This window comes from Cellulomonas sp. JZ18, assembly GCF_009720485.1.
Classification (GTDB): domain Bacteria; phylum Actinomycetota; class Actinomycetes; order Actinomycetales; family Cellulomonadaceae; genus Cellulomonas.
In genome coordinates this window covers 400553-456603 of the sequence record NZ_CP045245.1, presented here as the reverse complement: position 1 = coordinate 456603, position 56051 = coordinate 400553, and the positions used below count along the sequence as shown (strand labels likewise).

Sequence of the window (56051 nt, the reverse complement as noted above, 5' to 3'; positions counted from 1 at the left end):
CGGGCTCGCCCGCACCCCCGGACGCCCTCCCGGAGCGCGTCGCCTGCCTCGCGACCGACGCGTGGCAGCGGGACGCCGGGCTCGTCCCGCAGGACGTGCCCGCGACGACGTCGCGCCTCGTGCTGGTCGACACCGCCGACGGCTCCGTCGTCGCCGACCACGTCGTCGACGCCGCCCCCGGTGTCCCCGCCACGTCGCTGGCCCTGCTCGGGGACGTGGCCGTGCTCGCCCACCCCGTCGCGGACGGCCTGCTCGTGCGGGCCGTCGACGCCACGACCGGGGCCGCCCGGTGGACCCGCGAGGCGGCCGGCGGCAGCGGCGCGACCGCGCTGCGGTCGACCGACGGCGGCGTCCTGGTGCCGGCGCCCGACGGCCTCGAGCTCGTGGACGCCTCGGGCACGGTGCTGCGCCGCGTCCCCCTGCCCCCGGACGCGAGGGCCGACGTGCTGTGGCAGCCCGACGGCACGCCGCGGGCCGTCCTCGACGCGGGCGGCCCCTGGTACCTCGTCGGCCGTGCACGCGACGTCGTGCTGCCCGGCCCGCCCGTCCACGTGGCCGTCGACGACGGTCGCGCGGGGCCGCTCGTGCTCGCCACGTCGGAGCACGGGCTGCACGCCGTCGACGGGACCACGGGCGACGAGCGCTGGGCCGCCCCCGTCCCGGGCGTGCACCGGGCCCTCGTCCTGCGCGGCCGGGTGCACGCGGTGACCGAGGAGGGCGTCACGACGTACGACGCGCGGACGGGCGAGGTCGTGTGGGCCCGCGAGCGCCCCGCGACCGAGGTCTGGGGCGGTTCCGTCATGACGGACGGGCGCGACCTGCTCGTCCCCGTCGCGGACGCGTCCACCGGCGAGGTGCTGCGCCTCGACCGGCTCGCCCTGCCCGACGGGCGCGTCGGCGGGACGGTCCGCGTCCCGCCCGGCCTCGCGCTGGTGACCACGGCCGGCGGCCTGCTGACCGGCTGGGACCTCGCCGGCGACGGCCTCGTCGCGCTGGGCTGAGGGGTCAGCCCCCGGGGGCCGACTCCACGAGGATCGTCACCGGGCCGTCGTTCACGAGCTCGACCTGCATGTCGGCGCCGAAGCGCCCGGTCGCCACCTCCAGCCCGCGTCCGCGCAGCGCCGCGACGACCGCGTCGACGAGCGGCTCCGCGACGGGTCCCGGGGCGGCGGCGTTCCACGTGGGACGCCGCCCCTTGCGCACGTCGGCGTAGAGCGTGAACTGGCTGACGACGAGGACGGGCGCGCCCTCGTCGAGCGCCGAGCGCTCGTCGCGCAGGATCCGCAGCTCGGCGATCTTGCGGGCGACGACGTCGACCTGCGCCGGGCCGTCCCCGGGCGTGACGCCGACCAGCGCGACCAGCCCGGGCCTCGTGATCTCGCCGACCACCTCGCCGTCGACCCGCACGGCGGCTCGGGTCACGCGCTGGACGACGGCCCTCACGCGGCGCCTCCGCCGGTGCCGCCCGCAGCCGGCCCGAACGTCGCCCCGACGGCCCCGACGGGCCGGCCGTGCCCCAGCACGGGCGTCGCCGCGACGTCGCGCAGCGGCGCCGGGTCGACACCGGCGACGGCCAGCGCGGCGGCGAGCACCACGGCCCGCGGGCGACCGCCGCCGTCCGCGACCTTGAGCGCGACGGCGCCCCCGTCGGGCAGTCCTGCGGCGTACACGCCGTCCGCCCCGTCCTTCGCGACGAGCCCCGGCACGGCGCCCATGACCGCCGTGACGTCGCGCCCCGTGCCGCCGACGTGCCACGGGTGCGCGGCCATCGCCCGGCCGACGCGCGCCTCGGGCCCGTCGTCCGCGCCGGCCGCCGCGGCGGCGACCCGCCCGAACGCGCGCGCGAGCCCCGTGAGCGTCGTCGACAGCAGCGGCGCGCCGCACCCGTCGACGGTGGTGTGCGCCGGCACGTCCCCGGTCAGGTCCGTCACGGCCTGGACGACCGCGCGCTGCAGCGGGTGGGCCGGGTCACGGTAGGTCGCGGTGTCCCAGCCGGCGGCCCGGCACGTCGCGAGCATCCCCGCGTGCTTGCCGGAGCAGTTCTGCGTCAGGGACGACCCGGCGTGCCCCTCGGTGCGCCAGGCGAACGCGGCCTCCGCGTGCAGCGGCCAGTCCGGGGTGTTCTGCAGGTCGTCCTCGGTCAGCCCGGCCGTCGCCAGCAGGTCGCGCACGACGTCCAGGTGGCCGGGCTCGGCGTTGTGGCTCGCGCAGACCAGCGCCAGGCGCTCGCCGTCGACGTCGAGCCCGTGGCGCAGCATCGCGACGGCCTGCACGGGCTTGAGGGAGGACCGCGGCCAGATCACGACCTCGGGGTCGCCGAGCGCGAGGCGCACCGACCCGTCCGGCGCGAGCACGACGACGTGCCCGTGGTGCACGGACTCGACGAGGTCGCCCCGGCGCACGAGCGCGAGCGGCACCGCGGCGGTCCCCACGTCGGGCGTCGTGCGCGCGGTCACCAGCCGCCCCGGGAGGGGCCGCGCCCGCCGCGCCGACGCGAGTAGGGCTCGACGGCGGGCCGCACGTCGACGAGGTAGATGATCGCCGCGGCCGCGCTGACGAGCGCGAGGAAGCTGGGGAACGGCAGCCGCAGGCCGAGCGGCGGCGGGATGCTGATGAACGCGACGGCGGTCGCGGCCACGAGCACCCACGTCCAGAACTGCCGCGTCCGCTTGCCCGCCGCCGTGAAGGCGCCCGCCGGACGGCGCAGGCAGTCCACGAGCGCCCACGCGCTCAGACCGAAGATGACCAGGTAGAAGAGGAGGAAGAGCCACACCTGGGCCGCGCCGATGACGTCCACGCGGACGAGCGTACGCAATGCGCGCCGCCCGTCCCGGCGCCCCCGCCCGCCGTGCCGCGGGTCACAGCCCCGGCAGCGCCGCGGGTCACAGCTCCGGCAGCGCCTCGCGCGCCTGCCCCGGCGTGGCGCCGGACGCCTCGAGCAGGTCGACGACGAGCGAGCGCACCAGCAGCACGAGCGACTGCACCTGCCAGTCGTCGCGCGCCACCACGTGCGGGTCGAGCCCGGCGGCGACGGACAGCAGCCGCTCACGCGCCTGCCGCGGGTCGGCGCCCACGGCCACCGCCGCCGCGAGGTCGTCCGTCGCGCGGGCGACCTGCTCGAGCACCTCCGCGAGGGCCGGCGCCTCGTGCGCGTCCGCGACGGTGCGGCGCGCGCGGCGCGCGAGCACCCGCGCGTTGCGCATCGCGCGGTCCAGCAGCACCGCGGTGTCCACCTGCCGCTCGAGCTCCGGCCGGTGCCGCCGGTGCGCGGGTGCGAGCCGCGCCAGCTGCACCGCCGCGCGCGACGACGACAGCCACTCGTCCAGCGCCGGCTGGGACGCGCGGCCGGTGAGCAGGGCACCCTCGATGTCGTCGGCCGAGACCCGCCCCAGCCCCCGCGCCATGGCGTGCAGCATGCCCGCCAGCTCGTGCACCGCGGCCCGCGCGAGGCGACGGGGGTGCCCGCGCGGGTCGTTCGGCGTCAGCAGCGCGACCGCGAGCGCCACACCGCCGCCCACCACGGCGTCGACCCAGCGGTCGAACGGGCCCGCCCCGCGAAGGACGGCAGGCCCACGATGACGATCGCCTGGACGCCGGCCTGCGTGGTGAGCATCGGCCCCGCGTCGAGGAACCGGCCGAGCAGCGCGGCGAGGAAGAGCACCAGGGCCATCTGCCACGGTCCGGAGCCGATCAGGTGCACCACGAGGTCGCCCGCGGCGACCCCGATCGCGACGCCGGCCGCGAGCTCCGCGACGCGCCGCAGCGACCGGTCGCGGGAGAAGCCGAGCGACACCCAGGCGGCGACGGGCGCGAAGAACGGGTACTCGTGCCCGACCACGTACCGCCCGACGGCGAACGCCAGGCCGGCGGCGACCGACGCCTGCAGCACCAGCCACCACGACGCCCGCACGCGCGCCCGTCCGGCCCGCACCCGGGACGCCAGGTGGACGCGCAGCGCGGCGGCGCCCCGCAGCGACGACGCCGACGCCCCCACGAGGCTCAGCCGCCGAGCATCGGGTGGTGCCCGAGGCCGCGCGTCAGCGGCCCCCGCGGGGCCGGGCGGTCCACCGAGACGCCCTCGCCGGGCACGACGACCTCCTGCCCGGCCGACACCGCGCCGCCGTCGCAGTCGACCAGGAGCACGGCGTCCTCGGGCACCGAGCGCTTGACCACCGCGAGCGCGACCGGGCCGAGCTCGTGGTGCCGCGCGACGGTGGTGACGTGGCCCACGGGACGCCCGGGCACGCTGCCCTCCGAGGCGTCCCCGGCACGCGTCGCACCGCCCTGCTCGTCCGGCAGGTACACGTTCGCGCCGGCCTCCGGCACCAGGTGCCCGGAGCCGTCCAGGTGCAGCATGACGAGCCGACGGGGCGGCCGGCCCAGGTTGTGGACGCGGGCGATGGTCTCCTGCCCGCGGTAGCAGCCCTTGTGCAGGTGCACGGCGGTGCGCAGCCAGTCGAGCTCGTGCGGGATGGTCCGGTCGTCCACCTCGCGCGACGTCCGCGGCCGCCACGCCTCGACGCGCAGCGCCTCCGACGCCCACGTGCCGACGAGCGGCCAGCCCGCCGCCTCGCGCGCACGCACCTCGTCGACCAGCCGCTCGCGCGGCACGAGCACGAGGCGCCAGCGCCGGTCGACGCCCGGGTGCGCGTCGTCCGCCGGCCCGTACCGGGTGCCGCCGGCGCCGGTCCGGGGCCAGGGGTCCCGCCACGTGACGGGCTCGCCCTCGCCCCCTCGGCGTCGAGGGGCTCGGCGACGGCGGCCCACGCGTCCGTCACGTCCGCGACCTCGACGCGCAGCATGAACCGCATCCGGTCGAGCCAGGCGGCCAGCGCGGGGGCCGTCTCGGTGAGCAGCCAGGTCGTGGTGCCGTCGTCGACGACCCCGGCCGCGTGCTCGAGCCGCCCCTGCGGGTCGAGCACCAGCAGCTCGGTGGAGGTCCGCGGCGGCAGGTCCGTGAGGTCCTGCGACGTGAGCGAGTGCAACCAGCTCAGCCGGTCCGGACCCGTGACCGTGACCACGCCGAGGTGCGACTGGTCGACCACCGCGCCGCCGCGCGCGAGCGCGCGCTGCTCGGCGGTCGGGTCGCCGTAGTGCCACGCGACACCGGCGTCGGGACCGGCGGCCGGGACGGCGCCGCGCCGCGCGAGGAGCGGGCTGCGGTGCCGGGGCGGGGTGGCCGCAGCGTCCGTGGGGGTCGTCACGGCTCAGCCCTCCACGCGCTGCAGGCGCCCCGAGGCGTACGACTGCAGCGGGTGCCCGAAGGCCGCCAGGTCGTGCGCCCACATGAGCTCGCCGTTGACCATCCCGTACAGGCGCTTGCCCGCGTTCACGGGAGCGCCCGTGGCGGTGTGCGCGACGAGGTCGGAGACGAGGTCGATGCGGCCGTTGCCGACCGACCCGACGAAGACCGAGACGTGGCCCGAGGGGTCGGCGAGCAGGAGCTCGACGGGGTGCTGCTCGTCGGGCAGGCCCTCGGGGCGCTCGGGCGGCACGCGCCAGTACCCGGACTCCGTGGACCACACCGGGCCGTCCCCTCGACCGCGGGCGGCGGGGCGTCCGGGCCGTCGGCGTCCGCGGCCCGGGCACCGTCCGCCGCGGCGTCGAGCGCGGCGGCGTCGTCCGGCGCGACGACGAGCCGGATCGTGGTGGTGTAGGCGAGGTACGGGCCGCCGTCGTGCGTGACCACGAGCTCCTGGGTGAAGGTGCTCTCCTCGACGCCGGGGTACCCGACGACGCCCTCACCTCGCCAGCGGCCGACCAGCCAGGCGAGCGGGTAGACCTCGGGCGCCAGGCCCTCGGGCAGCACGAACGGCACGTTGCCTCCTCGACTCGGACGCCGGTCGCGGCTCGGGCGCCGGACCGGCGGTGCGGGTCACCCCAGGGTCACCCGCGGGCGCACGCAGCGTCGACGGCTCAGCGCTGGCCCTTGTACAGCCGGTAGACGACGAAGCCCGCGAACCACGCGATCGTCAGCGTGGCGGCCACGAGCAGGCCGATGAAGAAGCCCTCGAGCGCAGTCATGCACCGATCCTAACGACCGGTGCGGCGCACCTCTTCCGCACGCCCTGTGCGCGTCCGGGTGCCGGGCGCCCCGCCGCGTCCGTCCGGCGCTCCCTACGCTGACCCCGTGACGTCGACCCCCCGCCCCTCGTCGTGAAGACCACGAGCGGCACCGAGCGCCCCGAGGCCACGAACCAGGCCTTCACCGTGGCCGCGGCCGCGGTCGCCGCCGGCGCCGACGTGAGCCTGTGGCTCACCGGCGAGTCGGCGTGGTTCGCGCTGCCCGGCCGCGCGGCCGAGCTCGAGCTCGCGCACGCGACCCCGCTGCCCGAGCTCCTCGACCTGCTCGTCGCGGAGGGCCGGGTCACCGTGTGCACGCAGTGCGCGGCGCGGCGCGGCATCACCGCGGACGACGTCCTGCCGGGCGTGCGCATCGCGGGGGCCGCGGTGTTCGTCGAGGAGACGCTGCGGCCCGACGCGCAGGCGCTCGTCTACTGACGCCGGCTCAGCCCGCCAGGACCCGCCCGGCGACGTACACGAGCACGCCCGTCACCGTCACGGGCAGCACGGCCACCGCGACGCCCGGGAGCCGCCGCGCGAGCGCCGGGAGCCGGTCGAACAGCGCGTGCAGCGCCGCGACGAGCACGCCGACGCCGAGCCCGAGGACGGCACCGGTCGTCAGCTCGACGGTCGGCAGGAGCCAGCCGACGAGCGTGCCGCCGCCGGTCGCGACGACCACCGTGAGCAGGTAGACCGCCCAGGGGCGTCCGCGCAGCGCGACGACGGCCGAGCCGAGCGCCAGCGCCACGGCCCCCGCGACGACGAGCGCGTCGCCGCCCTCGACCCGTGCCGTCGCGACCCAGCCGGTCGCGCAGACCGCCAGGACCGTGCCCGCGACCGTGCCGGACACGGACTCCACGAGCCGGGTGCGCCCGTCCCGGCGCAGCAGCTCGTTCACGAACGCGAGCACGACCGCACCGGCCAGGACGACCGGCATGTGCTGCAGGTACGGCTGCAGGGGCGTGAACGTCACGGCCGCGACGGCACCCAGGCCCCCGAGCGCGACGACCGCCGACGACCCCGGCGGGAACGCGAGGTTCGCGAGCACGGGCCACCCGGCCGCGAGCGCGACCACCAGCACCGCGGCGAGCGCGGCGAGCGGCAGGACGTCGACGAAGCCGGCCACCGCGACCAGGGCCGCGAGGACGGCCGTCAGCACGGACCGCGTCTCGACGCTCACGGCAGCAGCGGGGTGCGGCCGGCGACGGGCGCGGGCCGCTGCGCACGGCGGCGGACGGCGAGGGGGATCAGCACGGCGGGGATTCTCGCAGACGCGGCGCACCGGGCGGCCGAGCCGGCCCGTCGAGCCGGGCGTCGGCACGACCCGGCGCGGCCACGCGGTAGCGTGTCCCCACTCGCACGCCAGGAGGTGACAGGTGGCGGACCTGCTGCTGCTCACACCTGCGTCCGGTGGATCGGCACAGGTGCTGCCCGCCCTGGGGCTGTTGTCCCACCGGGTCCGTGTCCTGCCCGTCGAGCCGTCCGCACTCGTGGACGCACCGGACGCGGACATCGTCGTGCTCGACGCGCGCCGCGACCTCGTCACCGCCCGCACCACCTGCCGGCTGCTGCGCGCCACCGGGCTGACGGTCCCGCTCGTGCTCGTCCTCACCGAGGGCGGGCTCACCGTGGTCACCGCGGAGTGGGGCGCGGACGACCTCGTGCTCGAGCACGCGACGCCCGCGGAGGTCGAGACCCGCTTCCGGCTCGTCATGGAGAAGGCCGCCACGGCGTCCTACGACGACGCCCCGCAGGAGATCTCCTCCGGGGAGCTGACGATCGACGCGGGTGGTTACACCGCGCGTCTGCGCGGCCGGCCGCTCGACCTCACCTACAAGGAGTTCGAGCTCCTGAAGTACCTCGTGCAGCACCCCGGGCGCGTCTTCACCCGCGCCCAGCTGCTGCAGGAGGTCTGGGGCTACGACTACTACGGCGGCACGCGCACCGTGGACGTCCACGTGCGGCGCCTGCGCGCCAAGCTCGGGCCCGAGCACGAGCAGCTCATCGGCACGGTCCGCAACGTCGGCTACCGCTTCGACCCGCCGAAGGACCGACGCGGCGCGGACGACCACGACGACGTCAAGGAGCCCGCCGGCGCGTGACGCGGGCCTCGTCGCCCGTCGGGCGGTGCCGGGGCCGGCGTCGGTAAGGTGGACTCCCGGTGCGCCGGGAAGTCTGGTCGGCAACGTCCTGACCGACCCCTCCGAGAGGTCCTCTGCGTGCCCAGCTCCTCCGCACCCACGCCGCCCGCGCGTCCGACGCGCACGCTGTTCTCCGCCCTGACCCCCGGCGGCGAGCGCAACCTCGCCGACACCCTGCGCGACGAGCGCACCGGCGGACTGCTGCTGCTCGCGGGTGCCGTCGCGGCGCTCCTGTGGGCGAACCTCGCACCCGACTCCTACGCGGCGGTCGCCGGCACGCACGTCGGGCCGGCGTCGATCCACCTGGACCTCGACATCGCCCACTGGGCGGCCGACGGGCTCCTCGCGATCTTCTTCTTCGTCGTGGGGCTCGAGCTCAAGCGCGAGATGGTCGTGGGCGAGCTGCGGCACGTCGCGACGGCCGCGCTGCCCGCCGCGGCGGCGGTCGGCGGCATGGTCGTGCCCGCCGGGATCTACCTCGCGGTCAACGCGGCGATGCCGGGCGGCGCGCCGCAGGGCTGGGCGGTGCCCACCGCGACGGACATCGCGTTCGCGGTCGGCGTCCTCGCGATCGTCGGGCGCGGCGTCCCCGTCGCGCTGCGCGCGTTCCTGCTGACGCTCGCCGTGGTCGACGACCTGCTCGCGATCGTCATCATCGCCGTCGGGTACACCGAGACGGTGACGCTCGGCCTGATGCTCGGGTCGTTCGCGTGCGTGGCGGTGTTCGCGCTCGCGCTGCGCCGCGGCCTGCGCTCGCCGTTCCTGCTCGTCCCGCTGGCCCTCGCGGCGTGGGCCCTGCTGCACGCCTCGGGCGTGCACGCGACCATCGCCGGCGTGCTGCTCGGCTTCGCCGTGCCGGCCGCCCCGGGCTCGGCGGTGCGCGGCGGCGCGGCGGACGCGACGGACGCGCACGGCGACAACTCGCTCGCGGAGCACTACGAGCACCTGTGGCGCCCGGTGTCCGCCGGCTTCGCGGTGCCCGTCTTCGCCCTCTTCGCGGCGGGCGTGACGATCGAGCCGTCGACGATCGGCGCGACCTTCACCGAGCCGGTCGGCCTCGGGGTCGTGCTCGGCCTCGTGCTGGGCAAGCCGCTGGGCATCGCGGCGGCCACGTGGCTGGTGTCCCGGTTCACGCGCGCCCGGCTCGCGCCCGGGCTGGGCTGGTGGGACGTCATCGGCGTCGGCCTGCTCGCCGGCATCGGGTTCACGGTGTCGCTGCTGGTCGGCTCGCTCGCGTTCGGCACGGGCACGGTCCTCGACGACCACGTCGTCGTCGGCGTGCTCGCCGCCTCGCTGCTGGCGGCGCTCGGCGGCGGGGCCGTCCTCGCGTGGCGCGGACGCGTGCACGCGGCGCGCGCCGGCGGGGAGGTCGACCCCGACGCGGTGGACCGCGCCGAGGAGGCCGCGCGCGACCCGCAGGCGCCGGCCGCGGTCGAGGACACGGCGGTGCCGGCACCGGGCACCGAGGGGGGTCACGAGCCGGGGGCGACCCGGTAGGTTCGCACCCGATGACCACCGTCGACTCCGCCGCGCTGCTCTTCGACGGCCCCTGGCAGCACCGCTTCGTCACCGCGAACGGCGCCCGCTTCCACGTGACCACCACGGGGGAGCCCGACGCGCCGCTCGTGCTCCTGCTGCACGGCGTGCCGCAGTTCTGGTGGGCGTGGCGCCACCAGATGCCCGCGCTCGCCGCCGCCGGCTACCGCGTCGCCGCCATGGACCTGCGCGGCACCGGCGGCAGCGACAAGCCCCCGCAGGGCTACGACGTCCCGACGCTCGCCGCCGACGCGGCGGGGGTGATCCGCTCGCTCGGCGAGTCCGACGCGGTGGTGGTGGGCAGCGGCACCGGCGCGGACGTCGCGTGGGCCACCGCGGCCGCGCACCCGGGCGTCGTGCGTGCGCTGGGCGTGCTGGCCGGCACGCACCCGCTCGACCGGGTGAGCGAGCCGCGGACCGCCCCGCACCCGGCCGCGGCGGCGCTGCTCGCGTTCACCCAGCTGCCGTCGCTGCCCGAGCGGGCCGTCGTCGAGGGCGACCTGGTGGAGCGGATGTTCACGCAGTGGGGCGGGGTCCCCGGGCGTCCCGACGCGTCCGCCGTCGACACCTACCGGCGTGCGCTGCGCGTGCCGTTCGCCGCGCACAGCCAGCTCGAGCAGGTGCGCTGGCTCGTGCGCTCGACGCCGCGCCCCGACGGCCGGCGCCTGCGCGCCCTGCTGCGCGACGCGCGTCCCGTCCCGGTGCTGCAGGCGCACGGGGCGCGCGACGGCCTGCGTCCGGCGTCGCACGCGTCGCTGGGGCCCGCCACCCGGCGCCTGGCCGCCCCGTACCGCTACGAGCTGCTGCGCGGCGGCGGCCACTACCTGGGCGACCAGGTGCCCGAGCAGGTCGGCGAGCTGCTCGTCGACTGGCTCGCGGAGATCGACGGCGCCCGCGCCCGCGCACGGCGCGTGGTGCTCTGAGCGCGGCGCCCCTCCCGTCCCACGCGGCGCGCACCCGCCGGCCGCACCCCGCCGGTGGGGCGGGTCAGCCCTTCAGCATCGCCGCGGCACGCACGGGGTCGTTCTCGCCGATGCCCGCCGACGGGCACAGCGCCGCGACCGGGCACGCGCCGCAGGCCGGCCGGCGCGCGAAGCACGTGCGCCGGCCGTGGAAGATCAGGCGGTGGCAGGCCATCGTCCACTGCCGCTTCTCGAGCAGCGGCTGCAGGTCCTTCTCGATCACGAGCGGGTCGTCGCTCGTGGTGTACCCGAGGCGCTTCGAGAGCCGCGCGATGTGCGTGTCCACGGTGATCCCCGGGATGCCGAACGCGTTGCCGAGCACGACGTTCGCGGTCTTGCGACCCACGCCGGGCAGCGTCACGAGGTCCTCCAGGCGCGCGGGCACCTGCCCCCCGAAGCGCTCCACGAGCGCCTGGCCGATGCCGAGGACCGCCCGCGACTTGGCCCGGTAGAAGCCGGTCGGCCGCAGGATCTCCTCGAGCTCGGCGGGGTTCGCGACCGCGAGGGCCTCCGCGTCGGGGAACCGCGCGAACAGCGCGGGCGTCGTCTGGTTGACGCGCAGGTCCGTCGTCTGCGCCGAGAGCACGGTCGCGATCAGCAGCTCGAACGGGTTGCGGAAGTCGAGCTCGCAGTGCGCGTCGGGGTAGCGCAGCGCCAGCGCACGGTCGACGCGACGGGCGCGCCGCGTGCGCGCGAGGGCGGTCTCCGGGCGGGTGCGGTCCACGCGGGCAGGCTACGCCGGGGCGCGGACGGCGCACGTCCGGGCCACGTCCGCACACCGGCCCGTCCCGCTACTCCTCGCGGGTGACCTGCACGGACGCGTCGTGGCGCACGGTTCAAGTCCCGCGCCGACCGGGCCGATCCGTCCGTCGTGACGTCCCGCGTCGAGCACCCGCTGCACGACCTCCGGCTGGAGCGGCGTGCGCTGCGCGCCGAGCGCGCCCGTGTCGGCTGGTGGCGCCGCGTCGTGCGCGCCCGCATGGACCTGACCGTCGCGACCGCCGCGCGGCCGGCGGACCTGGGTGCCGACGTGGTCTTCAGCCTGCCGCTCGACGTGGGGCTCGAGGTCCCGCGCCCCGGGGAGCTGCAGACCGCGCTCGAGGGCACCGACGCGGGGCGCGACGTCGGCGCGCTGCCCGCGCTGCGGGACCTGGACGCGCGCCTCGCGCGCTACGAGGAGGGGGTCGAGCAGGCGCTGCGCCGGGTCACGGACCGGCTGGTCGAGCGTCTCGCGTGCGATCCTGCGGCAGTCGCCGACCTCGTGCCGCGCGTCAGCGGGCACGGCTGAGCCCGTCGACCGGGTGCGGACCACGCGTCCCGCCCGCGCCCCGACGCGCGCGGGCCGCGCGATGCGGCAGACTGGCAGGTGACAGCAGGGACGGGCACCGCCCGCACGCACCGTCCCCGCCGCGACGCCACGCAGGCGGGCGTCGCCGCGCGGCCGGCACCACGGTGCCGGCGCAGGTGCGGGGCACGGGGCCGGGTAGGTCCGGGAGAGGGAAGGTGCCACCGTGGCGGATGACATCGTGCTGACGGCCCCGCTGTTCGCGGGTCTGGACGCGGAGTCGTCGGGAGCGCTCATCGCGTCGATGAAGGAGATCGACGCCGGCCGGGGCGACGTCCTGTTCCACGAGGGCGAGCCCGGCGACCGCCTCTACGTGGTGCGCGAGGGCAAGATCAAGCTCGGGCGGCGCTCGAACGACGGCCGGGAGAACCTCCTCGCCGTCCTCGGCCCGGGCGAGATGTTCGGCGAGCTCTCGCTGTTCGACCCGGGGCCGCGCACGGCGACCGCCACGGTCGTGGCCGACGCCGTCGTGCTGGAGCTGGGCCACCAGGACCTCATCCGCTGGCTCGAGGACAAGCCGATGGTGGCCGAGCACCTGCTGCAGGCGCTGGCCCGCCGGCTGCGGCGCACGAACGAGGCGCTGGCCGACCTCGTCTTCTCCGACGTCCCGGGACGCGTCGCGAAGGCGCTGCTCGACCTGTCGACGCGGTTCGGCCAGGAGGTCGACGAGGGCATCCGGGTCGCGCACGACCTCACGCAGGAGGAGCTCGCCCAGCTCGTCGGCGCCTCGCGCGAGACGGTGAACAAGGCTCTCGCCGACTTCGCCGCGCGCGGGTGGGTCCGCCGCGAGGGCCGCGCCGTCGTCCTGCTCGACGTGGACCGCCTGGAGCGGCGCGCACGCTGAGACCGGCCCGCCACCCGGCGGGACACGGGTGCACGAGGGGGCCGGGTCCGCCGACGGGCGGGACCCGGCCCCTCGTGCGTCTAGTCCGTCTCGACGACGAGCTCGACCTCGACGGGCGCGTCGAGCGGCAGCACCGCGACACCGACCGCGGAGCGCGCGTGCACGCCGGCGTCGCCGAGCACCTCGTGCAGGAGCAGGCTCGCGCCGTTGACGACCCCGGGCTGCCCGGTGAACGACGCGGCGCTGGCCACGAAGCCGACGACCTTGACGACGCGCCGCACCCGCTCGAGGGCGGCGACGGGGTCCCCGCCGTCCTCCTCGGCCAGGAGGGCGCCCACGGCGGCCAGCGCGTTGAGCGCGGCGACCCGCGCGAGCCCGGCCGCGGCGTCCGCGTCGACCTCGGCCCCCACCTTGCCCGTCGCGGGGAGCGCCCCGGTGACGAACGGCAGCTGCCCGGACGTCCACACGTGGGCGCCCGAGCGCACGGCGGGCACGTAGGCGGCGACGGGCGCCGCCACCTCGGGGAGGGTCAGCCCCAGGGCCGCGAGCCGGTCGCGGACCGTCACGGCCGGGGGCGCTTGAGGTAGGCGACGAGGCCCGCGTCGGGACCCTGGATGACGGTGACGAGCTCCCACCCGTCCGCGCCCCACTGGTCGAGGATCGCCTTGGTGGCGTGGATGATGAGCGGAACGGTCGCGTACTCCCACTGGGTGGCCATGCGGCCCACCCTAGTGGCGCGCACGCCCGGCGCCCGGGTGCGGCCGACGGTCGTCAGACCGCGTTCATGAGAGCGCTCACACGCGAGACGAGAGCGACGCCAGCGTCATGTCGGAGCCGACCAGCTCCTCGCGCCACGACACCACGTCCGGACGGCGACGCAGCAGCGCGCGCCGCTCGCGCTCCGTCATGCCGCCCCACACGCCGAAGTCCGCGCGGCTGTCGAGCGCGTCGGCGAGGCAGTCCAGCCGCACGGGACAGCCCAGGCAGACCCCGCGGGCGTCCCGCTGGGCAGAGCCCTCGACGAAGAGCGCGTCCGGCGCCAGCTTGCCGGACCCGCACGCCGCGCGCGCGGTCCAGTGGCCGTCGACCTCGAGCACCGTCACCTGTGACCTCCGTCCCTGCCGACCCGTGGACCTGCCGCCCGGCGCGGATCGCACGGCGGACGCTAGCGGCTCCCCGCGCGCGCGGGTAGACCCCGGTGCCCGATTCCGCCCGGCCGGACGAGCGCGGCGGGCCCGCGACGGCCGACGTGTGCAGGTCCCGTGGAGGGACCGGGAGGGAGCCGGACCGGCAGGGCCGGCGTCAGGGGCCCCCGGTATCCTCGCGGCATGCCGACCCCTGCCCGCGCCCGTGGACGCAAGGTCAGCGCCGTCCAGGCGCTGGGCCTGATGGTCTCCTTCCTGCTCGTCGCCGTGCTCGGCGGCGTCCTGTCCGCCGGCCTCCTGCTGCCCGGCGTGGCCGCGGCCAACGGCGCCACGACCATGTCCGTGACGGCGTTCGAGGAGATCCCGAGCGAGCTCGAGGAGCGCACGCTGCCGCAGAAGTCGGAGATCCTCGCGGCCGACGGCACGCTGCTGGCGACCGTCTTCCTGCAGAACCGCACCGCGGTGCCGCTGGCCGAGATCGCGCCGATCATGCAGAAGGCCGTCATCGCGGTCGAGGACCGCCGGTTCTACGAGCACTCCGGCGTCGACCCGGCCGGCATGGTGCGCGCCGCCGTCGCGACTGCGATGGGCAAGACGCAGGGTGCGTCGACGCTGACGCAGCAGTACGTGAAGAACGTCCTCGTCGACGCGGCCGAGCTCGCGGAGACCGAGGAGGAGCGCCAGGCGATCATCGCGGCGGCGCGCGAGAGCGACGGCCCCGAGGGCGTCGCCCGCAAGCTGCGCGAGGCCAAGATCGCCATCACGCTCGAGCAGCGGATGAGCAAGGACGAGATCCTCGAGAAGTACCTGAACATCGCGCCCTTCGGCGCGTCCGTCTACGGCGTCGAGTCGGCGGCGCAGTACTACTTCGGCAAGTCGGCGAAGGACGTCACGTACCTCGAGGCCGCGACGATCGCCGGGATCACGCAGAGCCCGTCCGCGCTCGACCCGGTGGGCCCGGCCGACGAGACGCCGGAGGTCAAGGCCGCGCGCCAGGCCAAGTCGCAGGCGCGCCGCGACCAGGTGCTCAAGGACATGGAGCGCGAGGGGTACATCACGGCGGACGAGCTCGCCGCGGGCCTCGCGACGCCGATCGCCGCCACCCTGAACCCGCACCCGCTCCGGCAGGGGTGCGTCGCCGCCAGCGACGTCGTGTCCGGCGCGGGCTTCTTCTGCGACTACGTCACCAAGGTGATCATCAACGACCCCGCGTTCGGCGAGACGAGCGACGTGCGCAAGAACCGGCTCTACCGCGGCGGTCTGACGATCCGGACGACCCTCGACCCGGCGGAGCAGACCGCAGCCGACCAGGAGGTCAAGGCGGGCGTGCCGGTCGAGGACGGCTCGGGCGTCGCGTCCGCGATCGTCACGGTGGAGCCCGGCACGGGCAAGATCCTCGCGATGGCGCAGAACCGGAACTACTCGGTGACCAAGGACGGTCCTCGCACCGACACCGCGGTCAACTTCAACACCTCGTACCAGTACGGCGGCTCGCAGGGCTTCGCCCCGGGCTCGACGTTCAAGGTGTTCACGCTGCTGGAGTGGCTGAAGAAGGGGCACTCGCTCAACGAGACCGTCAACGGCACCCGGCTGCAGTACGAGCCGCGGGAGTTCCAGAGCTGCATCCGCCTGTCGGGCGAGACGTGGAAGTTCGGCAACTCCGAGGGCGGGCGGGCCATCCCGCAGAGCGTCCTCGACGCGACCCGGAACTCCGTGAACTCGGCGTACGTCGCGATGGCCAAGCAGCTCAACCTCTGCGACATCATGCAGGGCGCGGCGGACCTCGGCGTGACGCAGGCCGGTGACCCCAACTCGACGACCGTCTGGGGCACCCCGGGCAACGCGCCCTTCACGGGCACGCCGGCCAACGTGCTCGGCTCCGAGTCGACGTCCCCGCTGCAGATCGCGGCCGCGTACGCGACGTTCGCGTCGGGCGGCACGTACTGCAAGCCGATCGCGATCACGTCGGTCACCGACTCCCAGGGCAACGAGCTGCCCGTGCCGCAGGCGGACTGCCGGCCCGGCGCGATCGACCCGCAGATCGCCGCTGCCATGAACTTCGCGCTGAGCAACGTGTGGTCCGGCACGGCCAGCGACATCGGCCGTCCCGCCTACACCGCCGCCGGCAAGACCGGCACCACGACCGGCAACGAGAACACGTGGTTCGCGGGCTACAACCCGCTGCGTGCGACCGCCGTGTGGGTGGGGTACAGCGAGAACTTCCGGTCGATGAACGGGCAGGTCATCAACGGCAAGCGTTACCGGAACGGCCCCTACGGCTCGTCCATCGCCGCCCCGACGTGGAAGCGGTACATGGACCGCGTCATGGCGGGCAAGGAGGTGCCGGGCTTCGCCTCGCCGAACGACCGGCAGGTGTACGGCGAGCGCTCCGGCGTGCCGTCCGTCGTCGGGCAGAGCGAGCAGTCCGCGCGTGCGCAGCTCGAGGGCGCAGGGTTCCGCGTCTCCGTCGCCGGTGACCAGGTGAGCTCGCCCTACCCGGCGGGCACCGTGGCCGAGCAGTCCCCGTCGGGCACCGCCTCGCGGGGTGCGACCATCACGCTGCGCCTGTCGAACGGGCAGCCCCCGGCGCCGCCGGCCGGCCCCGCGCAGCCGGGCGTCGGGTTCCCCGGGCCGGGGAACGGTGGTGGCAACAACGGTGGTGGCAACAACGGCGGTGGCGGCAACGGCGGCCCGGGCAACGGTCGCAACGGCTGACGCGTGAGCCGCTCCCCCGTCACCGCCCACCCCCTCGTCCGCACCGCCGGCGGCCTCGCGGCCGCCGGCGCCGCGGCGCTCGCCTGGTCTCTCGTCGAGGCGCGCTGGTACACGCTGCGTGAGGCGCGCGTCCCCGTCCTGCCCGCGGGGCAGGCCCCGCTGCGCGTCCTGCACGTGTCCGACCTGCACCTCACGCCGGGGCAGCGCCGCAAGGTCGACTGGGTGCGCGACCTGGCCACGCTCGACCCGCACCTCGTCGTCGACACCGGCGACAACTGGGCGCACACCGGTGCCATGCCGGCCCTGCTGCGTGCGCTGGAGCCGCTGCTCGCGCTGCCGGGCGCGTTCGTCCTCGGGTCGAACGACTACCTCGCGCCGCAGCCGAAGAACCCGGCGCGCTACCTGCTCCCCGACGCGCGGCGTGCGCCGGCGCGCCCCCCGGTCGAGCTGCCGTGGCGCGAGCTCGTGGGCCGGCTGACGTCGGCCGGCTGGCGCGACCTGTCGAACCGCCGCGACGTCCTCGAGGTCGACGGCCGGCGCCTCTCGCTCGTCGGCACGGACGACGCGCACCTCGACCAGGACCGCTTCCCCGCCGCCGGTGGCCCGGACGACGTCCGCGGGGCCGGCCGCACGGCGCCCGGGGTCGACCTGCACGTCGGCGTCACGCACGCGCCGTACCGCCGGGTGCTCGACGCGATGCACGCGGACGGCGTCGACCTCACGATCGCCGGGCACACGCACGGCGGGCAGCTCGCGGTGCCGCTCTGGGGCGCGCTGACGACGAACTGCGACCTCGACACGCGCCGGGCCAAGGGCCTGCACGGGTGGCCCGGGGCGCGCCCCGACCGTCCGGGCGGCGGCGGGTCGTCGTGGCTGCACGTCTCGGCCGGGCTGGGCACGTCGCCCTACGCCCCCGTGCGGTTCGCCTGCCGGCCCGAGGCGACGCTGCTCACGCTCGTCCCCGCGTGACCGGGCGGCCCGGCGGACGGCTGGCGCACCCCTCGACCGGACGAGCCCGGAGCCGGTTTCACTCCTGCCCCGATCGTCGGCTATTCTTACGGGGCTTCACGGGGTGTGGCGCAGCTTGGTAGCGCGCTTCGTTCGGGACGAAGAGGTCGTGGGTTCGAATCCCGCCACCCCGACAGCGAGAGAAGGCCCGGTCGGCAGACGCCGACCGGGCCTTCGTCGTCCCGGGGGACGCGGGGCCCGGGGGACGCGGGGCCTGGGGACGCGCCCCGCCGACGAGGCGGCCGACGCGCGCGGCACCCCCAGGCGCGGCCCCCGCCAGCGGCACACCCACCAGGGGCGGCCGGTCCGCCCGGCGCCCACATCCCGGCGCGTCCCTTGTCACCGCCCGCGCGGCTCGGCACGGTGTCGGGCGTGAGCACGTTCGCGGGCCCTGCCGGTCCCCCCGCGCCGGCACCCGGTGCGCCCGCCACGGTCGTGGACTGGCGGCCGCCCCCCGGTCCGCCGGGCTGGTTGGTCGGCGCCGGGACCACGCGCGGGGAGCGGGCGCTCGTGGCCGCCGCGACGGTGGTCGGGACCGCGCTCGTCGTCGCCGCCGGGTCCGGCGCCTGGCGGTGGTGGCAGTGGGCGCTCGTGGTCACCGTCGCGATCGACGTCGTCGGCGGGGTCGCGGCCAACGCGCTGTCGACGGCCAAGCGGCAGTACCACGGCCCGGCGACCGGGCACCCCGGCCGGACGGCGCGCGCGCTGCGGCACCCCGTCGCGTTCGCCGCCGCGCACGTGCACCCGTTCGTCCTGGTCCTCGCGCTGCCCGGGGACGGGTGGGCGTGGGCGGGGACGTGGTACGCGGCGTGCGTGGCCGGCTCCGCCGCGGTGCACGTGGCCCCGCTGCACCTGGCGCGTCCCCTGGCGTTCGCGGTGCTCGGCACGCTGCTCGTCGCGGCGCCGCTGGTCCCCGCACCCGCGGGCCTCGCGTGGTTCGGCCCGCTGCTCGCGTGCAAGCTCGTGGCCGCCCACGCGGTGCGGGAGGAGCCGTACCGCCCCGCGGGCACCTCGGCGGCCGCGCCCGGCGCGGGTCAGCGACGCGGACCCAGGTAGGACACGTTCCCGTCGCCCGTCCGCAGGCTCACCCGGCGGTCCGCCGCGGGATCGGTCGGGGCGTCGACGACCTGCCGGCCGTCGACGGTCACGATCTCCAGCGCGACCGGCTCCCCCGTGCCGTGGACGGTGACGTCCCCGTCGACGCTGCGCGCCGTGACGTCGCCGGCCACCGCGGCGACGGTCACGTCCCCGTCGGAGGTCCGCGCCGTGAGGGAGCCGCCCACGCCGTCCACGGCCAGCGCCCCGTCGACCGCGCTCACGTCCACGTCGCCGCCGACGTCGGCCAGCACGACGTCGCCGTCGTCCGTCTGGATCACCACGTCGCGCGCGACGTCCTGCGCGTCGACCCGCCCGTGCGAGGTGCGGGCCGTGAGGGAGCCGCCCACGCCGTCCGCCGCGAGGGACCCGTCCCCCACGCTCACGTCCGCGTCGCCGCCGACGTCGCGCAGGCTGACGTCGCCGTCGTCCGTGCGCACCAGCACGTCACCCGCCAGACCCTGCGCGTCGACCCGCCCGTCCGACGTGCGCGCCTCGACCCGCCCGGTCGCGCCGACGACCACCACGTCCCCGTCGGACGCGCGCAGGTCGACGTCGCCCAGGGCGCCCTCCGCCCGCACGGTCCCGTCCTGCGAGCGCACGACCAGGTCGGTGCCCTCCGGCAGCTCGGCCACCATGCTCGTGCTGCACACGCCGACCCAGCTCCAGCCGCAGCGGTACGTGACGACCAGGCGGTCGCCCTGGTGCTGCACGGTGTGCTGCGGCGCGTCCCACGCGTGCCGGGACCTGCGCTCGACGTGCACGTCGTCACCGCTGGTCGCGCGGACCTCCACCGCGCCGTCCGTGACGAGCTCGACGACCGGCACCGCGTCGTACGTCTGCAGGTGCGTGCGGGTGCGCGCCGTCGCGTGCGCGACGATGTTGAGCGCGAGCTGCCCCGCGGTGAGCACGACCGCCGTGACGCCGATCGCGGTGAGCACGGCCCCGGCGGTCGACCGACGTCGCGCCGAGCCCGGGACGGGTGCGACCGGGGCGCCCCCGCCCGGGGGCGGGGCGCCGGCGCCGGGCGGCACGGGCGCCGCGGAGGTCGCGGGCAGCGGTGCCGTCGGCGCGACGTCACCCGGGCGCGGGTCCGCCGCGTGCGGGTCGGCCGGGCGCTGGTCGGCCGGGCGCTGCGGGAGGGTCATCGCGGACTTCCGTTCGTCGGGCCGTCCTCGAGCCAGCGCAGCACCGCGAGCACGCGGCGGTGGTCGTCGGAGTCGGGCGGGAGGTCGAGCTTGGTGAGGATGGACGTCACGTGCTTCTCCACCGCGGGCAGGCCGACGACGAGCCGGTCGGCGATGGCGGTGTTGGAGCGGCCCTCGGCCATGAGCGCGATGACCTCGCGCTCGCGCGGCGTCAGGGTGTCGAGCGCGGAGCGGCTGCTGCGGGCGAGCACCTGGGCGACGACCTCGGGGTCGACGACGGTGCCGCCGGAGGCGACCCGTGCCAGCGCGGCGAGGAAGTCGTCGACGTCGGCCACGCGGTCCTTGAGCACGTACCCCAGCCCGCGGGCGTCGGCGGCGAGCAGGTCGCGTGCGTAGCGCTGCTCGACGTACTGCGAGAGCACCAGCACGGGGAGGCGCGGGTGCAGGCCGCGCAGGTGCACGGCGGCACGCAGGCCCTCGTCGGTGTGCGTGGGCGGCATCCGCACGTCGGTGACGACGACGTCGGGCAGGTCGGCGTCCGGGTCGCCGAGCGCGGCGACGAGCGCGTCGGCGGTGCGGTAGCCGGTCACGTCGTGCCCCTCGGCGGCGAGCAGCCGGGTGAGCCCGTCGAGCAGGAGGACGGAGTCCTCGGCGATCACGATGCGCACGGCACCTCCACGGTGAGCACGGTGCCGGCCCCGACGGGGCTGACGAGGTCGAAGGAGCCGTCCAGGGCCTCGACGCGCCGGCGCAGGCCGTCGAGGCCGCTGCCCGGCGTCGCACGGGCCCCACCGACGCCGTCGTCGCTGATCCGCACCCGCAGCCGCGCGTCCGCGCCGGTGCCGACGACGTCCGCGCGCACGGCGGCCGACGTGGCGCCGGCGTGCTTCGCGACGTTCGTCAGCGCCTCCGCGACCACGAAGTACGCGGCGGCCTGCGCGGGCGTCGTGCCGACGGACGCGCCGTCGAGCCCGCTCGCGTCGACCTCCACGCGCACGGGGCTGCGCGCGGCGAGCGCCGACAGGGCCGCGTCGAGCCCCCGGTCGGTGAGCACCGCGGGGTGCACGCCGCGCACCAGGTCCCGCAGCTCGGCGAGCACCTCCTTGACCTCCGCGTGCGCGGAGTCGAGCGCGCGCACGGCGGCCTCCGGGTCGTGGGCGGCGGCGCGGCGGGCCACACCGAGCTCGACCCCGAGCGCGACGAGCCGCTGCTGCGCGCCGTCGTGCAGGTCGCGCTCGATGCGGCGGCGCTCGGCGTCGGCGGCCTCGACGGCCGCGGCGCGGGTCTCGTGCAGCCGGACCGCGCGGACCTCCGCGACCTCGGCGCGCTGCTCGGCCGCACGGGCGGCCCGCTCCGCCTCCGCGCGCGAGCGCCCGCCCAGCATCGCCCGGCTCAGGCGCAGCTGCAGCAGCGTCGTCGCCTGCGCGACGAGCGCCGCGCCCCAGGCGGCCAGCGGCAGGACGACCAGCGCGAGCCACCACGGACCCACGACGGGCGTCACGCGCAGGGCGGGCACGACGAGCGCCGCGAGGGCGACGAGCGCGACGGCGGTCAGGGCGGTGACGACCGCGACGGCGGTCCAGGCGAGCAGCAGGACGACGACGGCGTGCGCGAGCGCGGTCCACGCGTGGCCCTCGACGGTCCGCAGCCACCAGCCGCGGAACCCCCGCCGGCGCACGGGCGGCGCGGGGGCGGGGATCGCGGCGCCCAGCTGGGCGGCGAGCCGCGCCCGCTCGGCGCGTCCGTAGCCCCGGGCGAGGACGAGCGTGACCACGAGGACGGGCAGGCCCACGACGAGCACGACGAGCGAGACCCCGAGTCCGGCACCCGTCAGCAGCACGACGGCGACCGCCAGCGTCCAGAAGGCGGCGACCACCAGCTGACCCGCCGCGCGCAGCGTCGCCGGGTGCACCGGCGCCAGCACGAGGGCGCGCCCGTCGGCGAGGGCGGGGGCGACGAGTCGGGCGTCGGCGGCGAGCGGCACGACGTCCGGCGGGACCGCCGGTGCGGCGCCCGGGGACTCGGCCGGGGCCGCCGACGGGGACGAGTGGCTCATGGCCACGAACGTAGGGCCGGCGCCGCGGCCCGCGCACCCGTGCCCGCCCCCGTCCCCGCGGTGGGGCTGGCCCTACCCCCGCCCGCTGTGCGCGACGAGCCGTCCGCCGCACGCGCGCACCGCGGGCCACGACGACGAGGGGCCGGCCCGCGGGAGTGCTCCCGCGGACCGGCCCCTCACCGCCACGCATGGGGTCGTGGCGGGGTCCGTCGTCCGCCCGTCAGGCGGTGGTGCAGCCGGCGCCGTTCAGCGTGAAGGCCGTCGGCTTCGGGTTCTGGCCGGAGTGCGCGCCGTTGTAGCCGATCTCGACCGACGCGCCCGGTGCGAGCGTGCCGTTCCAGGCGGCGTTCGTGACGGTCACCGTCGAGCCGGACTGCGCCCACTGGGCGCTCCAGCCCTGCTGCACCCGCTGCCCGTTCGACAGGTCGAAGCGCAGCGTCCAGCCGTTGAGGGCCGTCGAGCCGGTGTTCGTGATGCGCACCGACGCGGTGTACCCGGTGTTCCAGTCGTTGCTCGTGTAGCGGACCGTGCACGCCCCGCCGGGGTTCTGCGTCGGCGTCACGGTGGGCGTCACCGTCGGGGTCACCGTGGGCGTGACCGTCGGGGTCACGGTCGGCGTCACCGTCGGCGTCGGGGTCGGCGTCACGCCGCCGCCCTCGAACAGGCGCCCGTAGTCGGCGAGGGCACCGGCGATCGCCGTCTGCGCCCAGAACCGGTGGTACGTGAACTGCGGCGCCTCACCGGTCCGCAGCGCGGTCTCCACCTTCGACCACTGCGGGTCCTGCTTGTAGAACGACCGGATGTCGAGGAACGAGACGCCCGGCTCGATCACGTCGCCGTTCGGCATCTCGCCGCGCCAGCCGCTCGGCACGTAGACGCCGTTGCCGTTGGGCACGTACTCGTCGTCGAAGCGCAGGTAGTCCGCGCGGGTCTCCACGGTGGCCACGCCCTTGTCGGTCTGGTGGTTCTCCCAGATGACGTCGAGCAGGGCCTTCGCCTTGTCGCGGGAGGCGGTGTCGCCCGAGCGGGCGGCGTAGAAGAGGAGCGCACGGGCGGTGTCGCCGGCGACGCCGACGTCCTGGCCGGAGCTCTTCAGCGTGACCGTGAGGCCGGAGTTCGAGCCGGGGTTGGCCGCGTTCCAGGTGTCCGGCTTGCCGGACCACGTGAGCTCGCTCGGCACCGACCAGTCGTCGCCGTCGACCTCGATGTGCTCCACGACCCACGGCACCCACTTGTCGAGGATGCGCTTGGCCTTCGCGTTGCCGGTCTCGTAGTAGAGCTCGGCGACGCGCTGCACGCCCCACGCCTGCATGCCGAACCACTGGTTCGACGGCGGGTCGTGGTAGACGGGCGCCTCGGTGTAGGCCATGCCGTGGAACGTCGGCGTGCCCGCCGGGCGGGCCGCGTACGCGCCGTCCCAGCTGTTCGTCGCGCCGCCCGCGATCGGGCCGTTGCTCGACTGCAGCCACGTGTAGAAGTCGAGCTGGCGGTCGAGCGCGGTCGTCCAGTCGGCCTTGGCGCTCGGCGACCGCGGCGTCAGCTTCGGGTCGTTGGACAGCGCCCAGGCCGCGAACGGGTTCTGGTAGCCGAAGTGCGCGTGCGACGAGCCGATGCGCCACGCCCAGCCGGCCGACGCGTCGGTCGCGCCGCCCCAGGCCATGTACCAGGACAGCAGGTAGTGCGCGCTGTTCTTGCCGGAGCCCGCGGGGCACGACGGCGAGGTGCAGCCGGCCTGCTTGAAGTACTTGTCGAAGAGCGTGTACCGCAGGTAGTCACCGAGCTTGGCGGCCGCGGCGACCGTGTCGGCGATCTGGGCCTGCTTGCCCTGCTCGGTCGCCCACTTGTTCGCCCAGTAGATCGCCTCGACGGCGCGCGCGTCCGCGTCGGACGCCGACGTGTACTTCCACTGCTTGGCGTACGACGCGTCGCCGGTGAACAGGTCCAGGAAGCCGTTGGGGCCGCCGTGCGTGAAGTCGTCGCAGGTGGGCTGCGGGATGGTCTCCCAGACCGACTCCTGCGGTCCGCGCTGGAAGGTGTTGATGAGCGAGACGCCGTCGTGCGACGGGCCGAGCTGGCAGCCCGGGCCGGGTGCGGCGCCGAAGCCGTAGACGTTGTCGACGTCGGCGAGCCAGTGCATCTGGTAGATGTCCGACGTGCCGTAGGTGGACCGCAGCTCGGCCGCCAGCGGGTCGGTGCCGACCGTGCCGCTCGTGTTGAGCTGCGACGGGTACTGGCTCGGGTGGTTGAACTCCGACGCGTACGTCGCGGGCTTCTGCGGGTCGTAGAACGAGTTCGTGGGCTGGTCCGCGGCCTGCGGGATCATGTAGGTCTCCATGGTGTCCCACGCCTCGTTCAGCGGGGCCCACTCACCGGTGACCTGCCCGTACAGCGCCTCGAGCCACAGCCAGTAGCTGTACGCCTCGGACGTCGTCATGTGCCCGTGGTCGGGTGCCTCGACCATGAGCGTCTCGACCGCGTGGTACGGGATGCCCTGGTCGCTGAAGTACCCGTTGGCCGGGTCCTTGATCTTCTCGTACTGCTCGAGGAACCGCTGGGCGTAGACGGAGTCGGCCGGCGCGGCCGCCGCGGCGACGGGCGCGTTCTGCGCCGTCGGACCCGCGAGGGCGAACGCGGACTGCCCGCCCGCGACGCCCACGAGCGACGTCGCCGCCAGGACGGCCCACGCCGCCCTGACGGCACGCCGTCGGGTGGTTGAGGACATCGTTTCCGTACCTTTCTCGGCGTCCGGGGCGCGCGCAGCGGTGCGCGGGCCCCGGTGACCCGGCGGCGCGGACGCGCGCGCCGGTGCGGTGCACGAAGGAACGGACCGCCGGGCGGGCGCCTCGGTGCACCCGTCCGCACGGTCAGGACGCCGCTCACTCTCCTGAGGGGCGGCGCGACGGGGGAAGGCGGCGAAACGATTAGCGGGAGCAAGTCGTGGGAGCGCACCCACCGCACGGCCTCACCGCACGACGACGGGCCGGACGTGCGCCCCGTCCCCTCCTCGACGGTGCGCCCGCCCGGCCCGCGCCGGTCCGTGCGCCGGCGCTCAGCGCCGGCGGTCCCCGCTCACGACCACCGGAAGAGCCGCGCGGCGACCGGCGTCGCCAGCAGCGTCCAGGCCGCGAGCACCAGCACCTGGGTCGTCGGGAACGGCTGGCCCACCCACGCCGCCGTCATGGCCTGCGAGGCGGCGCCGAGCGGGAGCCAGGTGGCGATGTCCTGCACGACGTCCGGCATGATCGGCAGGGGCAGCCACACGCCGGCGAAGAACAGCGACACGAAGTAGAGCGTCATGCCCCACCCGTTCGCCGCCGCCGCGGTCGGTGCGAGCGCCGCGACGAGCGACCCCATCGCGAAGACGGCGAGCACGGCCAGCACGAACACGCCCAGGAGCAGCAGCGGCTGCGACGGCGCGGACACGTCGAGGACGACGAGCCCCACGGTGACGGCCAGCGCCGCCGCCGCGAGCAGGGCGACGAGGTTGACCAGCACCTGCGCGACGAGCAGCCGGCCGGGGCCGACCGGCGTCGTCGACAGCCGGCGCAGGACCCCGCGCTGCCGGTAGGTCGCGATCGTCGCCGGGTACGTCGACAGCGCGACCGTGGCGATCGCGAGGCTCAGCACGATCGACGTGTAGCCCGTGATGCCGCTGATCTGCGACAGGAACGGGTCCTCGGAGTCGTAGGGCTCGTCCGCCCAGGGCATCGCCAGACCGAGCACGGTCAGGAGCAGGGCGGGGAACAGCAGCGAGAAGAACATCACCGAGGGGTCGCGCAGGAGCAGGCGGCCCTCGACGAGGGTCATGCGGGCGAGCGCGCGGCGCTGCGCCGGCACGGTCGGACGGGGAGCGGTGGTCGTGGTCATGTCACACCTCCGAGGTGGACGCGGGGACGGACGGGCGGACGTCGGCGGGGGCCTCGGCCCCGCCGGTGAGCGACACGAACGCGTCCTCCAGGGACGCCCGGTCGAGGCGGACGTCGGACGTGCGCACCCCGTGCCGGTCGAGCGCGACCAGCACGTCCTGCACGAGCGTCCCGCCGCCGCGGACGACGAGGGTGCGGTCGGCGACGGACGCGTCGCGCACGTCCGGCACGCCCGCGAGCGCGCCGAGCAGGACGTCGTCGGGGACGCGACCGTCGGGCCGCACGCGCAGCACCTGCTCGCCGTGCGCGAGGGCGACGATCTCCTCCGGCGTCCCGACGGCGCTGACGCGGCCCGACGCGATGAGGGCGATGCGGTCGCAGAGCCGCTCGGCCTCCTCCATGAGGTGCGTGACGAGGACGATCGTCACGCCGGCGTCGCGGATCGCCTCGACGACGGCCCACGTCTCGCGGCGCGCGTGCGGGTCGAGGCCGGTCGTCAGCTCGTCGAGGATCGCGAGCTGCGGGCGCCCGACCAGTGCGAGCGCGACGGACAGGCGCTGCTTCTGCCCGCCCGACAGGTCCTTGAACGCCGTGCCGGCCTTGGCGGTCAGACCGAGCAGGTCGAGCAGGTCGGCGGGGTCGGCCGGGTCGGCGTAGAACGACGCGTACAGGTCGAGCGCCTCGCGGACCCGCAGCCGGTCGGGCAGCGCGCTCTCCTGCAGCTGCAGCCCGACGCGCTCGTGCAGGGCCACGGCGTCACGCGTCGGGTCGAGGCCCAGGACGCGGACGGTGCCCGCGTCGGGGGTGCGCAGACCGGCGAGCATCTCGACGGTCGTCGTCTTGCCGGCGCCGTTGCGGCCGAGGATCCCGTAGATCTCGCCCTGCTCGACGGTGAGGCTGACGTCCGCGACGGCGAGCGTGCTGCCGTAGGCCTTGCGCAGGTGCTCGGCCCGGACGACCGGGGTGCTGGTCATGACGTCCTCCTGGTGCTGGTGGGGCGCCGGGCGGGCGCCTCGAGGGTGTGGTGTGCCGCGGGGCCGGCGTCGGGCCGGTCCCGTGGGGACGGTGCTGGTTCTGGTTCTGGTGCTGGTGCTGGTGCTGGTGCTCGCGCTGGTGCGGGTGCTGGGTGCGGGCGGCGGTGCCCGCACCCGGGTCAGGTGGTGCGGCGGACGACGACGGTGCGGGCGACCGCGGTGTACGCGGCCGCGGCCGCCACGGTGACGAGGAGCGCGCCGAGCACGTGCACGGCGACCGCCGCCCCGGGCGTCACCCCCTCGACGGGGACGAAGGCGACCTGCGCCTCGTCCGTGCCGATCACGAGGGCCAGGGGCAGGAAGGTCAGCGGGAGGGCGAGGGTGCCCCACCACCCGCCGACGCGCTGGTAGACGACCCCGACGAGCAGGCCGGTGACGGCGCCGACGACGTGCATGGGGACGAGCTCGGCCAGCAGCAGCCCCACGGAGGACGTCGGGTCCGGCAGCAGCGCGTCGGCGAGATGCGTGTCCCAGCCGAGCGCGCGGTGCACGGCGCGCTCGACGAGCACGAGCACGGTGAGCAGGACGCCCCAGAGCAGGCCCGTGCCGCCGGCGGCCACGAGGCTCGCCCGGGCGAAGGTGCGGCGGGTCATGCCGGCCGCCACGCTCGCCGACAGGTGCACCGCGACGAGCACGATCGACATCGCGAAGAGCACCCAGATCCCGCCCTGCCGGGCGAGCCCGACGAGGGAGATCTCGACCTCGCCGGTGACGGCGGCCACGACCGGTGTGGCGGCGGCCGCGGCGACGACGACGATCACCCAGAACCACGTCGTCAGCGGGCGGAAGGCCCGCAGCAGGACGCGCAGCGCGTGCCGCGTCGGCGAGGCCTGCGTGCCGGGGCGGGTGGCGGTGGCGGTGGTCATCGGGTCCTCCGGGGTCGAGGCCGGCGCGGGCGTGCGTCGGTGCGGTGGGGTGGCGGTGGTGCGGGGGTCAGCGGGGGGTGCGGACCGGGGTGGAGCGGGCGAGGGCGACGTACGCGCCGGCCGTGACGACCACGAGGACGGCGCCCGTGAGCAGCGGCGCGTCGGCGGGGCCGGACAGCACCCCGTCGAGGGCGGGGAGCGACGCGAACCACTCGCCCGCGAGCGCGAGGGTGGCGACGATCGGCAGGACGGTCAGCGGGAGCGTGACGGTCCCCCACCAGCCGCCGAAGCGGTGGTAGACGACGCCGACGAGCAGCCCGCAGAGGTTCGCCAGGACGAGCGCGGGTGCGAGCTCGCCGACCATCGAGGGGAAGTCCCGGCCGGTCAGCTCGAAGCCCTGCTCGAGGATCTCGGCGTCCCAGCCGACCGCGGAGTGCAGCGCCCGCTCGACCAGCAGCAGCGCGCTCAGCACGAGCGTGTAGCCGAGCCCGGTCGAGACCGCCGTGACCAGCGACGAGCGGACGAACGTGCGGCGCGTCATGCCGGCCGCGAGGTGGGGACGCAGCAGCGCGGCGACGAGCAGGATCGCCTGGGAGAACGGGAACCAGATGGCCGACTGCCGTGCGTAGGCGACGATCGAGACGTCCACCGTGCCGTTCACGCGCCAGACGATCAGCGTCGCGACGAGGAGCACGACCAGCGCGATCGCCCAGTACCAGGCCGCGAGGTACAGCGCGACGCCGAGCTGGCGCCGCAGCGCGTGCGCGAGCGGGGACGTGCGTCGGCCGGTCGCCACGGTGCGCGGGGCGGTGGCGGTGCTCACGGCAGCACCTCGCTCTCGGCGTGCGCCCGCGCCGCACCGTCGCGCCGGCGCGGGTCGGTCAGGTGGACGAACAGGTCCTGGAGCGGGACGGGGCCCAGCTCGAGGCCCGTCGCGCGCGCCCGGGCGACGTCGGCGTCGGTGAGGACGCCGCGCACGGTGACCTGCGCCGTGCGGCCCAGCCGCTGCGTGCCGAGGACGGTGCGGCCGGCGACGAACGCGTCGACGGCGTCCTGCGGACCGGTGACGGAGACGCCCTCCGCCCGCAGCGAGTCGGCGTCCTGGGTGAGGAGCACCCGCCCGCGGTCGAGCACGACGACGTCCTCCAGGAGCCGCTCGATCTCCTCGATGAGGTGGCTCGAAAGCACGATCGTGCGCGGGTGGGCGAGGTAGTCGGCGAGCAGCGCGTCGTAGAACGCGTACCGGCTGGGGGCGTCGAGGCCGAGGTGCACCTCGTCGAGGACCGTCAGGGGCGCGCGGCTCGCGAGCCCGATCGTGATGCCGAACGCCGACTTCTTGCCCCGCGAGAGCCTGCTGGGCTTGCTCTTCGGGTCGAGCTCGAACAGGTCCATGAGCTCGGCGGCGAACGCCCGGTCGAACGTGGGGCGGGCACCGGCGAAGAAGTCGAGGTTGTCGCGCAGACGGTCCTCGTCGAGGACGTCCCCGGACTCCCGGACGAGGCAGACGCCGGGGGCGGTGCGCTCGTTCTCCCAGGGGTCCTCCCCGTCGACGAGCACCTGGCCGGACGTCGGGCGCCGGAACGCCGCGACGAGCGAGCCGAGCGTCGTCTTGCCCGACCCGTTGCGGCCGAGCAGGCCGGTGATGGTGCCGGGACGGATCTCGAGGTCGACGCCGTCCAGCGCGACGGTGTCGCCGAAGCGCTGCGTGACCCCGCGCAGGGTGACGCCGTAGCCGGGGGTGGCGGTCATCGTGCGGCCTCCGTGTCGGTGGTCGTGGTGGTGTTCTCGGTGGTGGCGGCGAGGTGGGCGGCGCGCTCGCGGAGGCGGGCCACGACGTCCTCGACGGGGATGTTGAGCACGTGGGCCGCGTCGGCGACGGGGTCCACGGTGTCGGTGAAGAAGCTCTCGCGGCTCTCGGCGACGAGGCGCTCGCGGGCGCCCGGGGCGACGAACATGCCGACGCCCCGCCGCTTGTAGAGCACGCCCTCGTCGACGAGCTGGTTGAAGGCCTTGGCGGCGGTGGCCGGGTTGATCCGGAACGTCGTCGCGTACTGGGTGGTGGACATGACCTGCTCCTCGGCCGCCAGCGCCCCGGAGAGGACGTCCTGGCGGATCTGGTCGGCGATCTGCAGGTACACGGGGTCACGACCGTCGAACACGGGCGCCCTCCGTTCCTGTTCAGTGGTTCGTTACATGGCTAATGAACCACTGAACCGAAGAAGACGCAAGGGCTTCCCCTCCCCGGACTCCGCGAACGCCGCCCGCACCACCCGTGCGCGGGCCGCCGGACGCCGGTCGAGCGCGCCACTCGTCCGGCGAGCGCGCCAGAGGTGTCCGGTGCGCTCGCCGGACGAGTGGCGCGCTCGGTGGTGGGGGCGCGGGGCGGCGGGGTCAGACGCCGATGCGCTGGCGGCCAAGGGCGGCCAGCAGGCGCAGGCGCTCGTCGTCCGGCGAGCCCGGAGTGGCGGTGAAGACGAGCAGCACCTGGGACTGCTCCACGTCGAGCAGCTTCTGGCACTCGAGCGTGAGGACGCCGAGCTCGGGGTGCACCAGGCGCTTGGCCGGCCCGTGCACGAGCCCCACCTCGTGCTCCGCCCACACACGGGCGAAGTCGGGGCTGCGCGCGAGCAGGGCGTCGACGACCTGCTCGGCGCGGGAGCCGGCGCCCTGCCGGGCGAGCGCCGTGCGCAGCTCGGCGACGAACACGCGTCCGCGCAGGTCGTGGTCGTCCGCGGGGTACACCCGACGCGCGTCGGGGTCGGTGAACCACCGGTACACCGCCACGCGGTCGAGCCCGGTGAGCGTCGACGCGTCCCCGAGCAGCGCGATGGCGGCGTCGTTCTGCACGAGGGTCTCGCCCAGGTCCGTCATCACCTGCGCCGGAGTGTCGTGCAGGCGGTCGAGGACGCGCATGAGCCCGGGCGCCACGTGCTCGCTGCGGCCGACGCGCTCGGGGCGGCGTGCCCGGCGAGGCGGAACAGGTGGTCGCGCTCGGCGAGCGTGAGGCGCAGGCCGCGGGCGACCGCCGTGAGCATCTGGTCGGACGGCTGCGGGCCGCGGCCCTGCTCGAGCCGGGACCAGTAGTCGACCGACATGCCGCACAGGAGCGCGACCTCCTCGCGGCGCAGCCCGGCAGCCCGGCGGCGCGCACCCCGCGGCAGGCCGACGTCCTCGGGCTGCAGGGCCTCGCGGCGCGTGCGCAGGAAGTCGGCGAGCTGGGCGCGGTCCACCCCCGCAGTGTTGGCCCGGGCAGGGCCGCGGGCAAGGGTGCGCGGGCGGGCCCGCGGCGGCAGCGGCGCCGGGGACGCGGGTGCGGCCCCGGTGCCGCCACGCGCCGGGGCCGTCACAGGCGCGTGCCGCCCGACGCCTCGAGACGCTGACCCGTCACCCAGCGGAGCGCGGGTGACGCGAGCGCGGCGACGACCGGACCGATGTCCTCCGCCTCCCCGACCCGCCCGAGCGCCGCCTGCGTGCCGAGCGCCGCCCGCACCTCGGCGGTGTCGCGGACCCGTCCGCCGCCGAAGTCGGTGGCGACCGGGCCGGGCGCGACGACGTTCACGGTGACGCCCCGCTCCCCCAGCTCGACCGCCCAGTACCGCGTGAGCGCCTCCACCGCGGCCTTCATCGCCCCGTACGCCGAGAGCCCGCCGGGCTGCACGAACCGTGCGAGGCCGCTCGACAGGTTGACGACCCGGCCGCCGTCGCGCAGCAGCGGAGCGAGGCCCTGCGTGAGCAGGAAGACCCCGCGCACGTGCACGTCGAACAGGCTCTGCAGGGCGTCCGCGGTGGTCCCGCCGAGCGGCGTCGGCAGGGCGTGACCGGCGTTGTTGACGAGGACGTCGAAGCCGTCCGCGGACCACGTGGCCGCGAGCGCGTCGGCCAGCCGGGCGGGGAAGTCGTCGACCTGCCTCACGTCGCCGGTGTCCAGGCGCAGCGCGACGGCGCGACGTCCCGTCGCCGTGATCTCGTCGACCACCGCCGTCGCCTCGTCCTCGTGCTGCCGGTACGTCAGGACGACGTCCGTGCCGTCCGCCGCGAGCGCGAGCGCGGCCGCGCGGCCCAGGCCGCGGTTGCCACCGGTGACCAGGGCGATCCGGGGTGCCGTCATGGTGTCCTCCTCGTCGTGCCCGCCCCGTGCGGGCGGCGTCACGACGAGCCTGCGGTGCGGCGCGCACCGGCGGAAGGACGCGCTCGTCCGGGGACCGGCGGTCCCAGCCTCGCGGCGGGCCCGGTGACGCCGCAGGGGCGGGTGCCGGTCAGAAGCCGTCGAGCAGGCGCACGAGCAGGCGGAACGGGGCGGCGACCAGCCGCACGAGGAGCACGCCGGCCTCCAGGCCGTCGAGGGAGTCGAGCACACGGCCCAGGCCGCGCCGCACCCGCCGCCCGCGCGTCGGCCGCCGCCGTCGGTGCATCCGCACGTCCCCGCCCTCCTCGTGGTCGCGCCCAGGCTAGGGGGTCGGGGCACCGGCTCGGACGGGCCTCACCCGGACGGCGTCGACAGGTTCCGCAGCTCGTCGCGCAGACGCCCCATCCGCTGGTCGAGCTCGGCCGCGACGCGGGCGGCGTCCTCGAGCTCGTGCAGCAGCTCGACGGGGACCTCGCGGTCGTACTTGTAGTACAGCTGGTGTTCGATGCTCGCCCAGAAGTCCATGGCGATCGTGCGCACCTGGAGCTCGACGTACACGTGCTCGGTGCGGTCGGACAGGAAGACGGGCAGGCGCACGATGACGTGCAGCGACCGGTAGCCGTTCGGCTTCGGGTGCGCGATGTAGTCCTTGACCTCGACGACCTCGACGTCGGGCTGGCGCGAGAGCATCCGCACCACCCAGTAGGCGTCGGAGACGAAGCTCGTCGTGATCCGGACGCCCGCGACGTCGCGGATCTTCTCGCGGATGGCCGGCAGCGTCGGGTCGCAGCCCGTCCGCAGCACCTTCTGCACGAGCGAGTCCATCGACTTCAGCCGCGAGCGCACGTGCTCGATGGGGCTGTGGTCGTGGGTCTGCTCGAACTCCTCGCGGAGGATGTTCACCTTCGTCAGCAGCTCGTCGATGCCGAACTGGTACGTCATGAGGAAGCGCGTGAGCTCGCGCTGCAGCGCGCGGATGCGGCGCGCGAGCTCGTCGGGGTCGGCGCCAGGACGGACGAGCCGGGTGGCGGGCGCGTGCACGAGCTGCGCGAGGACCCGCCCCTGCGCCCCCGTGTCGACGTCGGGCTCCCGGGACGGGTGCCCGTCCGGGTACGGGTGGGTGCCGGCCGTCGCGTCCTCGTCCACGACCGGTCGAACGGTCGTCGGGGCGCTGGTGTTCCGGCGGCGGCTCAGCCCGCGAGCGCGATCGACACCGTGACCTCGTCGCCGGCCGCGAGGCCGGACTCCGTGCGCCGGTCGCTGCTGAGCGGCAGCAGCTTCTGCCCGCCGCGCGAACCCACCGTCGTGGTGAACGTGTACGACCCGATCGTCACGGTGACCTTCGGCCGTCCACCGCCCCCCAGGGCCGTCATCACCTCGTCCGGCACCGGGATGCCCGTCGTCGTGCCGCCCGTGGCGAGGATCGTCGTCCGGTACTCCATGCGGCGAGTGTGGCGGCGGACCACCCGCTGCGCCAGGCCGCGCGACCGGACGGGCGTCGGTGCCCCGCCGTAGCGTGCGTGCACGTCCCCGCGTCCCGCCACCTCCGGAGGCCCTCGTGTCCCGCCGCACCGCCCGCGACCACCTCTCCGCCGCGACCCGTGCCGAGCGCGCCGCCCTGGCGGACGACCTCGCGGCGCTCGACCCGCAGGCCTGGGCGACGCCGTCGCTGTGCGGCCGCTGGACCGTCGAGGACGTCGTCGCGCACCTGACGTCCGCCGCGCACCTGACGCCGCTGCGGTGGGTCGCGAGCATCGTCGGCGCGCGGTTCGACCCCGACCTGCACAACGCGCGCCGCCTCGCCGAGCACCGGGGGGCGACGCCCGAGCAGACGCTGGCGCGGTTCCGCGCGGCGGTGGACCGCACGACCGCGCCGTCCGGGCACGCCGCCGCGTGGCTCGGGGAGGTCGTCGTGCACGCGCAGGACGTGCGGCGGCCGCTCGGGATCGCGACGACACCCGCGGTCGGGGCGACCACGGCCGTCGCGGAGTTCTACGTGCGGCGCGACTTCGCCGTGCACAGCGCGTCCGCGGTGCGCGGGCTGCGGCTCGAGGCGACGGACGGGCCGTTCGCGGCCGGGGACGGGCCGGTCGTGCGGGGGTCGACGCTCGCGCTCGTCATGGCGATGGCGGGCGGGCCGCCTACCTGGACGACCTCGACGGGCCGGGGGTCGCGGCGCTCCGCGAGCGCACCGCTCGTCCGTGACGTACCGGGGCAGTGCCCGCCGCGGGTCGAGCGCGGGTCGAGCCGGGTCGAGCACCACCGGGCCCGGCACGTGCGCGACGTCGGCCACGGCCGCGGAGCACGTCCTCAGACGGCGCCCACCACGCGGCACACGTCCTCGCCGTGCGCCGGTGCACCGGTGACGCGGGCGAGGAGCAGCCGCAGGGCGCTGCGGTCCGCGGGGTCGAGGGCCGCCAGGACGGCGTCCTCGGCCGCCGCGATGCGGGCGGCGAGGTCGGCGTGCGTCGCGCGCCCGGCGGCGGTGGGGGCGATCCGTCGTACGCGCCGGTCGGCGGGGTCGGGCTGCCGCTCGACCAGACCGCACCCGACGAGCTTGTCCACGAGGTACGTCATCACCGTGCGGTCGATGCCGAGGCGGCCCGCGAGCGCGGCCTGCGTCGGCGGGGCGCCGTCGACGACGGCGGCGAGCACGTGCCACCCGCGCGGCCCGGACGGCACGTCCGCCAGCGCGTGCTCGACCGCCGCCCGCCAGCGTCCCAGCAGCGTGCCGAGCTGCCAGCCGAGGTCACCGTCGGGCGTGCTCATGCTCTCAGCGTACCGGCGGTGACACAGATCGTCTGCCGTGCATACGATCGGGATCGCAGACGACAGGAGACGCACCCCGATGACCGACTACGGCCACGAGCTCACGTTCGGCACGTTCCTCACCCCGCAGGCCGCCGACCCGCAGGCACCGGTCACCCTCGCGGTGCTGACCGAGGAGGTCGGCCTCGACCTCGTCACGTTCCAGGACCACCCGTACCAGCCCGCGTTCCTCGACACGTGGACCCTGCTGACCTGGGTCGCCGCGCGCACCGAGCGCGTGCACCTGGCGGGCAACGTGCACAACCTGCCGCTGCGGCCCCCGGCGGTGCTGGCCAAGGCCGTCGCGAGCCTGGACCTGCTGTCCGGCGGCCGCGCCGAGCTCGGCCTGGGTGCGGGGGCCTTCTGGGACGCGATCGAGGCGATGGGCGTCCCGCGGCTCACGCCCGGCCAGGGCGTCGAGGCGCTGAGCGAGGCGATCGACGTCATCCGCGGGCTGTGGGACACGTCCGAGCGGCGTCCCCTGCGCGCCGGCGGCGAGCACCACCACGTCAGCGGTGCCAAGCGCGGGCCGGCCCCCGTGCACGACGTCGGCATCTGGGTCGGCGCGTACAAGCCGCGCATGCTGCGCCTGGTCGGCGAGAAGGCCGACGGCTGGCTCCCGTCGATGGGCTACCTGCAGCCCGGCGACCTGGGCCGCGGCAACGCGGCGATCGACGAGGCGGCGACGGCCGCGGGGCGCGACCCGCGCGAGGTCCGCCGCCTGCTCAACCTGACCGGCCGCTTCTCCCCCACGTCGGACGGTCTGCTCGTCGGCCCGCCCGAGCAGTGGGTCGACGACCTCGTGCGCCTCGCGCTCGAGGACGGCATCGGCACGTTCGTCCTCGGCACGGACGACCCGGCGACGATCCGCACCTTCGCGGAGCGCGTCGCACCGGCCGTGCGGGACCAGGTCGCGGCGGCGCGCGCGACGGCCGGCACCCAGACCGGTCCCGTGCGCTCGGCCGCGCAGCTCGCGAGGCGGGTCGAGGGCATCGACTACGACGCGGTGCCCGCGGGCGTCGACGCCGTCGAGCCGGGCGACCGGCGGTACGCGTCCGTGCGCTCGACGTACATGCGCCGCGGCGAGCCGGGGCTCGTGCTGCTCCCCCGGACCGTCGAGGAGGTCGTCGACGCGCTCGCGTACGCGCGACGGCAGCGCGGGCCGCTCGCGGTGCGGTCGGGCGGGCACGGCATCAGCGGCCGGTCGACCAACGACGGCGGCGTGGTGCTCGACGTCGGGCGGCTGGACCAGATCGAGGTCGTGGACGCGGCCGCGCGGCGCGTCCGGCTCGGCGCGGGCGCGACGTGGGGCGCGGTCGCGGCCGCGCTGGCCCCGCGCGGCTGGGCGATCTCGTCGGGCGACTACGGCGGCGTGGGCGTCGGGGGCCTCGCGACGACGGGCGGCATCGGGCTGCTCGGGCGCTCGTACGGGCTGACGATCGACCACGTCGTCGCCGCCGAGGTCGTCACCGCCGACGGGACGGTGCACCGGGTCGACGCCGAGCACGAGCCCGAGCTGTTCTGGGGGCTGCGCGGCGCCGGCGGCAACCTCGGCGTGGTGACGTGGGTCGAGGTCGAGGCCGCCGAGGTGCCGGACGTGGTGTTCGCGCAGATGGTGTTCGACGCCGCGGAGCCGGCCGTGCTGCTGGAGCGCTGGGGGCGGCTGGTCCAGGACGCACCGCGGCAGCTCACGAGCTTCCTGCACCTGCAGGCCTCCTCGCCCGGGCGCGGGCCGATCGCCCAGGCGATGACCGTGTGGGCGGACGACGACGCGCAGGCGGCCGTGGAGGCGCTCGAGCCGATGCTCGGCGTCGCGCCCGTGCTCGACCAGCGCGCGCAGCTCACGCCGTACGCGGGCATCGTCGGGCCGGTCGCGAAGCACCACGACGGCGGCGCACCGCCGGTGTCGCGGTCCGGGCTGCTGGCGTCGATGACGCCGCAGGCCGCCGCCGACCTGGGCCGCGTGCTGGAGTCCGGCGAGGCGATGCTCGTGCAGCTGCGCGCGACGGGCGGCGCGGCGAACGACGTCGCCCCGGACGCGACCGCGTACGCGCACCGGTCCGCCGCGTTCTCCGCGACGGCGTTCGCGGGCCGCTCGGGCCGGGCAGGCCTCGACGACGTCTGGGACCGGCTCGCCTACCCGCACATGGACGGCCTCTACCTGTCGTTCGAGACCGACCCGCGCCCCGAGCGCCTGCTCGACGCGTTCCCCCCGGCGACGCTGGCCCGGCTGCGGGCGCTCAAGCGCACGTACGACCCGGACCACGTGTTCGACCAGAACTTCCCGATCGACCCCCGCGGCTGACCTCCCGCGTGCGGCGTCCGTGCCCGTCGGCGGCACGGACGCCGCACCGGTTCACGCTCGTCCACGCGGGCGCTCCACACATCCGGGTCCGGGGGCGTCTAGAGAGGGCACGCACCCACGAGCCCTCCCGGAGGACCCGATGAACCCGAGCACCACGTCCCGCTGGACCCGCCGTCGCGTCGTCGCCGTGGGCGTCGTCGCCGCCACCCTGACCGTCGGCGGTGCCGGCGCCGCGATCGCCGCCAACCCCGGGTCGCCCGCCGCCGCGGCGGTGGAGGAGGCGCTCGGCCTCGTCGGCGTCGACTGGTCGGCGATGCCCGAGGGCTACACGCGCGAGCAGTACGTCGCGTTCTGGGGCGCCGGCTACACCCCGAGGACGTCGACGCGCTCGCCGCCCTCTGGGGCACGGAGTGGACGGAGACGAAGGCCCGCGCCGGGCAGCTGCTCCTGGACGGCGAGGACGTGCCGGTCCCCCGAGCGGCACGGCGCCGACGGCCGACCCCGCCGCCGACGCGGCGGACGGCCCGGCCGCCGCCCCTGCCGACCCCGCAGCCGAGTACACCGCCGAGCAGTACGACGCCTTCTGGGGCGCCGGCTACACGGTCGAGGACGCGGAGGCCCTGGCCGCGCTGTGGGGCACGGAGATCACGGAGACGAAGGCGCGCGCCGGTCAGGCCCTGCTCGACGGGCAGACTCTCCCCGTCGCCCCCGGCAGCAGCACCGCCACCTCCTGACCCGCGGCCCGGCACCACCGACGAGACGAGGACCGAGTGGACGAGCTGACGCTGCGCACGGGGTTCGAGATCGAGCTGCTGGCGCCCGCCGGGTCGGACCGGCAGGAGCTGGCGGACGCGCTCGCCGCCCGCCACGGCGGGGCCGTGCGGCGGTCCTTCCACACGGACAGCGAGCCGTCGACGGTGCCGGGCGTGGGCGTCTTCCGCCACCTGTCGCCCGCGTTCGACGTGGTCGACGCGGCCGGTGCGCCGGTCGCGCGGCTGGTGGACGACATCACCATCGAGGCGGACCTCGCCCCGGTGCCCGGGTCGCGCGCGCGGCCCGGGCACCGGGGCTGGTACCGCCTGCTCTCGGACGACGCGCGGCTGCTGCGCCTCGTCGAGCGGCACGCGGACCCGTCCGCCCCGCTCGCCACGGTGCTCGAGCCGGTCGCGGAGCTGTTCGGCGTCCGGGCCGACGTCTTCCCCGCCGCGGCGCGGGTCAACGACCCGACCGGGGCGACGGTGGCGGTCGCCCTGCCGCTGCCCGCGGGTCGCGAGCGCCCGTGCGAGGTCGTCACGCCGCCCCTCGTCGCGGGCCACGCGGACGCCCTCGAGCGCCTGCTGGCCCCGGCGCGGGACCTCGGCTTCACGGTGCCGCACGAGGCCGCGGTGCACGTGCACCTCGACGGTGCACCCTTCCGCCGCCCCGGCGCCTTCACGAACCTCGTCCGGCTGTTCGCGCACTGGCGCGAGCCGCTGCGGACGGTCCTCGGCACCAACCCGGCGTGCCGGCGGCTCGCGCCGCTGCCGGACGCGCTCGCCGCGCTCGTCGAGCGGCCGTGGGCCGACGACGACGCCGGGTGGGCCGGTCTGCGCGCGGAGGCGCGGGCCCTCGGGCTGACGAAGTACGCCGACGTCAACCTCACGCAGCTCGTCGCCGACCGCCCGCTGCGGGACACGGTCGAGGTGCGGGTCCTGCCTGGCGAGATCGACGGGCACGCGATCGTGCGCGGCGCCGCGCTCGTCGAGCGCCTGCTGCTGCGCTGCCTCGACCCCGCGCCGCTCCCGCGCCCCGGTGCGGCCGCGGCCCGCGACCCGCACGCCGCGCTCGACGACCTCGCGGCGGTGGTCGTCCGATGAGCACGTGGACGAGGACCGCCGGCCCGGACAGCGCCGCCGTCCCGGTCGTCGTCGGCACGCGGGCCACGGACCACGACGGTGGCCGCCGCGACGCCCGCGACGACGCCACCGACGGCGACGGCACGAGCGGTCACGCCGGTGCCGCCCCGACGCTCGACCGCGCCGCCGCCCGCGCGCTCGACGAGGTCGTCCGCGACCACCTGCCCGGCCTGCTGCGGTACGCGACCGTCCTGACCGGCGACGGCCACACCGCAGCCGACCTGGTGCAGGAGGTGCTGCTGCGCGCGCACGTGCGGTGGGGGCGCATCGCCCTGCTCGACCGCCCGGACCTGTACCTGCGCCGCATGGTGACCAACGAGCACCTGTCGTGGCGCCGCCGGTGGCACGTGCGCACGGTCCGGCCGGCGGCCGACGACGTGCTCGCCGCGCACGCCGACCCGCACGCGGACCACGCCGACGCGGTCGTCGCGGACGACGCGATGTGGCAGCACCTCGCCGCGCTGCCACCGCGGCAGCGCACGGTCCTCGTCCTGCGCTACTACGAGGGGCTGTCCGACCCGGAGATCGCGACCGTCCTCGGCACCTCGAGCGCGACGGTGCGCTCGCACGCCTCCCGCGCCCTGGCCGCGCTGCGCCAGACCGACCTCACCACCCCACCGGAGCACCGATGAGCCAGCAGCACCGGGCCGCGGGCGACCCGCACGAGCCCGTCCCGTCCCCGAGCACCGACGACGAGCTCGCGGCCCGCATCACGCGCGCCCTGCACACCCGTGCGGCCGCCGAGCACCCGGACCTGGCCGGCGTCGCGGCACGCCTGCGCGCCGAGGCCGTGCGCCGCGGCGGCAGGCCCGCCCCGGCCCTGGCCCTGCGCCGCGGCGGCGCGATCGCGGCGGCCGGCGTCGTGACGGGCGCCCTGGCGTTCGCCGGTGCGGGCGCCGCGGCCGCGGCCAACCCGTACTCCTCCGTCGCGAGGGTGGTGGAGGGCGCCGCGCAGGCGGTCGGCATCGAGTGGTCCGCGATGCCGGACGGCTACACCCGCGAGCAGTACGAGGCGTTCTGGGGCACGTACGACGTCGAGGACGTCGAGGCCCTGAGCGACCTGTGGCAGACGGACCCGATCGAGGCGAAGGCCCGCGCGGGCCAGATGCTGCTCGACGGCGAGGTGCCGCCGGTCGACCTCGCGCGCGCTGCCGTTCCCGGGACCCCGGCACCGGGCGCGCCCACCCCGGCCGGGCCGCCGGCGCCGGAGGACGTGTTCTGGGAGGCCGGCTACTCCCTCGTGGACGCCGAGGCCCTCGGCGCCCTGTGGGGCACGGACACGGCGGAGACGAAGGCCCGGGCGGCGGACCTGCTGCGGGCCGGCAAGCCGCTGCCCCTGCCGCCGTCGGGCCCGCCGGCCGTCGAGAGCCCCTGACCGCGGACCCCTCCCGCCGGGGTCGGTCGCGGCCGGTGCACCGGGTGAACTCCCGCGGCGGCCCACGGCGACGCCGGCGCCAGCACCCATTTCGCCCGGTATGCACCTTGTGCCCCGGCTCGCGTCGCGACTACCCCGGTGCACGGGAGGCGGTTGCCACGGGATGCCACGCCCGGGCCGCCTCCGGGAGGGGGACGAGATGACGGCAGCACGAGGAGCAGGAGCAGCACGAGGAGCAGGAGGAGCGGCCCGGGCGGTCCGCGCCGCGGTCGTCGCGGTGCTGGTGGCGGGGCTCGGCCTCGTCGGGGCGCCGTCGGCCACGGCGCACGGCCGGCTCACGATCGACGTCGACGCCCCGGCCCGGGTCGTCGCGGGGGTGCCGTTCGACGTCACCGTCACGGTGCGCGAACGCGGGCACCGGCCGGCCGTCGGCTACCGCGGCACGGTGGCGCTCACCACGGACGACCCGCTGGTGCGCGCGCTGCCGGAGGCGCACACGTTCACGAGCGCCGACGCGGGCACGGTCACCTTCACGGGCGTGACGCTCGTCGGGACCAGCCGGCACCGGCTGGAGGCGCAGGACGTCGACCGCCCGCGCGTCGCCGGCAGCGACCGGGTGCGCGTGCTGAACGCGGGCGCGGCGCTCGAGGGGCAGGTGCTCTCGGGCCTCGACCCGGTCTCCGGGGGCGTGGTCACCGTCTACGACGCGGTGACCGGGATGGTGCTGGCGACCGGACCGGCCGACATCGAGGGGTACCTCTACCGGATCACCGGCCTGCCTGCGGGCGCGATCAAGGTCGGCGCCGTCGTCCCGGGCCCCTACGAGCCGGACTTCGCCAACAACCGGGACACGCTCGAGGAGGCGGACGTCTTCGTCCTGGAGCCGGGCCGGACGCTCGTGCAGAGCTGGGAGCCCGAGACGTTCGGGCCCTACCTCGACGTGCAGTACGTCTTCGAGTCGTAGGCCGCGCCGGGTCCCGGTGCGCGCGCGCACCGTCGCGCGTGCACCGGGACCCGTGCCGCGGGGCCCGGCCAGGCCCCCGCTGCCGGGGCCGGGACAGCACCGGCAGACGGTGCGCAAGCGCTTCACCCGATCGGGCGCACCTTCCATGAGAGGGTTCACATGATTCCGACGAATCGGACATCCTCCTGAGCGGCCCGCCCCCTCCGGGCCGCGGGCGCCGCGCCCTGCGCGGCCCGTCCCCCGATGCTCAGCGAGGCTCCCGCATGCACGCACCCCGTCTCCGTCGCGCCCTCGTCGCCGTCGTCGCGCTGGCCGGCGCGCTCACCGGCGGCGTCGTCGTCGCGACGTCCGCGACCGCCGCCACCGGCTGCTCCGACGTCGAGGTCGTCTTCGCCCGGGGCACCGGCGAGCGTCCCGGTCTCGGCATCGTCGGCGCGCCGCTGGTCCGCGCCGTCCAGGCCGAGCTGCCGGGCCGCACGGTGTCCTCCTACGCCGTCGACTACGCCGCCGCCGGCTCGCAGACGAGCGCCGGTCCCGGCGCGACCGACATGACCCGGCACGTCGTCGCCCGTGCCGCCGCGTGCCCGGGGACGCAGTTCGTCCTCGGCGGGTACTCCCAGGGCGCCACGGTCACGGACATCGCGATCGGCATCCGCACCGGCGTGACGACGGGCGAGGCGATCCCCGCGCAGCTCGCGGACCGCGTCGCGGCCGTCGTCGTCTACGGCAACCCGCTCGGCCTGTCGGGCCGCACGATCGCGCAGGCCAGCCCCACCTACGGCCCGAAGGCGAAGGAGTTCTGCAACTCCGGCGACCCGGTGTGCCAGCGCGGCGGCGGGAACTTCGGTGCGCACATCACGTACGCGACGAACGGCACCGTGCAGGAGGGGGCGCGCTTCGCCGCCGGGCTCATCGCGCAGACGCCGCCCACGCCCGCGCCGACGGCCCCCGTCCCGACGCCGGCGCCCACCGCGCCCGGACAGCCGGCCACGTGCGTCACGGCGAGCACCCGGGAGCACGTCGAGGCGGACCGCGCCGTCCGCCTCGGCCTGCGCACGTACGCCCGCGGCAGCCGCGACGCCCTCGGCTACTACTCGAGCCGCACCCAGGTCTCCCTCACGCAGACCGCCGACGGCTGGGACCGCGTCCCCACCTGCTGACCCCCTCCCCACCCGCCCCCGCCGCCGCGCCCGTCCCCCGCGAGCTCGGCAGTTCCGCGCCGAGCTCGCGACCCGTACCCCCCGAACTCGCCACCGGACTGCCGAACTCGGCGAGGAGGGGCGCGGCGGTCGGGGGCATCGGCCCTCCCCTAGGCGTGGCGGGGGCCGCCTGGCGGTGCTGGTCGCGGCGGCGGGTCGCGGCGACGAGCACCTCGACGAGCCGCACGAGCTCGCGGGCGCCGCGGGCGTCGTCGGCGCGCCGGGTCGCGGTGAGCAGCGGTGCGGCGAGGTCGAGCACGACGCCGTCCCGGCGCAGCACGAAGGACGCGCAGAGCAGGGCGGCGCGGGCGTTGCCGTCCGGGAACGGGTGGACGAACGCCACGTCCAGGTAGACGCGAGCCGTGCGGGACGGCAGCGGGACGCCGGACGCGGTCGCCTCGGCGAGGCACCGCGCGAACCGCTGCTCGGTCGTGGGGGCGAGGCCGTAGCGCTCGCGCCCCCGCTTGGCGTAGGCCGGGCCGGTGCGGAAGCCGACCTCGGGGACCCCGAGGACGACGGCCTGCCACTCGGCGAGCAGGCCGACGGTCAGGTCCCGGCCCGTCGCCGCAGCCTGCCCGGCACGGTGCAGCGCGTCCTCCAGCCGCGCCGCCCGGGCGGGGTCCCGCGCCGCGGAGGCCCGCACGTGGTCGAGGAACCCGTCCCGCCGTCCGCCGACGGGGCCGGTGACGTCCTCGGCCGCCGTCGACCACGGCACCTCGTCGCGGACCCGCCACCAGTCGAGCAGGTGGTCACGCACCGGGCCTTCGGGCGACCCCTGCGGCGAGCCGCTCGGCGACCCGGGCCACGGCGGAGGGCTCCGGCTCCGACCAGCTGTGGAACCGGCCGCCGACGGCGTCCTCGAGCAGGGTCGCGTGCCGGTCCTCCGGGACGCCCGCCGCGGAGAGGAACCAGGCGAGCACGAGTCGGCAGTGCCGGTACCAGGAGCTCTCGGCCTCGGTGCGCGCCACCACCAGGGTCACGAGCTGCGCGACGGCGCGCTCCCAGATCTCCAGCACCTCGTCCTCGGTCGCCGACGCCGGGACGGGCAGGAGCTCGTCGAACCGCGCGGCGAGCTCCTCGAGCCAGGACCGCCACTCCACGAGGGCGGCGGTCACCGCGGTCAGCGTCGCGCCCCGCGTGGTGATCGAGTGCTCCGGGCAGCACCACGCGGTGACGGGCCCGCCGTCGACGTCCCCCTCCCCGCGGGCCCAGCGCCAGCCCGACGCCCACCGGCCGTAGCGGGACACGAGGTCCCGGTCCATCGCGGCGGCCCACTCGTCCCCGCCGACGAGGCCGCGACGCCGCGACGTGGGCACGCGCGCCGCGGCGGGCAGGCTCCGCACGACCGCCGGCGCGGCCGAGGGGTCGAAGGCGTGGCGGCGCGGGTCGACCTCCGCCCAGCGCAGGGTGGCCGGGTTCGTGGGCGCGCCGACGGGTGCGCGACGGGGGGACGGGGTCACGGGCGCCAGTATCGACGGCGCCGGGGCACCGCAGGAGCGGTTCTCCCCGGCCGCTCCACCGGTCCGTCCGCTCCCGGCACGGCCGCGCGGACGCCACGAGGCCCGGACCGCGTCGGCGGTCCGGGCCTCGTCGTGGTGCGCGCCGGCGGCGGCTCAGGCGATCGCGAACCGGCGGGACGCGAGGACCTCGGCGATCTGCACGGCGTTGAGCGCCGCACCCTTGCGCAGGTTGTCGTTGCTGATGAACATCGCGAGGCCACGGCCCTCGGGCGCGCCCTCGTCCTGGCGCAGGCGCCCGACGAACGACGGGTCCTGCCCGGCGGCGACGAGCGGCGTCGGGACGTCGGCGAGCTGCACGCCCGGTGCCGTCGCCAGCAGCTCGGTGGCGCGCTCGACCGACAGCGGCCGCTCGAACTCCGCGTTCACCGACAGCGAGTGCCCCGTGAACACCGGCACCCGCACGCACGTGCCGGACACCAGCAAATCGGGGATGTCGAGGATCTTGCGCGACTCGTGCCGCAGCTTCTGCTCCTCGTCGGTCTCGTGCAGGCCGTCCTCGACGATCGACCCCGCGAGCGGGATGACGTCGAACGCGATCGGCGCGACGTACTTCTCCGGCGCCGGGAACGCGACGGCACCGCCGTCGTGCACGAGGCCGAGCGTGTCCTGCTCGACGGCCGCGCGGACCTGCTGGTCCAGCTCCTGCGCACCGGCGAGCCCGGACCCGGACACCGCCTGGTAGGTGGAGACGACGAGGCGGCGCAGCCCGGCCTCCTCGTGCAGCACCTTGAGCACCGGCATCGCGGCCATGGTCGTGCAGTTGGGGTTCGCGACGATCCCGATCGGGATCTCGTCCAGCGCGCCCGGGTTCACCTCGGACACGACGAGCGGCACGCGCGGGTCGCGGCGCCACGCCGAGGAGTTGTCGACGACGACCGCGCCCGCCTCGGCGAACCGCGGCGCGTGCTCCTTCGACGTCGACCCGCCGGCCGAGAACAGCGCCAGGTCGATGCCCGACAGGTCCGCCGTCGCGACGTCCTCGACGACGACGTCCTCACCGCGCCAGGGCAGCGTCGAGCCCGCCGAGCGCGCCGACGCGAAGTACCGGATGGACGCGACCGGGAAGTCGCGCTCGTCCAGCAGGCGCCGCATGACGGCGCCGACCTGGCCGGTCGCGCCGACGACCGCGACGCGCAGTCCCTGCTCCGCCATGCCTCAGCGCCCCGTCCCGCCGTACACGACGGCCTCGTCCTGCTCGGAGTCCAGCTCGAAGGCGGTGTGCACGGCGCGCACCGCGTCGTCCAGCGAGTCCGCCCGCGTCACCACGGAGATGCGGATCTCGGAGGTGGAGATCATCTCGATGTTGATCCCGGCCTCGGACAGCGCCGCGAACAGCCGCGCCGAGACGCCCGGGTGCGACTTCATGCCCGCGCCGATGAGCGAGAGCTTGCCGATCGCGTCGTCGTACTGCAGCGACTGGAAGCCGATGTCGGGCTGGTGCGCCGTGAGCGCCTGCGTCGCCGTCGCACCGTCCGTCGCCGGCAGCGTGAACGAGATGTCCGTCAGGCCCGTGGCGGCGGCCGACACGTTCTGCACGATCATGTCGAGGTTCACGCCCGCGCCCGCGACGACCTCGAAGATCCGCGCGGCCTTGCCGGGCACGTCCGGCACCCCGACGACGGTGATCTTGGCCTCGCTGCGGTCGTGCGCGACGCCGGCGATGATCGGCTGCTCCATGGTCGTGTCCTTGCTCGGGTCGGGCTCGTTCGTCACGAGCGTGCCGGTGTGCGTCGAGAACGACGAGCGCACGTGCACCGGCACCTCGTACCGGCGCGCGTACTCGACGCAGCGCAGCATGAGCACCTTGGCGCCGCTGGCCGCCATCTCGAGCATCTCGTCGTAGCTGATCCGGTCGAGCTTGCGCGCGCTCGGCACGATCCGGGGGTCGGCCGTGAACACGCCGTCGACGTCGGTGTAGATCTCGCAGACGTCCGCCTTGAGCGACGCCGCGAGCGCGACCGCCGTCGTGTCGGAGCCGCCACGCCCCAGCGTCGTCACGTCGTTCGTCGAGGGGTTCACGCCCTGGAACCCGGCGACGATCGCGACCTCGCCGCGCGCGACCGTGTCGCGGATGCGGCTGGGCGTCACGTCGATGATGCGGGCCTTGCCGTAGACCTCGTCGGTGATCACGCCGGCCTGCTGGCCCGTGAACGACTTCGCCTCGACGCCCAGGTTGTGGATCGCCATCGCGAGCAGCGACATCGAGATGCGCTCGCCCGCCGTGAGCAGGATGTCCATCTCGCGCTGCGGCGGCAGCGGCGTCACCTGCTGCGCGAGGTCGATGAGCTCGTCCGTGGTGTCACCCATCGCCGAGACCACGACGACGACGTCGTGACCGGCCTTCTTGGCCTCCGTGACCCGCTTCGCGACGCGCTTGATGCTGGTGGCGTCGGCGACGGACGAGCCGCCGTACTTCTGCACGATGAGGGCCACTGTCGGAACGCTTCCCGTCAGGTCGGTCGGGGGACCCCGCGAGTGTAGGTCCGGACCAGGATGCGGACGGGCCGGATTTCGGATGGCGGACTGTGACGTCGGCACAGGTGAAGCGTTCCGCTCCCTACCGCCCGCCGGTCGCGCGGGCGCACGCTCACGAGGTCGAGTACGACGACGCCCCGCCCCCGGGCCGCCGTCGTGTTGCCGCGCCGCACCGCCGGCGCCCGCCCGGGGAGAACCATGACCACCACCCGCCTCGCCGCGCGCACCCGCGTGGTCCTCGCCGCCCTCGCCGCGGCGGTGCTCGTGACCGTCGGGCTGACGACCGCGGCCCTGCACGGCAGCGCGATGGGCCTGTCGCCCGCGCGGTGCAGCGCCACCTTCACGACGCAGAGCTGGTCCGGCGGCTTCGTCACCCAGGTCCGGGTGACCACGGCGAGCGCGCTCACCGGCGGGTGGGTCGTCGACTGGATGGACGTCGTCCCCGGGACGCGGCCGACCCACGCCTGGAACGCGACCGTGACCGCCACCCCGCAGCAGGGCACCGAGTACTCCGGCGCGGCGTACTCGGCGCGGTACCTCGCCTGGAACGCGTCGGTGCCCGCGGGCGGCGCCCTCGAGTTCGGCTTCCAGGGCACGGCGACGAGCACGCCGCGGGAGCCGATGAACGTGCGGCTCAACGGTGAGCTGTGCACCGGCTACCCGATCGCGCCCGAGGGCTGGGGCGGCCCGCCGACGACGCCGACGCCGACGCCCACCCGGACGTGGAACCCGACGCCCACGCCGACGAGCACCCCCACTCCCACCCCCACCCCGACCCCCACCGCGCCCACGCTGCCGCCGGAGCCGACGCCGACGATGACCACGCCGCCCACGCCGACCCCGCAGCCGACGCCCAGCCGCGACCCCGGGACCTGCACGGGCTCCTTCTGCGACGGCTTCGAGACGCAGACGTCCAGCACCCCGTCGGCCCCGTGGACCGTCGTCCACCCGGACTGCTCCGGCACGGGCCGGGCGAGCATCGACTCCTCCGTCGCGCGCACCGGCAGCCGCTCGCTGCGGGTCGACGGCGCCGTCGGCTACTGCAACCACGTGTTCGTCCAGGCGCAGGGCGGGGCCCAGCCCGCGGGCGCCACCCCCTCGCCCACGACCTACCTGCGCTTCTGGGTGCGGCACACGACCGCCCTGCCCGCGTCGCACGTGACGTTCCTGGCGATGCGCGACGCGAACGACGGCGGCAAGGACCTGCGCATGGGCGGCCAGAACGGCGCGCTGCAGTGGAACCGCTCGTCCGACGACGCGACCCTGCCCGAGCAGAGCCCGGCGGGCGTCGCCCTGTCCCGGCCGCTGCCCACCCAGCAGTGGCACTGCGTCGAGGCGCTCGTCGACTCCGCCTCCGGGCGCCTGACGACCTGGCTCGACGGCGCCGAGGTGCCCGGGCTCGTCGCCGACGGCGTCCCCACCCACGACGTCGACCGGCAGTGGTACGCCAGGCAGTGGGCGCCCCGGCTGACCGACCTGCGGCTCGGCTGGGAGAGCTACGGCGACGGCGCCGACACGCTGTGGTTCGACGACGTCGTCACCGGGACGCAGCGCACGGGCTGCTGACGTCCCACGGTCGGCGACGTCGGCCGGCGGACGCCCGGTGCGACCACGGTCGGCACCGGGGCGTCGGCACGTCCACCCGCAGGAGGACCCGCCGCCCGGTGGTCCGAACCTAGGTTCGCTGCATGCCCGACGACCTGCTCGTCCCCGACCGTCCCGCCGGACCGTCCGCGCCGCCGCCCGGCATCGAGGTCCGCGGCCTGCGCCGCGCCTTCGGCCCGGTGCAGGCCCTCGACGGCGTCGACCTCGTCGCCCGCGCAGGCGCGGTGACCGCGCTCGTCGGGCCCAACGGGTCCGGCAAGACGACGCTCCTGCTCGTGCTCGCCGGGCTGCTCGTGCCCGACGCGGGCGAGGTCCGGGTCGCCGGTGCCGACCCGGTGACGCAGTCGCGCGCGGCGCGGGCGCGCACGGGGTGGATGCCCGACGCGTTCGGCACCTGGGACTCCCTGACGGCGCGCGAGGTGCTCACGACGTTCGCCGACGCGTACCGGGTGGAGCGCGGCACGATCGCGCTGCGCGTCGAGGAGCTGCTCGCCACCGTGCACCTCACCGAGTACGCCGACCGGCCCGCCGCCGTCCTCTCGCGCGGGCAGAAGCAGCGGCTCGGCCTGGCGCGCGCGCTCGTGCACGACCCGCAGGTGCTGCTGCTCGACGAGCCGGCCAGCGGCCTCGACCCGCGCTCGCGCGTCGACCTGCGCGTGCTGCTGCGCCGCCTCGCGGACGAGGGCCGCACCGTCCTCGTGTCCAGCCACGTGCTGTCCGAGCTCGAGGAGATGGCGGACGACGCCGTGTTCCTCTCCCGTGGCCGCACGGTCGCCGGGCGCCTGGCCGACGACGTGACGTCCGCCCGCCGCACGTGGCGCGTGCGGGCGCTCGACCGGGCGGCGCTCGTCGCGTGGCTCGACGGCGCGCGCGTCACGTGGCGGCCCGACGACGACGGCGGCGTGCTGCTCGAGGTCGACGGCGACCCGGGCGCCGCGGCGCTCGTGCGCGACGCCGTCGCCGCGGGCGTGCCGCTGGTGCAGGTCGCGCCCGCGGGCGGCGCGCTGGAGCAGGCCTACCTGGCCCTCGACGAGGAACGGCGGTGACCGGCGTGAGCACGCAGGTGCAGGACGTGAGGACGGCCGGACGGGGCGGCACGGGCGGCGGCACGTGGTCGCTGACGTGGTACGGCGTGCGGACCGTGGCGGCGCTCGAGCTGCGTCAGCGCGTGCGCTCGTCGCGGTGGAAGACGGCGCTCCTCGTGTGGGTCGTCGTCGTGGGGGCGATCACGCTGCTGTCGTCGGGTGCGCTCGCGACCGTCAACCGCACCGGGACCGACCCCGTCTCGCGCGGCCCGCTGCTGTTCTCGATCGTGACCGTGCTGGTGCTGGGGCTCGGGCTGCTGGTGACGCCGACGCTGACGTCGACGGCCGTCAACGGGGACCGCGCCGCCGGCACGCTCGCCACGCTGCAGGTCACGCTGCTCTCGCCGGCGGAGATCGCGCTCGGCAAGCTGCTCGCGGCGTGGTCCGCGGCGCTCGCGTTCCTCGTCGCGAGCGTGCCGTTCCTGCTCGTCGCGCTGGCGCTGGGCGACGTGCCGGTCGCCGCGCTCCCCCGGGTGCTGCTGGTCGTCGCGCTGCTGCTCGTGGCGGTGTGCGGCGTCGGCCTCGGCTGGTCGACCGTCGCCGCGCGCCCCGCGGGGTCGACCGTCCTCACGTTCCTCACGGTCGCCGGCCTCGCGGTGTTCACCCCGGTGTTCTTCGGCATCGCGCTGCCGGCCGTCACGACGACCGAGGAGGTGACGGTGCGCGGGTTCGACCCCGACCAGTGGGGGCAGCTCGACGTGGACGACCTCGCGGACGGGCACCCCACGAGCGCGCAGTGCACGACCTACACCGCCGAGCGCGCCGTGACCCACACCGAGCGGACGTGGTGGCTGCTCGCGCTCAACCCGTTCGTCGTCGTCGCGGACGCCGCCGGCACGTCGCCCGGCGGCGCGGAGCAGGCCGCCGGCGCCGGGCGGCTGGACCCGCTGGGGACGGTCAGCGAGGACGTCCGGTTCCTGCGCGGCGGGCCGGCCGACGTGCTGCAGGAGTGCTGGACCGAGGACGCGTCGCCCGGCGCGTTCGGGCCCGAGCGGGAGCGCGCCGGCGCCGTGTGGCCGTACGGCCTCGCCGTGAACCTGATGCTCGGCGTCGTGGGGTTCGTCGTCGCCGTCCGGCGCCTGCGCATCCCGCAGCGCACGCTGCCGCGCGGCACGCGCGTCGCCTGAGCCGGCAGTCAGGGCTGCAGGGCGTCGTACTCCGCCTCGGCGGCGACGTCGTCGTCCACGTCCAGCCGGACGTGGGCGAGGATCGTCTGCAGCGCGCGCAGCGTGCTCGCCGCACGCTCGCCCCAGTCGGACAGGTAGCTGAACTGCCACCACCACAGCGCCTCGAGCACGTGCCCGCGGTCGTGGTGCGCGAGGCCCTGCGTGAGGGCCCCGACGATCGCGACGAGGTCGCCCGAGATCGTCGACTCCTCGATCTCGGGGCCGAGGATCGGGTCGACGACCTCGACGTAGTCGTCGATGCCGTCGAACAGGTTCGCCAGGTTCGCGCGCAGCGGCTCGAGGTCCGCGTCGGGGCCCACGTCGGGCTCGAACCGGGACGGCGGCACGACGTCGGTGGTCGCGCCGAGCCGCGCCCCCGCGGCGAGCAGGTCGGAGACCGCGAGCAGCAGCAGCGGCATCGACGCCTCGGGCGCCGAGCCGGCCGCGACCTCCGTCACCGTCGCCAGGAAGCTGCGCGCCTCCGTCGCGACCGCGTCCCCGATCTCGCGCAGGTCCGCGGCCGCCAGGGGCCGCTCGTCGTCGGCGGGTGCCGCCGCCGCCCGGACGTCGTCGCTCATCTCGTCCCCCTCGGGTCCGCGCCGCGCCTTCCGCGGCGCCGTCGTCACGCGCTGAGCCGCCGCCGGCCCTCGAACGCGCGGCCGAGCGTCACCTCGTCCGCGTACTCCAGGTCGCCGCCGACGGGCAGGCCCGACGCCAGGCGGCTCACCGTCAGTCCCATCGGCACGAGCAGCCGTGCCAGGTACGTGGCGGTGGCCTCGCCCTCGACGTTCGGGTCGGTGGCGAGGATGACCTCGGTGACGGTGCCGTCCGCGAGGCGCGCCATGAGCTGGGCGATCCGCAGGTCGTCCGGGCCGACGCCCGCGATCGGGTTGATGGCGCCGCCGAGCACGTGGTACCGCCCGCGGAACTCGCGCGTGCGCTCGATCGCGACGACGTCCTTGGGCTCCTCGACCACGCAGATCACCGCGGGCGACCGGCGCGGGTCGCGGCAGATGCGGCACTGCGGCTCCTGCGCGACGTTGCCGCAGACCTCGCAGAACTGCACGCGCGCCTTGACCTCGGTCAGCGCGTCGGCGAGGCGGCGCACGTCCGCCGGGTCCGCGGCGAGGATGTGGAACGCGATGCGCTGGGCGCTCTTGGGACCGACGCCGGGCAGCCGCCCGAGCTCGTCGACCAGGTCCTGGATCGCGCCCTCGTACACACCGCCAGCCTAGGCGCTCGGCGGGCCGCCGTCGGTCGGCGGGGCCGGAGCCGGTCGAGGACGTCATCGGCGCGCGTGGTCGCCGGGAGGACGGGTCGACGACGTGCTCGACCACGCCGTCGCGCACCCGCGGGGCAGGGCCCCGGAGGCGGCCGTCCGCGTCCTCGGTCCGGCGTCAGCGACCGGGTGCGAGGGACGCGAGCGCGTCGAGGACGCGCTCGAGCCCGAACTGCCAGGCGTGGTCCGCGCTGTACGCGGCGCCCTGCTCCGCGCCGGCGGCCGCCCCGACGCGCTGCGCCAGCGGGTGCGCGTCGCCCAGGTACCCCGCCAGGCGCGGCCCCCACGTGTCCCAGTCCGCGGCCATGGCGGCGCCGTGCGGGTCGGGCCTGCGGGCGCGCGCGGCGCCGCGGACGAAGTCGAGGACGAACGTCAGGGCGGCGTCCCGGTCGACGTCGGTCAGGGCGAGCGGGTCGAGCGCGTGCAGCTCGTGGTCGTACTTCGCGATGGTGCCGGGTCCGAGCGCGGTGCGCTGGTCGGTCACGTCGAGCAGCCAGGCGTGGTCGGTGAGCAGCGCGAGGTTCGCGTCGGCGACGGCCCGGACGCGGGCGCGCCAGTCGTCGTCGGTGTGCGGCGGGCGGGCCGCGCCGGCGTGGACGGCGTCGGCCATGAGGACGAGCAGGTCGTCGCGGCTGCCGACGTGGGTGTAGAGCGCCATCGCGGAGACCCCGAGGTCCGCCGCGAGGCGGCGCACCGTCACCGCGGCGAGCCCCTCGGCGTCCGCGAGCGCGACGGCGGCCGCGACCGCCTCGGTGGTCGTGACCCGCGCGCGCGGGCCCCGCGAACCGCCCTGCGGGGCGTCGGGGTGGTCCCGCCAGAGCAGGTCGATCAGCTCCCGGGCCATCTCACCCCCGGCGTGGGGAACATCCGTGCACCAGAAACGTTGTACAGCGTACGTAGTTCTACGACCTCGGGAGGTCCCGTGCACAGCACCGCCATGGCCGTGTCCCTCAACGTCGCGGACGTGGAGGCGTCCGCCCGCTTCGCCACCGAGCACCTCGGCTTCGTGCGTGGCACGTCCGCCGACGGGTTCGTCGCGATCGAGCACCCCGACGCGCACGCGCACATCGCGCTGCTGCGGACCGGGCTGGCCTCGTTCCGCCCCGCCTCGCACGCCGGCCCCGCGGGGCAGGGCCTGCTGCTGGCGCTCGTCGTCGAGGACCTCGACGCCGAGTTCGCACGCATCCGGGACGCGGGTGCGCAGGTGGTCACGCCGCCCGAGACCGAGCCCTGGGGCGAGCGGTACTGCCAGTTCGTCGACCCCAACGGGATCGTGTGGCAGCTCGTGCAGTGGGTGTGACGACGCGCTGGGCGTCCGGCGGCCGGCCCTCGCCGGGGCCGGCCGCCGGACCACGTCACAGGCCCTCGCCCTCGACCTGCTCGTCGATGACCCGCCCGCCCAGCACCTGCATGACGAGGGGCGCACCGACGAGCCCGGAGGACGCGATGGTCGGGTCGTCGGGGCTCGGCTCGTCGGGCTCCGCCGCGCGGACCTGGCTCTGGGCCGCGCGGGCGGCGGCCATGCCGCGCTCGCGTGCCGACGCCGGGGCACCGCCCGGCGCGCCGGGAGCGGCCGGTGCGGCAGGAGCGGCCGGTGCGGCCGGCGTTGCCGGGCGGGCGTGGGCCGCGGGGGGCGCCTGTGCCTCGGCAGAGGGACGACCCGGGGCGCGTCCCGCGGAGCGCGTGCGGCCGTCGTCCGGCGGCGTCGCCCAGGGGTCCTCCGGCTCCTCGCCGGGCGGGATGTCGTCGTCCGGCCCGGCCACCGGGGCGGGCGCGTCGGTGCCGGTCGGCCCCGCACCGGCCGCGCCGGAGGGCGCGGCCGGCCCTGCCGGACGGGGGCTGGTCGCCGGTACGGGTGCCGGTCGCTGCGGTGCGTCACCGGCCGCCTGGCCGCTCGCCGGTCGCGGCCCGGCCTCGCCGTGCCCCTCTCCGGCGGGGCCGGGCGGGTGGGCCCCGACGGGCCGCCCGGCGAGGCGGGCGGCGTGGCGGGCGGGGTAGCGGGTGAGGTGGCGGGCAGGTCCCAGGAGGCCGCCGCGCGCTCGCGCGAGATGACCGCCGGCACCTCGGGCACCGCCGGCGACGCCGTCGCCGCCGGCTGCGCGGGCGCGGCGCCGGGCTCGTGCAGCACGGCCTCGACCCGCACGCCCACGCCGAGCGTCTCGTGCAGGGCGCGCCCGACGACCTCGCCGTGCCCGCTGTTGCGGAACGTGGTCACCAGCCCCGGCTGCAGGAAGCCCAGGCGCAGCGTCGTCGCGTCCAGCTCCAGCACCTGCGCGTGCTGGTTGACCAGGGCCCACGAGGGCAGGCGCAGGCGGCGCAGCGTCGTCAGGACGTCGGGCCAGCGCCGGCGCAGCATCTCGGTGTCCGCCGCGACGGCGGTCGCACCGGGTGCGGGCGCGTCGGCGGCAGGAGCAGGAGCAGGAGCAGCGGACGCGGCAGCGGCAGGGGACCCGGCAGGCGCAGGGGACCCGGCAGCCGCAGGGGCAGGGGCAGGGGCGGCGGACGCCGGCCCCGAGGCGGGCACGGCGGACGCCTCGGTCGCCCTCCCGGCCGGTGCGGACGCGGCACCCTCGGACGAACGCACCGGCGCACCGGCGCCGTTCGGTGGCTTCTGCGCCACATGCTCCTGGCCGTCCCCGGTCGGACGCGCGACCCCGTGCTCCTGCACCGGTCCGGGGGTCGCACGCTGCACGATCGCGGTCTCGTCACCGGCGGCGCCGTCGGCGCGAGCGGCGTCGGTGCCGCGCGCGGGCGCGTCCGCGGCGTGCGTGGCGGCGTCGCGTCGGCCGTCGGCAGGGACGTCGGCGGCGGCCACCTCGGCGTGACCGGCCGGCGACGACGGGCGGACCGCCGATGCCTGCTCCGCCGCCGCACGCGCCGTACCCTCCGCCATCGCGCTCGCGGGCGCACCCGAGGACGTCGTCGCGGCACCCGTGCGCCCCGCCCCCGAACCGGACGCCGACGCACCCGGCACCGACGCACCCGGCACCGCCGCAGCCTGCCGCGTCGCACCAGGCACCGCCGCACCAGACACCGGCGCGACGGCTGCCGGCGCAGGAGCAGCCGAAGCAGCCGCTGCCGGCGCGACCGCTCCCGGCGGCACGAGCCCGCGCTCCAGCCGGTCGATCCGCGCACCCAGCCCGGCGCGCGAGTCGTCGGTCGCGGGCAGCAGCAGGCGCGCCATGAGCAGCTCGAGGTGCAGGCGCGGCGACGTGGCCCCGACCATTTCGGTGAGTGCGCTGTTCGCGAGGTCGGCGGACCGCGAGAGCTCGGACATCCCCAGGTGCGCCGCCTGGGCCCGCATGCGCTCCATCTGGTCGGGCGGCAGGTCGCGCAGCACCGCGGACGCGGCCTCACCGGAGGCGGCGATGACGATGAGGTCGCGCAGCCGCTCGAGCAGGTCCTCGACGAACCGACGCGGCTCGTGGCCGGTGGCGATGACGCGCTCGACCACCCGGAAGGCCGACGCGCCGTCGCGGGCCGCGACCGCCTCGACGAGGTCGTCCAGCAGCGACGAGTGCGTGTAGCCGAGCAGCGCCACCGCGCCCTCGTACTCCAGGCCCTCGTCCCCCGCACCGGCGATGAGCTGGTCGAGCACCGAGAGCGTGTCGCGCGCGGACCCGCCCCCGGCCCGCACCACGAGCGGCAGCACGCCCGCGCCGACGCGGATGCCCTCGCTCGCGCACAGCTGCTCGAGGTACGGCACCAGCACGTCCGGCGGGATGAGCCGGAACGGGTAGTGGTGCGTGCGGGAGCGGATGGTGCCGATGACCTTGTCCGGCTCCGTCGTCGCGAACACGAACTTCACGTGCGGCGGCGGCTCCTCGACGATCTTCAGCAGCGCGTTGAACCCCTGCGGCGAGACCATGTGCGCCTCGTCGAGGATGAAGATCTTGTACCGGTCGCGCGCGGGGGCGAACGTCGCGCGCTCGCGCAGCTCGCGGGCGTCGTCGACGCCGCCGTGGCTGGCCGCGTCGATCTCGACCACGTCGAGGCTGCCGGGGCCCCCGCGGGCCAGCTCGACGCACGACTCGCACACGCCGCACGGCGTGTCCGTCGGGCCCTGCGCGCAGTTGAGGCAGCGGGCGAGGATGCGCGCGCTCGTCGTCTTGCCGCACCCGCGCGGGCCCGAGAACAGGTAGGCGTGGTTGGTCTGCCCGGAGCGCAGCGCCTGCCGCAGCGGTGCGGTGACGTGGTCCTGCCCGATGACCTCGGCGAAGGACTCGGGCCGGTAGCGCCGGTACAGGGCTGTCGTCACGCGCTGACCCTACGTGCCGCCACCCACACGGCGACAAGCGCCGACGTCACGCCCGTGGGCGGCTGCGTCCGGGACGACCGTGACGGCCCCCGGCCGCCTCAGGACGCCGGGGGACGCGGCGACGGGTCGTGTCCACACAGCGGGACGAGCGGCCCGTCGACCCCGTG

Annotated in this window: 56 protein-coding genes, 1 tRNA gene and 5 pseudogenes (1 of these 62 cut by a window edge); 24 read left to right on the top strand and 38 right to left on the bottom strand. The window is 76.4% G+C overall.

Annotated features, from left to right (window positions below; translation table 11 throughout):
• Window positions 1–1001, top strand: the 3' portion of a protein-coding gene (locus GC089_RS02100; protein ID WP_155376283.1) for a PQQ-binding-like beta-propeller repeat protein. It extends 466 nt beyond the left edge of the window; the window shows 1001 of its 1467 coding nt (coding positions 467–1467); the start codon falls outside the window, past its left edge; its stop codon occupies window positions 999–1001.
• Window positions 1002–1005: 4 nt separating this feature from the next.
• Here GC089_RS02100 and dtd read toward each other — a convergent pair whose 3' ends face one another.
• The 8 genes and pseudogenes from dtd to GC089_RS19845 form a co-directional block, all read right to left on the bottom strand.
• Window positions 1006–1443: a D-aminoacyl-tRNA deacylase gene (dtd, locus tag GC089_RS02095; RefSeq protein WP_155376282.1), complete on the bottom strand. Its 438-nt coding sequence runs from the start codon at window positions 1441–1443 to the stop codon at window positions 1006–1008.
• Complete coding sequence (locus tag GC089_RS02090) at window positions 1440–2456, bottom strand: asparaginase (protein ID WP_370514053.1); 1017 nt, start codon at window positions 2454–2456, stop codon at window positions 1440–1442. The genes dtd and GC089_RS02090 overlap by 4 nt, the downstream gene beginning before the upstream one ends.
• A complete protein-coding gene (locus GC089_RS02085; RefSeq protein ID WP_155376281.1) occupies window positions 2453–2797 on the bottom strand; it encodes a DUF2516 family protein in 345 nt (114 codons plus the stop codon). Before GC089_RS02085 ends, GC089_RS02090 begins: the two co-directional genes overlap by 4 nt.
• 85 nt (window positions 2798–2882) lie before the next feature.
• Window positions 2883–3506, bottom strand: a complete 624-nt coding sequence (locus GC089_RS18710; RefSeq protein WP_230684997.1) for a hypothetical protein — start codon at window positions 3504–3506, stop codon at window positions 2883–2885.
• Complete coding sequence (locus tag GC089_RS18705) at window positions 3482–3994, bottom strand: FUSC family protein (protein ID WP_230684996.1); 513 nt, start codon at window positions 3992–3994, stop codon at window positions 3482–3484. The genes GC089_RS18710 and GC089_RS18705 overlap by 25 nt, the downstream gene beginning before the upstream one ends.
• 5 nt (window positions 3995–3999) lie before the next feature.
• A pseudogene (locus tag GC089_RS02075) lies at window positions 4000–5204 on the bottom strand (folate-binding protein YgfZ).
• Window positions 5205–5207: 3 nt separating this feature from the next.
• Window positions 5208–5525 (bottom strand): FABP family protein, encoded by a 318-nt coding sequence (locus GC089_RS19850; RefSeq protein ID WP_370514052.1) that lies wholly within the window; start codon window positions 5523–5525, stop codon window positions 5208–5210.
• A gap of 167 nt (window positions 5526–5692) precedes the next feature.
• Window positions 5693–5809, bottom strand: a pseudogene (locus GC089_RS19845) (heme-binding beta-barrel domain-containing protein); the annotation flags it as partial.
• 347 nt (window positions 5810–6156) lie between these two features.
• On the opposite strand from GC089_RS19845, the gene GC089_RS02065 reads away from it, so the two are divergent.
• Window positions 6157–6501 carry a DsrE family protein gene (locus tag GC089_RS02065; RefSeq protein WP_155376280.1) on the top strand — a complete coding sequence of 115 codons (345 nt, stop codon included), beginning with the start codon at window positions 6157–6159 and terminating at the stop codon, window positions 6499–6501.
• A 7-nt stretch (window positions 6502–6508) separates the two neighbouring features.
• Here GC089_RS02065 and GC089_RS02060 read toward each other — a convergent pair whose 3' ends face one another.
• Window positions 6509–7243 (bottom strand): hypothetical protein, encoded by a 735-nt coding sequence (locus GC089_RS02060; RefSeq protein ID WP_155376279.1) that lies wholly within the window; start codon window positions 7241–7243, stop codon window positions 6509–6511.
• Between the two features lie 196 nt (window positions 7244–7439).
• Here GC089_RS02060 and GC089_RS02055 point away from each other — a divergent pair, with 196 nt between their 5' ends.
• The 3 genes from GC089_RS02055 (at window position 7440) to GC089_RS02045 (ending at window position 10663) form a co-directional block, all read left to right on the top strand.
• Window positions 7440–8165 (top strand): response regulator transcription factor, encoded by a 726-nt coding sequence (locus GC089_RS02055; RefSeq protein WP_155376278.1) that lies wholly within the window; start codon window positions 7440–7442, stop codon window positions 8163–8165.
• Window positions 8166–8282: 117 nt separating this feature from the next.
• Window positions 8283–9701, top strand: coding sequence for a Na+/H+ antiporter NhaA (nhaA, locus tag GC089_RS02050; protein WP_155376277.1), 1419 nt, complete (start codon window positions 8283–8285; stop codon window positions 9699–9701).
• A gap of 11 nt (window positions 9702–9712) precedes the next feature.
• On the top strand, window positions 9713–10663 hold the full coding sequence (locus tag GC089_RS02045; RefSeq protein WP_155376276.1) for an alpha/beta fold hydrolase: 951 nt from the start codon (window positions 9713–9715) through the stop codon (window positions 10661–10663).
• Between the two features lie 64 nt (window positions 10664–10727).
• Here the strand turns inward: GC089_RS02045 and nth are convergent, their stop codons facing one another.
• Window positions 10728–11426 (bottom strand): endonuclease III, encoded by a 699-nt coding sequence (nth, locus tag GC089_RS02040; RefSeq protein WP_155376275.1) that lies wholly within the window; start codon window positions 11424–11426, stop codon window positions 10728–10730.
• A gap of 147 nt (window positions 11427–11573) precedes the next feature.
• Between nth and GC089_RS02035 the strand changes: the two genes are divergently transcribed.
• Window positions 11574–11990: a hypothetical protein gene (locus tag GC089_RS02035; protein WP_155376274.1), complete on the top strand. Its 417-nt coding sequence runs from the start codon at window positions 11574–11576 to the stop codon at window positions 11988–11990.
• Between the two features lie 223 nt (window positions 11991–12213).
• The gene (locus GC089_RS02030) at window positions 12214–12891 is read left to right on the top strand and encodes a Crp/Fnr family transcriptional regulator (RefSeq protein WP_155376273.1); all 678 of its coding nucleotides are present in this window, start codon (window positions 12214–12216) and stop codon (window positions 12889–12891) included.
• A gap of 80 nt (window positions 12892–12971) precedes the next feature.
• Here GC089_RS02030 and GC089_RS02025 read toward each other — a convergent pair whose 3' ends face one another.
• The 3 genes from GC089_RS02025 to GC089_RS02015 form a co-directional block, all read right to left on the bottom strand.
• Window positions 12972–13457, bottom strand: coding sequence for a RidA family protein (locus GC089_RS02025; RefSeq protein WP_155376272.1), 486 nt, complete (start codon window positions 13455–13457; stop codon window positions 12972–12974).
• On the bottom strand, window positions 13454–13609 hold the full coding sequence (locus tag GC089_RS02020; RefSeq protein WP_155376271.1) for a DUF4177 domain-containing protein: 156 nt from the start codon (window positions 13607–13609) through the stop codon (window positions 13454–13456). Before GC089_RS02020 ends, GC089_RS02025 begins: the two co-directional genes overlap by 4 nt.
• A gap of 76 nt (window positions 13610–13685) precedes the next feature.
• Entirely contained in the window at window positions 13686–13994 is a 309-nt protein-coding gene (locus GC089_RS02015) for a WhiB family transcriptional regulator (protein WP_370514051.1), read from the bottom strand.
• A 225-nt stretch (window positions 13995–14219) separates the two neighbouring features.
• Between GC089_RS02015 and GC089_RS02010 the strand changes: the two genes are divergently transcribed.
• From GC089_RS02010 to GC089_RS01995, 4 genes are all read left to right on the top strand, one after another.
• Window positions 14220–16751: a transglycosylase domain-containing protein gene (locus GC089_RS02010; RefSeq protein ID WP_155376270.1), complete on the top strand. Its 2532-nt coding sequence runs from the start codon at window positions 14220–14222 to the stop codon at window positions 16749–16751.
• A 3-nt stretch (window positions 16752–16754) separates the two neighbouring features.
• On the top strand, window positions 16755–17720 hold the full coding sequence (locus GC089_RS02005) for a metallophosphoesterase (protein ID WP_155376269.1): 966 nt from the start codon (window positions 16755–16757) through the stop codon (window positions 17718–17720).
• Between the two features lie 99 nt (window positions 17721–17819).
• Window positions 17820–17893, top strand: a tRNA-Pro gene (locus GC089_RS02000).
• A 238-nt stretch (window positions 17894–18131) separates the two neighbouring features.
• On the top strand, window positions 18132–18815 hold the full coding sequence (locus GC089_RS01995) for a hypothetical protein (protein WP_155376268.1): 684 nt from the start codon (window positions 18132–18134) through the stop codon (window positions 18813–18815).
• Here GC089_RS01995 and GC089_RS01990 read toward each other — a convergent pair.
• From GC089_RS01990 to GC089_RS01925, 15 genes are all read right to left on the bottom strand, one after another.
• Window positions 18794–20002 (bottom strand): DUF4097 family beta strand repeat-containing protein, encoded by a 1209-nt coding sequence (locus GC089_RS01990; protein WP_155376267.1) that lies wholly within the window; start codon window positions 20000–20002, stop codon window positions 18794–18796. The two genes, GC089_RS01995 and GC089_RS01990, sit on opposite strands and share 22 nt — an antisense overlap.
• On the bottom strand, window positions 19999–20670 hold the full coding sequence (locus tag GC089_RS01985; RefSeq protein WP_155376266.1) for a response regulator transcription factor: 672 nt from the start codon (window positions 20668–20670) through the stop codon (window positions 19999–20001). Before GC089_RS01985 ends, GC089_RS01990 begins: the two co-directional genes overlap by 4 nt.
• A complete protein-coding gene (locus tag GC089_RS01980; protein ID WP_155376265.1) occupies window positions 20658–22058 on the bottom strand; it encodes a sensor histidine kinase in 1401 nt (466 codons plus the stop codon). The genes GC089_RS01985 and GC089_RS01980 overlap by 13 nt, the downstream gene beginning before the upstream one ends.
• Window positions 22059–22278: 220 nt before the next feature.
• Window positions 22279–24780: a glycoside hydrolase family 48 protein gene (locus GC089_RS01975; RefSeq protein WP_155376264.1), complete on the bottom strand. Its 2502-nt coding sequence runs from the start codon at window positions 24778–24780 to the stop codon at window positions 22279–22281.
• Between the two features lie 347 nt (window positions 24781–25127).
• On the bottom strand, window positions 25128–25925 hold the full coding sequence (locus GC089_RS01970; protein WP_155376263.1) for an ABC transporter permease: 798 nt from the start codon (window positions 25923–25925) through the stop codon (window positions 25128–25130).
• A gap of 1 nt (window position 25926) precedes the next feature.
• The gene (locus GC089_RS01965; protein WP_155376262.1) at window positions 25927–26898 is read right to left on the bottom strand and encodes an ABC transporter ATP-binding protein; all 972 of its coding nucleotides are present in this window, start codon (window positions 26896–26898) and stop codon (window positions 25927–25929) included.
• Window positions 26899–27077: 179 nt separating this feature from the next.
• Window positions 27078–27824 carry a hypothetical protein gene (locus GC089_RS01960; protein ID WP_155376261.1) on the bottom strand — a complete coding sequence of 249 codons (747 nt, stop codon included), beginning with the start codon at window positions 27822–27824 and terminating at the stop codon, window positions 27078–27080.
• A gap of 67 nt (window positions 27825–27891) precedes the next feature.
• Window positions 27892–28647: a hypothetical protein gene (locus tag GC089_RS01955; RefSeq protein ID WP_155376260.1), complete on the bottom strand. Its 756-nt coding sequence runs from the start codon at window positions 28645–28647 to the stop codon at window positions 27892–27894.
• Entirely contained in the window at window positions 28644–29573 is a 930-nt protein-coding gene (locus tag GC089_RS01950) for an ABC transporter ATP-binding protein (RefSeq protein ID WP_155376259.1), read from the bottom strand. Before GC089_RS01950 ends, GC089_RS01955 begins: the two co-directional genes overlap by 4 nt.
• On the bottom strand, window positions 29570–29983 hold the full coding sequence (locus tag GC089_RS01945) for a GntR family transcriptional regulator (protein ID WP_230684995.1): 414 nt from the start codon (window positions 29981–29983) through the stop codon (window positions 29570–29572). The genes GC089_RS01950 and GC089_RS01945 overlap by 4 nt, the downstream gene beginning before the upstream one ends.
• 232 nt (window positions 29984–30215) lie before the next feature.
• Window positions 30216–30695, bottom strand: coding sequence for a hypothetical protein (locus GC089_RS19840; protein WP_370514050.1), 480 nt, complete (start codon window positions 30693–30695; stop codon window positions 30216–30218).
• Window positions 30695–31054, bottom strand: a complete 360-nt coding sequence (locus GC089_RS19835; RefSeq protein ID WP_370514049.1) for a helix-turn-helix domain-containing protein — start codon at window positions 31052–31054, stop codon at window positions 30695–30697. Before GC089_RS19835 ends, GC089_RS19840 begins: the two co-directional genes overlap by 1 nt.
• 113 nt (window positions 31055–31167) lie before the next feature.
• Window positions 31168–31932 (bottom strand): SDR family NAD(P)-dependent oxidoreductase, encoded by a 765-nt coding sequence (locus GC089_RS01935; protein ID WP_155376258.1) that lies wholly within the window; start codon window positions 31930–31932, stop codon window positions 31168–31170.
• Between the two features lie 148 nt (window positions 31933–32080).
• Window positions 32081–32236: a hypothetical protein gene (locus GC089_RS01930; RefSeq protein WP_155376257.1), complete on the bottom strand. Its 156-nt coding sequence runs from the start codon at window positions 32234–32236 to the stop codon at window positions 32081–32083.
• Between the two features lie 68 nt (window positions 32237–32304).
• Window positions 32305–32796 carry a GTP pyrophosphokinase family protein gene (locus GC089_RS01925; RefSeq protein ID WP_370514100.1) on the bottom strand — a complete coding sequence of 164 codons (492 nt, stop codon included), beginning with the start codon at window positions 32794–32796 and terminating at the stop codon, window positions 32305–32307.
• Between the two features lie 20 nt (window positions 32797–32816).
• On the opposite strand from GC089_RS01925, the pseudogene GC089_RS19830 reads away from it, so the two are divergent.
• Window positions 32817–32894: pseudogene (locus GC089_RS19830) on the top strand (hypothetical protein); the annotation flags it as partial.
• A 246-nt stretch (window positions 32895–33140) separates the two neighbouring features.
• Here GC089_RS19830 and GC089_RS01920 read toward each other — a convergent pair.
• Window positions 33141–33392: a DUF1905 domain-containing protein gene (locus GC089_RS01920; RefSeq protein ID WP_155376256.1), complete on the bottom strand. Its 252-nt coding sequence runs from the start codon at window positions 33390–33392 to the stop codon at window positions 33141–33143.
• Between the two features lie 59 nt (window positions 33393–33451).
• Between GC089_RS01920 and GC089_RS01915 the strand changes: the two are divergent.
• Window positions 33452–34024 (top strand): annotated as a pseudogene (locus tag GC089_RS01915) (maleylpyruvate isomerase family mycothiol-dependent enzyme); the annotation flags it as partial.
• A gap of 236 nt (window positions 34025–34260) precedes the next feature.
• On the opposite strand, the gene GC089_RS01910 reads toward GC089_RS01915, so the two are convergent.
• Window positions 34261–34719, bottom strand: coding sequence for a MarR family winged helix-turn-helix transcriptional regulator (locus GC089_RS01910; RefSeq protein ID WP_155376255.1), 459 nt, complete (start codon window positions 34717–34719; stop codon window positions 34261–34263).
• A gap of 79 nt (window positions 34720–34798) precedes the next feature.
• On the opposite strand from GC089_RS01910, the gene GC089_RS01905 reads away from it, so the two are divergent.
• From GC089_RS01905 to GC089_RS01875, 7 genes are all read left to right on the top strand, one after another.
• On the top strand, window positions 34799–37063 hold the full coding sequence (locus GC089_RS01905; RefSeq protein WP_155376254.1) for an LLM class flavin-dependent oxidoreductase: 2265 nt from the start codon (window positions 34799–34801) through the stop codon (window positions 37061–37063).
• A gap of 410 nt (window positions 37064–37473) precedes the next feature.
• Complete coding sequence (locus GC089_RS01900) at window positions 37474–37797, top strand: hypothetical protein (protein WP_155376253.1); 324 nt, start codon at window positions 37474–37476, stop codon at window positions 37795–37797.
• A gap of 36 nt (window positions 37798–37833) precedes the next feature.
• Window positions 37834–38919, top strand: coding sequence for an amidoligase family protein (locus GC089_RS01895; protein WP_155376252.1), 1086 nt, complete (start codon window positions 37834–37836; stop codon window positions 38917–38919).
• Window positions 38916–39590, top strand: a complete 675-nt coding sequence (locus tag GC089_RS01890; RefSeq protein ID WP_155376251.1) for an RNA polymerase sigma factor — start codon at window positions 38916–38918, stop codon at window positions 39588–39590. The genes GC089_RS01895 and GC089_RS01890 overlap by 4 nt, the downstream gene beginning before the upstream one ends.
• On the top strand, window positions 39587–40333 hold the full coding sequence (locus GC089_RS01885; protein WP_155376250.1) for a hypothetical protein: 747 nt from the start codon (window positions 39587–39589) through the stop codon (window positions 40331–40333). The genes GC089_RS01890 and GC089_RS01885 overlap by 4 nt, the downstream gene beginning before the upstream one ends.
• 199 nt (window positions 40334–40532) lie before the next feature.
• The gene (locus GC089_RS01880; RefSeq protein ID WP_155376249.1) at window positions 40533–41297 is read left to right on the top strand and encodes a hypothetical protein; all 765 of its coding nucleotides are present in this window, start codon (window positions 40533–40535) and stop codon (window positions 41295–41297) included.
• A 263-nt stretch (window positions 41298–41560) separates the two neighbouring features.
• Window positions 41561–42457, top strand: a complete 897-nt coding sequence (locus GC089_RS01875; RefSeq protein ID WP_196250787.1) for a cutinase family protein — start codon at window positions 41561–41563, stop codon at window positions 42455–42457.
• On the opposite strand, the gene GC089_RS01870 is transcribed toward GC089_RS01875, so the two are convergent.
• The 4 genes from GC089_RS01870 to GC089_RS01855 all read right to left on the bottom strand — a co-directional run bounded on the left by GC089_RS01870 (window position 42414) and on the right by GC089_RS01855 (window position 46449).
• Window positions 42414–43253 carry a Fic family protein gene (locus GC089_RS01870; protein WP_155376248.1) on the bottom strand — a complete coding sequence of 280 codons (840 nt, stop codon included), beginning with the start codon at window positions 43251–43253 and terminating at the stop codon, window positions 42414–42416. The genes GC089_RS01875 and GC089_RS01870 overlap by 44 nt on opposite strands.
• The gene (locus GC089_RS01865; RefSeq protein WP_155376247.1) at window positions 43246–43956 is read right to left on the bottom strand and encodes a hypothetical protein; all 711 of its coding nucleotides are present in this window, start codon (window positions 43954–43956) and stop codon (window positions 43246–43248) included. Before GC089_RS01865 ends, GC089_RS01870 begins: the two co-directional genes overlap by 8 nt.
• A 153-nt stretch (window positions 43957–44109) precedes the next feature.
• Entirely contained in the window at window positions 44110–45168 is a 1059-nt protein-coding gene (locus GC089_RS01860; protein WP_155376246.1) for an aspartate-semialdehyde dehydrogenase, read from the bottom strand.
• 3 nt (window positions 45169–45171) lie between these two features.
• The gene (locus tag GC089_RS01855; RefSeq protein WP_155376245.1) at window positions 45172–46449 is read right to left on the bottom strand and encodes an aspartate kinase; all 1278 of its coding nucleotides are present in this window, start codon (window positions 46447–46449) and stop codon (window positions 45172–45174) included.
• A gap of 240 nt (window positions 46450–46689) precedes the next feature.
• Here GC089_RS01855 and GC089_RS01850 point away from each other — a divergent pair, with 240 nt between their 5' ends.
• The 3 genes from GC089_RS01850 to GC089_RS01840 all read left to right on the top strand — a co-directional run bounded on the left by GC089_RS01850 (window position 46690) and on the right by GC089_RS01840 (window position 50308).
• The gene (locus GC089_RS01850) at window positions 46690–48057 is read left to right on the top strand and encodes a cellulose binding domain-containing protein (RefSeq protein WP_155376244.1); all 1368 of its coding nucleotides are present in this window, start codon (window positions 46690–46692) and stop codon (window positions 48055–48057) included.
• A 122-nt stretch (window positions 48058–48179) separates the two neighbouring features.
• Entirely contained in the window at window positions 48180–49142 is a 963-nt protein-coding gene (locus GC089_RS01845) for an ABC transporter ATP-binding protein (RefSeq protein ID WP_155376243.1), read from the top strand.
• Window positions 49143–49147: 5 nt separating this feature from the next.
• Complete coding sequence (locus GC089_RS01840; RefSeq protein WP_230684994.1) at window positions 49148–50308, top strand: ABC transporter permease; 1161 nt, start codon at window positions 49148–49150, stop codon at window positions 50306–50308.
• Between the two features lie 8 nt (window positions 50309–50316).
• Here GC089_RS01840 and GC089_RS01835 read toward each other — a convergent pair whose 3' ends face one another.
• The 3 genes from GC089_RS01835 to GC089_RS01825 all read right to left on the bottom strand — a co-directional run bounded on the left by GC089_RS01835 (window position 50317) and on the right by GC089_RS01825 (window position 52470).
• Complete coding sequence (locus tag GC089_RS01835; protein WP_155376242.1) at window positions 50317–50925, bottom strand: DUF5063 domain-containing protein; 609 nt, start codon at window positions 50923–50925, stop codon at window positions 50317–50319.
• A gap of 44 nt (window positions 50926–50969) precedes the next feature.
• Window positions 50970–51569 carry a recombination mediator RecR gene (gene recR, locus GC089_RS01830; RefSeq protein ID WP_155376241.1) on the bottom strand — a complete coding sequence of 200 codons (600 nt, stop codon included), beginning with the start codon at window positions 51567–51569 and terminating at the stop codon, window positions 50970–50972.
• Window positions 51570–51744: 175 nt separating this feature from the next.
• The gene (locus GC089_RS01825; protein WP_196250786.1) at window positions 51745–52470 is read right to left on the bottom strand and encodes a TetR/AcrR family transcriptional regulator; all 726 of its coding nucleotides are present in this window, start codon (window positions 52468–52470) and stop codon (window positions 51745–51747) included.
• 93 nt (window positions 52471–52563) lie between these two features.
• Here GC089_RS01825 and GC089_RS01820 point away from each other — a divergent pair, with 93 nt between their 5' ends.
• Entirely contained in the window at window positions 52564–52926 is a 363-nt protein-coding gene (locus tag GC089_RS01820; RefSeq protein WP_196250878.1) for a glyoxalase/bleomycin resistance/extradiol dioxygenase family protein, read from the top strand.
• A 1473-nt stretch (window positions 52927–54399) separates the two neighbouring features.
• On the opposite strand, the pseudogene GC089_RS19825 reads toward GC089_RS01820, so the two are convergent.
• A pseudogene (locus tag GC089_RS19825) lies at window positions 54400–55884 on the bottom strand (DNA polymerase III subunit gamma and tau); the annotation flags it as partial.
• Window positions 55885–56051 lie beyond the last annotated feature (167 nt).

Coding starts and splice junctions, on each gene's coding strand:
- GC089_RS02045 (WP_155376276.1), top strand. CDS start 9,713: ATGACCACCGTCGACTCCGCCGCGCTGCTCTTCGACGGCCCCTGGCAG.
- GC089_RS02020 (WP_155376271.1), bottom strand. CDS start 13,609: ATGGCCACCCAGTGGGAGTACGCGACCGTTCCGCTCATCATCCACGCC.
- GC089_RS02010 (WP_155376270.1), top strand. CDS start 14,220: ATGCCGACCCCTGCCCGCGCCCGTGGACGCAAGGTCAGCGCCGTCCAG.
- GC089_RS01990 (WP_155376267.1), bottom strand. CDS start 20,002: ATGACCCTCCCGCAGCGCCCGGCCGACCAGCGCCCGGCCGACCCGCAC.
- GC089_RS01980 (WP_155376265.1), bottom strand. CDS start 22,058: ATGAGCCACTCGTCCCCGTCGGCGGCCCCGGCCGAGTCCCCGGGCGCC.
- GC089_RS01975 (WP_155376264.1), bottom strand. CDS start 24,780: ATGTCCTCAACCACCCGACGGCGTGCCGTCAGGGCGGCGTGGGCCGTC.
- GC089_RS01970 (WP_155376263.1), bottom strand. CDS start 25,925: ATGACCACGACCACCGCTCCCCGTCCGACCGTGCCGGCGCAGCGCCGC.
- GC089_RS01965 (WP_155376262.1), bottom strand. CDS start 26,898: ATGACCAGCACCCCGGTCGTCCGGGCCGAGCACCTGCGCAAGGCCTAC.
- GC089_RS01960 (WP_155376261.1), bottom strand. CDS start 27,824: ATGACCACCGCCACCGCCACCCGCCCCGGCACGCAGGCCTCGCCGACG.
- GC089_RS01950 (WP_155376259.1), bottom strand. CDS start 29,573: ATGACCGCCACCCCCGGCTACGGCGTCACCCTGCGCGGGGTCACGCAG.
- GC089_RS19840 (WP_370514050.1), bottom strand. CDS start 30,695: ATGACGGACCTGGGCGAGACCCTCGTGCAGAACGACGCCGCCATCGCG.
- GC089_RS01935 (WP_155376258.1), bottom strand. CDS start 31,932: ATGACGGCACCCCGGATCGCCCTGGTCACCGGTGGCAACCGCGGCCTG.
- GC089_RS01930 (WP_155376257.1), bottom strand. CDS start 32,236: ATGCACCGACGGCGGCGGCCGACGCGCGGGCGGCGGGTGCGGCGCGGC.
- GC089_RS01920 (WP_155376256.1), bottom strand. CDS start 33,392: ATGGAGTACCGGACGACGATCCTCGCCACGGGCGGCACGACGACGGGC.
- GC089_RS01910 (WP_155376255.1), bottom strand. CDS start 34,719: ATGAGCACGCCCGACGGTGACCTCGGCTGGCAGCTCGGCACGCTGCTG.
- GC089_RS01905 (WP_155376254.1), top strand. CDS start 34,799: ATGACCGACTACGGCCACGAGCTCACGTTCGGCACGTTCCTCACCCCG.
- GC089_RS01890 (WP_155376251.1), top strand. CDS start 38,916: ATGAGCACGTGGACGAGGACCGCCGGCCCGGACAGCGCCGCCGTCCCG.
- GC089_RS01885 (WP_155376250.1), top strand. CDS start 39,587: ATGAGCCAGCAGCACCGGGCCGCGGGCGACCCGCACGAGCCCGTCCCG.
- GC089_RS01880 (WP_155376249.1), top strand. CDS start 40,533: ATGACGGCAGCACGAGGAGCAGGAGCAGCACGAGGAGCAGGAGGAGCG.
- GC089_RS01875 (WP_196250787.1), top strand. CDS start 41,561: ATGCACGCACCCCGTCTCCGTCGCGCCCTCGTCGCCGTCGTCGCGCTG.
- GC089_RS01860 (WP_155376246.1), bottom strand. CDS start 45,168: ATGGCGGAGCAGGGACTGCGCGTCGCGGTCGTCGGCGCGACCGGCCAG.
- GC089_RS01850 (WP_155376244.1), top strand. CDS start 46,690: ATGACCACCACCCGCCTCGCCGCGCGCACCCGCGTGGTCCTCGCCGCC.
- GC089_RS01845 (WP_155376243.1), top strand. CDS start 48,180: ATGCCCGACGACCTGCTCGTCCCCGACCGTCCCGCCGGACCGTCCGCG.
- GC089_RS01835 (WP_155376242.1), bottom strand. CDS start 50,925: ATGAGCGACGACGTCCGGGCGGCGGCGGCACCCGCCGACGACGAGCGG.
- GC089_RS01825 (WP_196250786.1), bottom strand. CDS start 52,470: ATGGCCCGGGAGCTGATCGACCTGCTCTGGCGGGACCACCCCGACGCC.
- GC089_RS01820 (WP_196250878.1), top strand. CDS start 52,564: ATGGCCGTGTCCCTCAACGTCGCGGACGTGGAGGCGTCCGCCCGCTTC.